Origin of the sequence: Streptomyces rimosus, assembly GCF_008704655.1 — a bacterium.
GTDB classification, from domain to species: Bacteria; Actinomycetota; Actinomycetes; order Streptomycetales; family Streptomycetaceae; genus Streptomyces; species Streptomyces rimosus.
In genome coordinates this window covers 2,410,752-2,467,488 of sequence record NZ_CP023688.1, presented here as the reverse complement: position 1 = coordinate 2,467,488, position 56,737 = coordinate 2,410,752, and the positions used below count along the sequence as shown (strand labels likewise).

Below are 56,737 nucleotides of genomic sequence, written 5' to 3'. Positions count from 1 at the left end.
CAGCCCTCGGTGAAGATCTCCGCGCGCCGGGGTACGGGCACTCCCGGGCCGTTGTCACGGACGCGGACCACGGCGGTGCGGCCCTCGGCGCGAAGCTCCACCTCGACGCGCGCTCCGGGGCGGCCGGCCGTGGCGTCCAGGGCGTTGTCGACCAGGTTGCCCAGGACCGTGACCAGGCCACGCGGGTCCACCACGCGATCCGGCAGGCGGCTGTCGGGCGCGATGCCCAGCGAGACGCCGCGCTCGGTGGCCACGGTCGCCTTGCCGACCAGCAGGGACGCCAGCAGCGGATCGTGCACCCGCTCGGTGACCTGCTCGGCGGTCGCCCGATGCACGCCCACGGCCTGGGTCACGAACTCCACGGCCTCCTCGTGCAGCCCCAGCTCCAGGAGGCCGAGCAGCGTGTGGAGGCGGTTGGCGTGCTCATGGTCCTGGGCGCGGAGCGCGTCGATGAGGCCCCGGGTGCCGTCCAGCTCGCGGCCCAGCCGCTCCAACTCGGTGCGGTCGCGCAGCGTTACCACAGCCCCGCCGTCGTCGGTCGGCATCCGGTTGGCCACCAGGACCCGCTGCCCGCTGACGGTGAGCAGGTCGGCGCCGCGCACCCGCCCGGACAGGACCTCGGCGGTACGGCCGGGCGGCAGCGCTTCCTCCAGCGGCCGGCCGGTGTCCTCGGCGCGCAGGTCGAGCAGGCGCTGCGCCTCGTCGTTCAGCAGCCGGATACGGCCGTGCCGGTCGAGCGCCACGAACCCCTCCCGGATGCCGTGCAGCATCGCCTCGCGCTCGGCGAGCAGGGCGGAGATGTCGGAGAAGGCCAGGTCATGGGTACGGCGCTGGAGCCGCCGGGCGACCAGGTAGGCGGCCAGCGCGCCGACCGCGAGCGCCCCGCCCGCGTACGCGAGCAACTGCGGCACGGTGGCCAGCAGCAGTTGCTGCACGTTCTCGTAGGCGATGCCGACCGAGACGGCGCCGACGATCTTCCCCTGCTCGTCCCGCAGCGGAACCTTGCCGCGCGCGGAACGGCCGAGGGTGCCCTCGTCGATCTCCCTGACCTCGTGGCCCGCCAGGACGTCGCCGGGGTCGGTCGACACATGCCGCCCGATCTGGTCCGGGTCGGTGTGGGACCAGCGCACTCCGTGTACGTCCATGATCACGACGTACTCCGCCCCGGTCGCCCGGCGGATCCGCTCCGCCTCGTGCTGCACGGGCCCCGTGCGCCCAGGCCGGGAGCTCTCCAGCGCGTCGTCCAGGCGGGACTCGGCGGCGGTGGTCTGGGCGATGGCCAGAGCGCGGCGCATCGCCTGGTCGTCGAGCTGCGCGCCGAGCGGGGCGAGGAAGAGGCCGGTGGCGAGCGCGGTGACGCCGGTGGCGATGGCCAACTGCATCAGCAGCACCTGCGCGAAGACGCGGCGCGGCCAGCCCAGGCGGGCACGCAGGCGCGACAGCGCGGCGCGGAACCCGCCACCGGCGGCCTGTCCCGCGCCCGGCTGCGCGTTGATCTGGTCCTTTGCGCCCATACGAACGAACAGTAAGCGAAGGCGGGGAGCGGCAGGTGGTCAGCAGGCGGTCAGCCCGGTCCGGGGGCTGGAGGGGCAGCACGGTGGCCGTGTGACCACTCGCGATACCTGGCGGATCGTCTCCGGAGTCCTCGCTGGCCACGGCGTTTGTGTTCACCGCAGTTGGTGAGACCTGTTCACGATAGTTGGCGGATCTGAGGCCCGAGCCGGCGTCTCCACCAGCGAAGGCGCAGCTCAGGCAATCGTCTCGGCGCCTCCGCCACCTATCGCGAGCAGTCGCCGACTACCGCGAACGGTCACAGGCCAGCGCTTGGCAAGCCCTGTGGATAAGGGATGCGGTGGTTGTCCACAGGGGTTTCGGGGGCCGTGTGTGACTGCTTAATCTCGCAGTGTGACGACGGGGGTTGCGGCGGTGGTCTCCGCGGACGTACGTGGACTTCTCTTCAGGGGGTGGATCGATGAGGTGGTGTGAGGGGATCTGTGACCGGACCGCTGATCCGGGGCTCGGCGGACCGTACCTAGGCTGTGATCATGCTGCTGATCTACGGCGGGGAAGCCGCGGCCGACGAACCCGTACTGCGCACCGGTGGAGTGCCGCTCGTCCCGGAGGGATTCGTCTGGCCGGTGTGCCGCGAGTGCGAAGGGGCCATGCAATTCCTGGCCCACCTACCTGTCGAAGATGGGGCGATCGCGGTGTTCCAGTGCCAGAACGACCCCGGGATGTGCGGCGACTGGGACGCCACTGGCGGCGCCAACCGGGCCTTCCTGTTCACCGGTCGGCTCACGGCGGCGAAGGTCCCGTCCGAGGGCGAGACCCTGCTCGGTGCCGTCACCGCGCTGCGCGCCCACCCTGAGGACACCCCCACCGACGAACCGGCCTTGGGGCGGCTGGGCGGCGAACCCGACTGGATCCAGCACGACGAGACACCTGACTGCCCCTCCTGTAGCGCCCGCATGACTTTCACGGCCGAGCTCGAAGAGGGGTACGACCACAGGACCGCGGCCAACTTCGGTGGGATGGGGCGGGGTTATGTGTTCCGGTGCCGGGGGTGTGGCGAGGCTGCGTTTCTCTGGCAGTGCTGAAGGTCCGCTTTCGGCGAGGCGGTCAAGGGGCCGGGTTCGCGTGCTCGGACGGGCGAGCGGGCGGTGGTCAGGGGAGTGGGGTCAGTCGCCCCGGTGCGTGATTCCGCCTGGCTGCTCCCGCGCTGGGCGGGTGCGCTCCGCGATCCAGCCGGCCATCGCCCGTACGCCGACGCCGATGGCGCGCTCGTCCGGGGAGAAGTCGGGGTAGTGCGGGTAGCTCGTGGTGATCGGTGTGCCAGGGGCGCGGACGCCGAGGAACGTGTACGTGCCGGGTATCCGGTTCAAGTAGAGGGCGAAGTCCTCGCCGCTGAAGGGAGGGAAGGCAGCGCGAAGCTCGATGACCGTGTTCCGGCCGACCGTGCGGCGCAGGTGACGGGCGAGCAGGCGGGCGTCGTGGGCCGGGCAGACCATGGCCGGGAACGGCTCGGCGGGGAAGCGCACCCCGGCCCCCGCGTACGGCCTGGCCGCACGGCGGATGGCCTCGCGGACCTCCACGTACCGCTCCTGCGGCCAGCAGCGGTAGGACACGCTCACCCGCGCCTTCTCGGCCGTGGCCCGGACGGCCACGAAGCGGGCCAGTGGTCCGTCGGGTATCAGGGCGTCGGCGACCAGGCGTTCCAGGTCCGCCGGGGACCGCGGTAGGGCCACCGTTGCGAGGGCGCCGATGTCGGCGGCCAGGCGTCGCGCGGCCTCGAACGCGTCCGGTCCGGAGAGTGTCACCTCCGCCTTGTCCTGGCCCGGCATCCCGTGGCCCGGCAGCACGGCGAACCGGCCGACAGGGAACGGCCCGCAGTGCAGCGCGTGGATCTCCTCGATGCTCAAACGCTCCAGCACGCCCGCGTCGATCAGTGCGCGGGCGCCGGACAGAGTCTCCTCGGCGGGCTGGAACAGGAAGACCGCTGTTCCGCTCAGCCGATGCCGCAGCCGTGCCAGGACCCGGGCCACGCCGATGCCCACCGCCGTGTGGACGTCGTGGCCGCAGACGTGGGCCGGCGCGGGGCCCGTACCGACGATGTCCCTGGGTGGCACCGCGTCCATGTCCGCCCGGTAGGCAACGGTCCGGCCGGGTCGCGAGCCCCGCAGGACACCGACGACTCCATGGCCGCCCACTCCGGTGGTGACGGCCAGCCCGGCCGCGCGCAACTCACGGGCCACCACAGCGGCCGTGCGCTTCTCCTGTCCCGGGGCCTCGGGGTGCCGATGGACGTCGCGTCGCAGCTCGATCAGCGCGCGCTCCAAGCGGGCGGTCTCGGCGGCCACGGCCGACTGTTCCACCGGCCCCTTCCACCCACCGGCGACGGCCTCCCCCGCGCCCGCCCACGCCGTTGCCGCGCCGGCCGCCGCCGCGCCGGCCAGCAACGTACGGCGCGCGACGGCGTGTTCCATGAAACGACTCACCGTTCCCCCTTCGGCTCAAGTGATCTCCGGATCCACGATCGCCGCCCATCGGTGCTGCTGCCCATCCGGTGAGCCACCGCTTGGTGGTGGGGGTAACCGCACCTTGATCAGGACGGGGCAGGGGAGGAGGCGGGGCCGGGGAGGGCCCGTACGGACAGTACGGCCATACGGGCCGGCCGTCCGAGCGGGAGCCCGCAACTGGCCGGGGCGGGTGCGCCATCGGTGCGCTGCTCCACCGTGACCCGCCAGGACCGGCCGTCCCGGTGCGCGACCGTGACGGCCCACGCCGGGGTGACGGGCGCTTCGCCGGCGCCGGGCGGTGATACGGCCTCCGTGCGTACGGCATCGAGCGCGTCCGCCCGGTCTTCGCGTATCAGCTCGCGAACGGCGAGGTCGGCGGCCTGGGCCGGGCGTTCCCAGGCGGAGCGGCCCCGGCAGTGGTCCAGCAGGACGCGGCCCGAGCGCGCCGACTCCACGGCGTCCTTGACCAGCGGGGCGGAGGCCCGCCCGTAGGCGTAGCCGTAAGGGAGCACGAAGAGGGTGGGGGAGAAGCGGTGGCCGCCGATGTGGGTTATCTCCCACGCCTCGGTTCCGCTGACGGTCAGTTCGGCGGCCAGCGGGCGGCCGAGGAGGGCGCAGCAGCGGTCACGCTTGCCGTTGGTGCAGACGAAGACCAGCGGATCGCCGGTGTACGGGGCCCAGAGCCCGTCGTGTTCGCCCGCCCCCAGCCGTGCGAAGTCGAGGGACAGCAGCGCTCCGGGGTCGGTGATGGTCGCGGTGCGCATCCAGGAGCGGCCCGGTGCGGTGTGTGCGAGGAAGACGCGGCGGGCGGTGGAACCGTGGCAGTCGGCGTGGCGGCCTGGCCGGCGGATGAGGGCGACGCGTACGCCCGTGCCGTCCGCGGCCGCTTCCAGGGCCCGCCCGATGCGGGGATCGAGATGGCTTTCGATCAGTGCCTCGGTGCCCCAGGGGCCGGTCTGCTCGACGAGCAGCCAGGTCCGGGCGGTTGCCGAGGTGCCTGCGACGGGCTCGGCGGCATCGCGGGAAGCGGTTGCGCACGTGCTCACACAGGTAACCCTAACCTGTCGCGGAGCGGCCGGAATCCAGCACCGGGATCATCGAAATCCGGGCTCACCCGGTCGGGGAGGGGCGGGGTGCAGATGCTCAACGCCCCAGGGGTTGCACTCGACTTGGCGCCCCAAGCCCCGCCCCCGCCTCGGCCCGCCCTGTTCACGGCATCGGCTGAGGCGGCCGCGGCCCTTGATAGTGGCCGCTCGGGCGGATACGGAGCGGGCGTTCCGCGTACTCCTCCAGTGCGTGGGCGATCCAGCCAGCCGTGCGGGCCACCGCGAAGACCGTTTCGCCGGCTTCGGGGGTCATGCCGGCCGAGACGGTCAGGGTGGCCAGCGCGAGATCGACGTTGGCGTGCAGGGCGGTGTGCCGGGCGGTGGTGGCGGCGACTTCGCGGGCCGCCGCCAGTGCCGGTCCGGCCTGCGGTACGTCCTCCAGGAGGCGGAACAGGGTGCGGGCGCGCGGGTCTTCGCCCTGGTAGACGCGATGGCCGAGGCCGGGCACCCGGCGGCCGGCGCGCAGGTGGTCCGCGACCACGGCCGCCGCGCTGCCCCGTTCCAGCACCTCCAGCAGCATGCGGTGCGCGAGCCCGCTCGCGGCGCCGTGCAGGGGCCCGTCCAGCGCGCCGAATCCGGCCGACACGACGGCGTACGGATGCGCCCGCGCGGAGGCGGCCACCCGGGCGGCCAGGGTGGAAGCGGCGAGGTCGTGGTCGATCAGGAGGGTAAGTGCCGCGTCCAGCGCGCGAAGTGACGGCTCGTCGGGCCGTTCCGGGGTGAGGCGCGACCACAGGCGCCGGGGGAGCGGGGCCGAAGTGTGGCCGCCCGGGCTGCCCAGGTGCGGTAGGGCGTCCACGAGGACGGGGATCAGCGCGCGCGCCGTACCCAGGACGGCGTCCTCGGACAGGTCGAAGCGCAGCGGATCGGCGGAGGCTGCCGCCACCACCGCGACGCGCAGCCGGTCCATCGGGCTGCTGTGCGCGGGCAGCGCGCCGACGGCCCGGCGCGCGGCGGCGAGCGCGTCCTCCGGGGCCGTGAAGCGGACGCCGGGGCGCAGCACGCCCGTCCAGAGCCAGTCGGCGACCTCTTCGTAGCCGTAACGGGAGGTCAGCTCGGAGGAGTCCACGCCGCGGAAGTAGCAGCGGTCCTGGTCGATGAGGGTGATGCCGGTACGGATCGCCAGGTCGCCGCCCTGGGCGGCCGGTTCGCGGCGGGCGCCGCGCCGGACGAGCGCGTCCACCTCAGCGGCGTCGAAGGTGCTGCCGCGTCCGCCGGGGTTCCGCCGGCTGGTCAGCTGGCCGCGGCTGACGTACGCGTACACCGTTTCCGGTTTCACGCCGAGCCGCTCGGCCGCCTCCCGGGTGCTCAGCCGCCGCTCCGCCCCGTCGCCGTCGTTCGCGCGGTGCCCCGTCTCATGGTCCGCTCCGTGATCCGCCATGACGCCCATCGTATCGATGCGTCCCGATGATTATGTTGATCCAATCAATATTGACATCGACAGAGTCAACCATGGACAGTCAAGTTCACACCGACCGAGGCGCCGGTGATCAGGGAAAGAGCAGAGAGAGGCAGTGAGCGCCATGTCGATCGCCGAACCGGGCATGACCGTCGACGTACCCCGCGGCCTCGCGGGCGTGATCGTCACCGAGACCGAACTGGGGGACGTACGGGGCGGGGAGGGCTTCTACCACTACCGCCAGTACTCCGCCGTGGAGCTCGCGCAAAGCCGTACCTTCGAGGACGTCTGGCACCTGATGCTCCGCGGCTCCCTGCCGGACGCGGAGCGGCGCGCCGCCTTCACGGCGGAGACCGCGCCCCTGCGCCACCTGCCCGACGCCGTACGGGACGCGCTGCCCGGCATCGCCCGCGCGAGCGCCCGCAGCGGCCCGCTCGCCGGCCTGCGCACCGCGCTCTCCCTGCTCGGCGCCGCCGCGGGCTTCCGGCCCCTGTACGACATCGACGCCGGGCAGCGCGGCGCGGACGCCCTCACCGCGAGCGCCGCCGTGCCCACCATCCTCACCGCGCTGCACCGCCTCGGCCGGGGCCTGACGCCGGTCGAGCCGCGGGACGACCTCCCCTACGCCGCCAACTACCTCTACATGCTCACCGGGGAGGAACCGGACCCCGAGCGTGCGAGCGCCATCGAACGCTACCTGATCTCCACCGTCGACCACGGCTTCAACGCCTCGACCTTCACCGCCCGCGTCATCGCCTCCACCGGCGCCGACCTCGCGGCCTGCCTGGCCGGCGCGGTCGGCGCACTCTCCGGACCACTGCACGGCGGCGCGCCCAGCCGGGCCCTGGACGCCCTCGACGCCATCGGCACCCCGGACCGCATCGACCCCTGGATCCGCGAACGCGTCCGCTCGGGCGAGCGGATCATGGGCTTCGGGCACCCCGTGTACCGCACCGAGGACCCCCGCTCGCGGATGCTGCGGGACATCGCACGGGGCTTCGGCGGGCCGCTCGTGGACTTCGCGCTCCAGGTGGAGGAGCGGGTCGAGGCGCTCCTCGCCGAGCTGAAGCCCGGCCGGGAACTGCACACCAACGTCGAGTTCTACGCGGGCGTGGTGATGGAGCTGTGCGGCCTGCCGCGGGAGATGTTCACCCCGACGTTCTGTGCCGCGCGGGTGATCGGGTGGAGCGCCAATATCCTGGAGCAGGCGGACGACTCGAAGATCATCCGTCCGGCGGCCCGCTATGTGGGGCCGCCCCCGCCGCAGCCGGTGCCCGCCGCGCTGAACTAACGGCGCACCGGACCGACGGCGCGCCGCCGCACCGACGTACGACGATGGAGGCGCCCCCTTGGCCCCGCAGGCCCCGCGACAGATCCCGGTCATCGTGCTCGCCGGATTCCTCGGCTCCGGCAAGACGACCCTGCTCAACCACCTGCTGGGCCGCAGCGGCGGCACCCGCGTCGGCGCGGTCGTCAACGACTTCGGCAGCATCGAGATCGACGCCATGACGGTGGCGGGACAGGTCGACTCGATGGTCTCGCTGGGCAACGGCTGCCTGTGCTGCGCGGTGGACACCAGCGAACTGGACGAGTACCTGGAGCGCCTGGCCCGTCCGGCGGCCCGTATCGACGTGATCGTCATCGAGGCCAGCGGGCTGGCCGAACCCCAGGAACTCATCCGCATGATCCTGGCCAGCGAGAACGACCGGATCGTCTACGGCGGGCTCACCGAGGTCGTCGACGCGGCCGAGTTCGCGGCCACCCGGGCCCGGCACCCGGAGATCGACCGGCATGTGGCCGTCGCCGACCTCGTGGTCCTGAACAAGGCCGACCGGATCGGGGCGGAGGAACGGCGCTCCCTCCTGGCCACGCTCGCCGAGCTGAGCCCGGGAACGCCGGTCGTGCCGGCCGCGTACGGGCGGATCGACCCGGAGCTGTTCTTCGACCGCAAGCCGCGCGACGAGGCGGACGAGGCGGTGCGCCAGCTGTCCTTCGAGGACCTGATCCGGGCGGAGGCGGACGCGCAGGCCGCGGCGGGCGGGGAGGCGTCCGGGGAGCATGCCTGCGACGGGCCGGAGTGCTGCGGGCACGGGCCGCACCTCCACGCCGCCTACGAGAGCGTGGAATTCGTCTCGGACGCGCCGATGAACCCGCGCCGGCTGATGGCCTTCCTCGACAGCAGGCCCGCCGGGCTCTACCGGATCAAGGGCTTCGTCCACTTCGACGTACCGGAGAACCGGCAGAAGTTCGCCGTGCACGCGGTCGGCGACTTCCTGCGCTTCTACCCCTCGGCGTGGCAGCCGGACGAGGAGCGGCGCACTCAGCTCGTCCTGATCGGCAGCGGCGTCGACGCGGCGGCGCTGCGCGAGGAGCTGGCGGACTGCCGGGAGACGGGGCCGGAGCGCGCCGAGCCGGACAGCATGTGGGGGGTGCTGCGGTACGTACTGTCCGGGGACGAGCCCGGGGACCCCGATGGGTCCGCGGGCCTCGCACCGGCAGAGCCCGCCGACCTCGCACCTGTAGAGCCCGGGGATTTCGCCGATCCGGAGCCGCAGGCCGGACGGTAGAGCGGACACCCCGTAGACCGGACGGCAGAGCAACAGGGCGACGACCCCACGCAAGAACGGGCCCCGGGCCGGCCGCAGCCGCCCGGGCCCCCGTCCTCACATCAACCAGCTTTCACATCACCCCGCCGGCTACACCGGCCCCGCCAGCGCCGCGACCGGCTTCTGCAGCGGTACGCCCGAGCCGTCGCGCCGCGGGTCCGGGTCCGGCAGGGGGACCGGGGAGCCCTTGGCGTCCGCGGCCCGTACCGGTGTGGCGCCGGCCCAGGCCAGCGACAGGCAGTCCTCGCCCTTCAGGAACCGCTGGCAGCGCACGCCGCCGGTCGCCCGGCCCTTGCGCGGGTACTGGTCGAAGGGGGTGAGCTTGGCCGTCGAGACCGAGTCGTCGAGCGTGCCGTGCGAGCCGGAGACCGTGAAGACCATGGCGTCGGCGGCCGGGTCGACGGCCGAGAAGAAGATCACCTTCGCGTCCGGGCCCAGCTTGATGCCCGTCATGCCGCCGGCCGGCCGGCCCTGCGGCCGCACCTGCCCCGCCGGATAGCGCAGCAGCTGCGCCTCGTTGGTGATGAAGACCAGGTCCTCCTCGCCCGTGCGCAGCTCCGCGGCGCCCACGATGCGGTCGCCGTCCTTGAGGGTGATGACCTCCAACTCCTCCTTGTGGGAGGGATAGTCCGGCACCACGCGCTTGACGATGCCCTGCTGGGTGCCGAGCGCCAGGCCCGGCGAGGACTCGTCGAGCGTCATCAGGCAGATCAGCTCCTCGCCCTCCTGGAGGGAGAGGAATTCCGCGACCGGCGCGCCGCCGGAGAGGTTCGGCGCCGCGACGGTGTCCGGCAGCTGCGGCAGGTCGACCACCTGGAGGCGCAGCAGCCGGCCGGCGGACGTCACCGCGCCCACCTCGCCGCGGGTGGTGGCCGGCACCGCCGAGACGATCACGTCGTGCTTGACGCGCCTGGCCTCCGCGTCGAAGCTCACCTCGCCGTTGGCCGTACGGGCCAGCAGCCCCGTCGAGGACAGCAGCACCCGGCACGGGTCGTCGGCGACCTCCAGCGGCACCGCCGCCACCGGGGCGCCCGCCGACTCCAGCAGGACCGTGCGCCGGTCCGTGCCGTACTTCTTGGCCACCGAGGCCAGCTCGTTCGAGACCAGCTTGCGCAGCTCGGCGTCCGAGTCGAGGATCTTCGTCAGCTTCTCGATGTCGGCCTTGAGGGTGTCGCGCTCGGACTCCAGCTCGATGCGGTCGAACTTGGTCAGCCGGCGCAGCGGGGTGTCGAGGATGTACTGCGTCTGGACGTCGCTGAGGCCGAAGCGGTCGATCAGCCGCTCCTTGGCCTGCGCGCTGTTCTCGCTGGAGCGGATCAGGCGGATGACCTCGTCGATGTCGACCAGGGCCGTCAGCAGGCCCTCGACCAGGTGGAGGCGGTCGCGCTTCTTGCCGCGCCGGAACTCGCTGCGGCGGCGCACCACGTCGAAGCGGTGGTCGACGTAGACCTCCAGCAGCTCCTTCAGGCCCAGCGTCAGCGGCTGGCCGTCGACCAGCGCGACGTTGTTGATGCCGAAGGACTCCTCCATGGCCGTGAGCTTGTACAGCTGCTCCAGGACGGCTTCCGGGTTGAAGCCGTTCTTGATCTCGATGACCAGGCGCAGGCCGTGCTCGCGGTCGGTGAGGTCCTTCACGTCCGCGATGCCCTGGAGCTTCTTCGCGCCCACCAGGTCCTTGATCTTGGAGATGACCTTCTCGGGGCCCACTGCGAACGGCAGTTCGGTGACGACCAGGCCCTTGCGGCGGGCGGTGACGTTCTCGATCGAGACGGTGGCGCGGATCTTGAAGGTGCCGCGGCCGGTCTCGTACGCGTCCCGGATGCCGCCCAGGCCCACGATCCGGCCGCCGGTCGGCAGGTCGGGGCCCGGCACGAACCGCATCAGCGTTTCGAGGTCCGCGTTCGGGTGCTTGATCAGGTGGCGGGCGGCGGCGATCACCTCGCCGAGGTTGTGCGGCGGCATGTTCGTCGCCATGCCGACGGCGATTCCGGACGCGCCGTTGACCAGCAGGTTCGGGTAGGCCGCCGGGAGGGCGACGGGCTCCTGCTCCTGGCCGTCGTAGTTCGGCGCGAAGTCGACCGTGTCCTCGTCGATGGACTCCGTCATCAGGGAGGTGGCCGAGGCCATCTTGCACTCGGTGTACCGCATGGCGGCGGGCGGGTCGTCGTTGCCGAGCGAGCCGAAGTTGCCGTGGCCGTCGACCAGGGGCAGCCGCATGGAGAAGGGCTGCGCCATCCGCACCAGGGCGTCGTAGATGGAGGCGTCGCCGTGCGGGTGGAGCTTACCCATCACCTCGCCGACGACGCGGGCGCACTTGACGTAGCTGCGTTCGGGGCGCAGCCCCATCTCGTTCATCTGGTAGAGGATGCGGCGGTGCACGGGCTTGAGGCCGTCGCGGGCGTCCGGGAGGGCGCGGGAGTAGATGACCGAGTACGCGTACTCAAGGAAGGAGCCCTGCATCTCGTCGACGACGTCGATGTCGAGGATCCTCTCCTCGAAGTCGTCCGGCGGCGGGGTCTTCGTGCTACGGCGGGCCATCGCGGCTGCGGCTCCTTCGCTTGCGTCCTGCTGCTTGCCGATGCTGGATCACGTTCGGGTCTTGTGCGGACCATTGTGGCCCGCCCCACTGACAACGCCGACCGCGACCCTCCCCGGGCCGCCGGACGGGTCGGCGGCGAAGTCCGCTCGTACGAGGCAGCCCGGACGGGAACTTCGCCATAGCCCGACGCGCTTGCATACAGTGACAGAACTTCCTCGCAAGCGGATCGAAGGGACGTACATGCCCATGGGTCACACGGCCACAGAACAAGCCGGCTCCGGCGGCCTGACAGCGACCGAGCACCGGCTGGCCAACGGCCTGCGCGTGGTGCTCTCCGAAGATCATTTGACCCCGGTCGCCGCGGTCTGCCTCTGGTACGACGTCGGCTCCCGCCACGAGGTCAAGGGCCGCACCGGTCTGGCCCACCTCTTCGAGCACCTGATGTTCCAGGGATCCGCCCAGGTCACCGGCAACGGCCACTTCGAACTGGTCCAGGGCGCCGGCGGCTCCCTGAACGGCACGACCAGCTTCGAGCGCACCAACTACTTCGAGACCATGCCCGCCCACCAGCTGGAGCTCGCGCTGTGGCTGGAGGCCGACCGCATGGGCTCCCTGCTGACGGCGCTGGACGAGGAGTCCCTGGAGAACCAGCGCGACGTCGTCAAGAACGAGCGCCGCCAGCGCTACGACAACGTCCCCTACGGCACGGCCTTCGAGAAGCTGACGGCCATGGCGTACCCGGAGGGCCACCCGTACCACCACACGCCCATCGGTTCGATGGCCGACCTGGACGCCGCCTCCCTGGAGGACGCGCGGGCCTTCTTCCGTACGTACTACGCGCCCAACAACGCGGTCCTCTCGGTCGTCGGCGACATCGACCCCGAGCAGACCCTCGCCTGGGTGGAGAAGTACTTCGGCTCCATCCCCGGCCACGAGGGCAAGCAGCCGCCCCGCGACGGCTCCCTCCCGGACGTCATCGGCGAGGAGCTGCGCGAGGTCGTCGAGGAGGACGTCCCCTCCCGCGCCCTGATGGCCGCCTACCGCCTCCCACAGGACGGCACCCGCGAGGCCGACGCCGCCGATCTGGCGCTGACGGTGCTCGGCGGCGGCGAGTCCTCGCGCCTGTACAACCGGCTGGTGCGCCGCGACCGTACGGCCGTGGCCGCGGGCTTCGGCCTGCTGCGGCTGGCCGGCGCCCCCTCGCTCGGCTGGCTGGACGTGAAGACCTCCGGCGGCGTCGAGGTGCCGGAGATCGAGAGCGCCGTGGACGAGGAGCTGGCCCGCTTCGCCGAGGAGGGCCCGAGCCCCGAGGAGATGGAGCGCGCGCAGGCCCAGTTGGAGCGGGAGTGGCTGGACCGGCTCGCCACGGCCGCCGGGCGCGCCGACGAACTGTGCCGTTACGCGGTCCTGTTCGGCGACCCGCAGCTCGCCCTGACCGCCGTACGGCGCGTCCTGGACATCACCCCGCAGGAGGTGCAGGAGGTCGCCAAGGCCCGGCTGCGCCCCGACAACCGCGCGGTGCTCGTGTACGAGCCGACCGAGCCGACCGCCGCCGAGGACAACGACGAGGAGGCGGCCCAGTGAGCGACGCCGTCAGCAGCACGATGACCTTCCATCCGCAGCCGGCCGGCGGCGAGCCCAAGCCGTGGGCGTTCCCCGCCCCCGAGCGGGCGCAGCTGCCCAACGGCCTGACGGTCCTGCGCAGCCACCGCCCCGGCCAGCAGGTCGTCGCCGTCGAGATCGACATCGTCGCGCCCCTGGAGGCCGAGCCCGAGGGCCTGGACGGCGTCGCCACGATCATGGCGCGGGCCCTGTCCGAGGGCACCGACAAGCACGACGCCGAGCAGTTCGCCGCCGAGCTGGAGCGCTGCGGCGCCACCCTGGACTCGCACGCCGACCACCCCGGCGTCCGTGTCTCCCTGGAGGTCCCGGCCTCCCGGCTGGACAAGGCGCTCGGCCTGCTCGCCGACGCCCTGCGCGCCCCGGCCTTCCCGGACAGCGAGGTCGAGCGCCTGGTGCGCAACCGCCTCGACGAGATCCCGCACGAGCTGGCCAACCCGGCCCGGCGCGCCGCGATGGCCCTGTCCAAGGAGCTGTTCCCGGCCGACTCGCGGATGTCCCGGCCGCGCCAGGGCACCGAGGAGACCGTCTCCCGTATCGACGCGGCGGCCGTCCGCGCCTTCTACGAGGCCCACGTCCGCCCCGCCACGGCCACCGCCGTCATCGTCGGCGACTTCACAGGCGTCGACGTGGACGCGGCCCTGGCGGAGAGCCTCGGCACGTGGACGGGTTCGCCCGCCGAGCCGGTCAAGGCCAGCCCGATCTCGGCCGACGACACCGGCCGCGTGGTGATCGTCGACCGCCCCGGCGCCGTACAGACCCAGCTGCTCATCGGCCGCATCGGCCCGGACCGGCACGACCGCGTCTGGCCCGCGCAGGTCCTCGGAACGTACTGCCTCGGCGGCACCCTCACCTCCCGCCTGGACCGGGTGCTGCGCGAGGAGAAGGGCTACACCTACGGGGTGCGCGCCTTCGGCCAGGTGCTGCGCTCCTCGGCCGACGGCGACGGCGCCGCGATGCTCGCCATCAGCGGCTCGGTGGACACCGCCTCCACCGGTCCGGCGCTGGAGGACCTGTGGAAGGTGCTGCGCACCCTCGCGGCGGAGGGCCTGACGGACGAGGAGCGGGACGTGGCCGTCCAGAACCTGGTCGGTGTCGCGCCCCTGAAGTACGAGACCGCCGCGGCGGTCGCCGGCACCCTCGCCGACCAGGTCGAGCAGCAGCTCCCGGACGACTACCAGGCGCAGCTGTACGTCCGGCTGGCGCGGACCGGCACGGTCGAGGCGACCGCCGCGGCCGTCAACGCCTTCCCGGTGGACCGGCTGGTGACCGTCCTGGTGGGCGACGCGGCCGAGATCGAGGAGCCCGTCAAGGCGCTCGGCATCGGCGAGGTGACGGTGGTCAAGGGCTGACGGCCCGTCACGGGCGTCGCCCGGCCCCGGCGGGTCATGACCCGCCGGGGTGACGCGATGTCATGAAGCGGATCCAGTGGTGCGCCCGTGCCACTGGATCTTCTTTATGTCCCAATTGCGGGGGGTGGTTGCGTGATGACCGTGTGGCGTACGGCACAAAATCGGGGTTCTGTTTGCCGTTCGAAAGTGGCCCCGTTTAGCGTCGATCCGGCTGTCCGCGGGATCACCGCCGCAACCGCGGCACGGACAGTCATCGCCGAGTCCCCGTACGGCGCGAGCCAGGGGAGCCGGGGACCCACGTCCCCTGGGGTGAATCGGGCGCCTTCCCGGAGGGGCCCGTAGGAGACCTTCCTGCTCCGAACCCGTCAGCTAACCCGGTAGGCGAGAGGGAAGGAAAGGACACAGCCACCCCATGGCGTTCACCCGTGGCACCGGGAAGCACCGTGGTCCGAGCCGCAGCGCTCGGGCGACCCGCAATCTGGCCGGCATAGCCACGCTCGCCGCCTCCGGCGTCGTCGCCACCGTCGCCTCCCCGGCACTGGCGGCGGGCAACCCGGACGAGGCGAACACCCACGACACCGGCTTCCACCAGGCCGTCGTCCTCGGTGACGAGCTCGCCGAGCAGATCGAGGCGCAGGCCGACGCGCAGCAGGAGGCCGCCGACGCGGCCGCCGCGCAGGCCAAGGCCGAGGCGGAGGCGCGCCAGCAGGCCGCGGAGGCCAAGCGCAAGGCCGAGGCCGAGGCCAAGAAGCAGCGGGAGGCCGAGGAGCGCGCCGCCCGCGAGGCCGAGCGCAAGCGCCTGCTGACGTACGTCGCCCCCGTCGACGGCTCCTACGTCTCCACCAGCTACAAGGCGTCCAGCGGCCTGTGGTCCTCCGGCAGCCACACCGGCATCGACTTCCACGCCGACTCCGGGACCACCGTCCACGCCGTGGGCTCCGGCACCGTCGTCGAGGCCGGCTGGGGCGGCGCGTACGGGAACAACGTCGTCATCAAGATGAACGACGGCACCTACACCCAGTACGGCCACCTGTCGTCCATCAGCGTCTCGGTCGGCCAGACCGTCACGCCGGGCCAGCAGATCGCCCTGTCGGGCAACACCGGCAACACCACCGGGCCGCACCTGCACTTCGAGGCCCGCACCTCGGCCGAGTATGGCTCCGACATGGACCCGGTCGCCTACCTGCGCTCGCACGGCGTCAACGTCTGACGTACACCCGTCCCCACCCGGTGCCCCGGCCCTCGCGGCCGGGGCACCGGCGTTTGCGGAACCGCGGCCCGTCGGTGCCGGGTTTTCCGGCTGGCCAAAAAATATCCATGAATGCGCCGTGGCCGTCGGAAATCCCGTCCCCGTCGAATAGAGTCACGACGAATGCCGCCGCCCGGCGGCAATAGGCGGACGTTTCCCGGGAATGACGGCGGAGGCACGGACGATGCGAGGCCATATTTCCGCGCACGCGGTGTGCACGGCGATCCGGGACGACATCGTATCCGGCGTCCTCCCGCCGGGCAGCCGGCTGATCGAGGAACTGCTGGCCGGCCGGTACGGCGTCTCCCGCGTCCCCGTGCGCGAGGCGCTGCGCACGCTGGAGTCCGAGGGTTTCGTCACCATCCGGCACCACGCGGGCGCCTGCGTGGCCGCGCTCACGGAGCGCGAGGCGGCCGACCTCCTGGACATCCGCGGCCTGCTGGAGCCGCTGGGCGCGGCCCGCGCCGCCGCCCGCCGCACCGCCGCGCACCTGAAGGTGCTGCGCGGCATCGTCCGGCTGGGCCGGGAGCGCGCCCGGCACGGCCAGCGCGCCGAGCTGCGCCAACTGGACGGCTGGTTCCACGAGACGCTCGCCCAGGCGTCCGGCAGCGCGAGCCTGGCGGCGCTCCTCACCCAGCTCCGGCGCAAGATCGAGTGGATGTACGCGGTCGAGCCCCCGGCCCGCGAGGAGCGCTCCTGGGAGGAGTACGGCGCGGTGCTGGACGCGGTGGGCCGGGGCGACGCGGAGCGGGCGCGCGCCCTGATGGCGGCGCATGTCGAGCGGTCGCGCGGGGCGTACACGCTGCGGGCCGACGTGCCGGGCCCGGCCGTGAGGAACCCGAAACAGCCCGTCAACACGGTGAGCGAACGGAATTAACACATCCGCCGTATACAAGAGCGGGACACGGATTCTTCGGCAGGGCAGCAGTAACGCGGGTGGGGAGCGCTCGGGAAATCGTGCGCCCCGGAAATCGCGAGCTGCGGTGAATTGCCGTACGTAATTCTTTGGCCGGGCCTGCCCGATTCCGGCGCGCGGCAGTCGATAAGGCCGCACGCCGTATCGAGGTAAAACCCCACCCGGTATCGCGGTACGGCCCTCAGGGCCGTATCGAACGCGCGAGAAGGCAAAAGCAACGGCCCCGCCCGGCGCCGGTCCACCCGGTCACCGCGGCGGGGCCGCGCGCACCTCGATCCGCGAAGCGGTTCAGACGGTCTCCGGGAGCTCCTCGAGGCCCTCGGCGACCAGCTTGGCGAGACGGTCGAGCGCGGCGTCGGCGCCCTCGGCGTCGGAGGCCAGCACGATCTCCTCGCCGCCCTGGGCGCCCAGGCCCAGCACGGCCAGCATGGAGGCCGCGTTGACCGGGTTGCCGTCGGCCTTGGCGATCGTCACCGGAACCCCGGAGGCGGTGGCAGCACGAACGAAGATCGAGGCGGGGCGGGCGTGCAGACCCTCGGCCCAACCGACATTGACGCGGCGCTCAGCCATGGTGTTGCCCTTCAAGTCGTCGAAGTTGTCTAGACCAGTGTCTCATGATGCCGGGAGTGCTCCGGCAGGCCGTGGCGGGGTGCGCCACCGGCCGTCGGCACGGTACCGGCCGGCCACGGATGTACGGCCGGAACGTCCGCCATCCGGAACCGCCTGCCGCGTCCCGGCCCGCCCGGACCCCCGCGCCGGACCCCCGCGGCGGCGCGCGCCGAGCCGGTTGTCGGTGGCGGGTCGTACGCTGTGCCCCATGCACAGCACGTCGGACAGCGCCAGCGTCTACCCGGCCCACTGGGAAGCCGATGTCGTGCTGCGCGACGGCGGCACCGCCCGTATCCGCCCCATCGCCCCCGACGACGCCGAGCGCCTGGTCTCCTTCTACGAACAGGTCTCGGACGAGTCGAAGTACTACCGCTTCTTCGCGCCCTACCCGCGCCTGTCCGACCGCGACGTGCACCGCTTCACCCACCACGACTACGTGGACCGGGTCGGCCTGGCCGCCACCGTCGGCGGCGAGTTCATCGCCACCGTCCGCTACGACCGCATCGACGAGCGTGGCCGCCCCGCCAAGGAGCCCGGCGACGACCAGGCCGAGGTCGCCTTCCTGGTGCAGGACGCCCACCAGGGCCGCGGCGTGGCCTCCGCGCTCCTGGAGCACATCGCCGCGGTCGCCCGCGAGCGCGGCATCCGCCGGTTCGCCGCCGAGGTGCTGCCCGCCAACACCAAAATGATCAAGGTTTTCACGGACGCCGGGTACACCCAGCAGCGCACCTTCGAAGACGGTGTGGTGCGCCTGGAGTTCGACCTGGAGCCCACCGAGCAGTCCATGGCCGTCATGCGCGGCCGCGAGCAGCGCGCCGAGGCCCGCTCCGTACAGCGCCTCCTCGCGCCCGGCTCGGTCGCCGTCGTCGGCACCGGCCGCGCCCCCGGCGGCGTCGGCCGCTCCGTCCTGCGCAACCTCCGCGACTCCGGCTTCACGGGCCGGGTCTACGCGGTCAACCACGCCTTCCCCGAGGGCGGCACCCGCCTCGACCCCGAGGGCGTGCCCGGCCACCGCTCGGTGGCCGAGATCCCCGAGCCCGTCGATCTCGCGGTGCTCGCGGTGCCCGCCGCCCAGGTCCCCGGCGTGGTCCGGGACTGCGGCGAGCACGGCGTGCGCGGCCTGGTGATCCTCTCCTCCGGGTACGCCGAGTCCGGGCCCGAGGGCCGCGAGCGGCAGCGCGCCCTGCTGCGCCAGGCCCGCTCGTACGGCATGCGCCTGATCGGCCCGAACGCCTTCGGCCTGATCAACACCGCCCCCGAGGTCCGGCTGAACGCCTCGCTCGCCCCGCAGATGCCCGGCGCCGGGCGCATCGGCCTGTTCACCCAGTCCGGCGCCATCGGCATCGCCCTCCTCAGCGGCCTGCACCGGCGCGGCCCCGGCGACGGCTCGATCGCCGGCATCTCCACCTTCCTGTCCGCCGGCAACCGCGCCGACCTCTCCGGCAACGACCTGCTCCAGTACTGGTACGACGACCCGGCCACCGACGTCGCGATCCTCTACCTGGAGTCGATCGGCGACCCCCGCAAGTTCATGCGCCTGGCCCGCCGGACCTCCGCCGTCAAGCCCGTCGTCGTCGCCAAGGGCGCCCGCCACACCGGCACCGCCCCGCTCGGCCACACCGTCCCCACGGTCCGCATCCCCGACAGCACGGTCTCCGCCCTGATGCGCCAGGCCGGCGTGATCCGCGTGGACACCGTCACGGAGATGGCCGACGCCGGGCTGCTGCTGGCCTCCCAGCCGCTGCCGGGCGGCCCCCGCGTCGCCATCCTCGGCAACTCCGAAGCGCTCGCCCTGCTGACGTACGACGCCTGCCTCACCGAAGGTCTGCGCCCGCTGCGCCCCCACGTCCTCGCCCCCGCGGCCACCCCGGCGGACTTCTGCACGGCCCTGTCCGCCGCCCTGGCCAACGGCCTCTGCGACGCCGTCGTCGTCACGGCCATCCCCTGGGTGGGGGAGGAAGGCGTCGCCTCCCCGGGCGAGGGCGCCGACCTCGCCGCCGCGCTCCGCGAGGCCACCGCGTCGGCGGTGCCCGCCAAGCCGGTCACCGTCGTCCACCTGGCCATGGACGCCCTCGCCGACGCGCTCGCCGCCCCGCCACCGGCCGCCGCCCCGACGGCCCCCGCGGAAGCCCAGCAGCCCCCGTCCGGCACGCCCGACGGCCCCCCGCCCGCCCCGCTCATACCGGTCTATCCGGCCGCCGAGCGCGCCGTCCGCTCGCTCGCCCAGGCCGTGCGGTACGCCAAGTGGCGCCGGGACTCTGCCGACCCGGGCCGCGTCCCGGAGTACGAGGACATCGAGGAGACCGCCGCGGGCGAAGACATCGACCGGCTCCTCGACGAGCTCGCGCGGCACGCCGACATCACCCGCTCCGTCCCGCTCCCCGCCGACGACGCCCACGCCCTCCTGGCCCGCTACGGCATCCACGTACGCCCCGCCCACCCGGCCCCCGACCCCGACACCGCCGTACGCGCCGCCGCCCGCCTGGGCTACCCCGTCGCCCTGAAGACCACCGCACCCCATCTGCGCCACCGCCCCGACCTCGGCGGCGTCCGCCTCGACCTGCCCGGCGAGGCCGAGCTGCGCCGCGCCTACGCGGAGCTGACCGACTTCCTCGGCAAACCGGCGGAGCTGCGCCCGGTCGTCCAGTCGATGGTGCCGCGCGGCGTCGACACGGTCATCCGCGCCGCCATCGACCCGGCCGCCGGCGCCGTCCTCTCCTTCGGCCTGGCCGGCGCCCCCTCGCAGCTCCTCGGCGACACCGCGCACCGCCTCATCCCGGCCACCGACCGCGACGTCGCCGAGCAGATACGCTCCATCCGCACCGCGCCCCTGCTGTTCGGCTGGCGTGGCAGCCAGCCGGTGGACACCGCGGCGCTGGAGGACCTGCTGCTGCGGGTCTCCCGGCTGGTCGACGACCACCCCGAGGTCGTCGGCGTCGACCTGGAGCCGGTCGTCGTCGCACCCCACGGCCTCGCCGTCCTGGACGCCACGGTCCGCCTGGCCCGCCCGCCGGCCACCACCGACCTGGGCCCCCGCCGCATGCCCGCCTACTGACCACCGCGGCCCGGACCCGCGGCCGGTTCCCGAACACCGGGCCGGGCCCCGGACACCGGCGCTCGGACCCGCCCCGGCCGGTACGCCCCGTAAGATGGCCGCATGGCTAAGACCGGTACGACGACCCAAGGGCTGCGCGCGGCGATCGAGCGCAGCGGCTATTACCCGGCCCTGGTGGCCGAGGCGGTGCAGGCCGCGGTCGGCGGCGAGCCGGTGGTGTCGTACTTGGTCCACCAGGAGACGACCTTCGACGCCAACGAGGTCCGCCGCCACGTCACGGTCCTGGTCCTGACGGGCACCCGCTTCATCGTCAGCCACACCGACGAGCAGTCCGCCGACGACACCTCTCCCTCGCCGTACGCCACCACCTCGACCGAGTCGGTCAAGCTGGGCCGGATCTCGTCCGTCGTGCTCAGCCGGGTGGTCGCCAACCCCGAGTCGTACACCCCGGGCCGGCTGCCCCGCGAGGTCGTGCTGACCATCGGCTGGGGCGCCGTCGCCCGTCTGGACCTGGAGCCCGCCACCTGCGGCGACCCCAACTGCGAGGCGGACCACGGCTACACCGGCTCCTCGACCGCCGACGACCTGTCGCTGCGGGTCAGCGAGGCGGGCGACGGCCCGGACACCGTCCGGCAGACCCTCGCGTTCGCCCAGGCCCTGTCCGAGGCCACCGCGGCCACCACCCGCTGATGGCACACGCCGTCCCCGCCTGGCCGGAACCCGAACCCCTCGACCTGGCCGGCGCGCCGGTGCCCGCGTACGGCACCGGCTCGCTCGCCGATCTGCTGCCCGCCGTCACCGCCGGTCAGGGCCTCGCCCTGCCCGGCACCGGGCAGCCGGGCATGGACCTGGACCCCGCCGACCGCGTCTGCGTCTTCCTCGTCGACGGCCTCGGCTGGCAGCTGCTGCGCGACCATCCGGACGAGGCACCGTTCCTGACGTCCCTTCTGGACAGCTCGTTCAACCGCACCGGCCGCCCGATCACCGCGGGCTTCCCGGCCACCACCGCCGCCTCGCTGGCCTCGGTCGGCACGGGTCAGCCGCCGGGCGCCCACGGGCTGGTGGGCTACACCTGCCTGAACCCGGACACCGGCGAGCTGATGAACCAGCTGCGCTGGTACCCGTGGACCGACCCGTACGCCTGGCAGCCGTACCCGACCGTCTTCCAGCAGGCGCACGCCGCGGGCATCCACACCTGCCAGGTCTCCTCGCCGAACTTCGAGCGCACTCCGCTCACCGAGATCGCGCTCAGCGGCGGCACGTTCCACGGCCGGCTGGCCGGCGAGGAGCGCATGGACCTGGCGGCCGAGCAGCTCGCCGCCGGCGGCCGCTCGCTGGTCTACACCTATTACGCCGAGGTGGACGGCGCCGGGCACCGCTACGGCGTCGACTCCGACGCCTGGCGCGGCCAGCTGATGTACGTCGACCGCCTCGCCCAGCGCCTCGCCGAGCAACTGCCGCCGCGCTCCGCCCTGTACATCACCGCCGACCACGGCATGATCGACATCCCGTTCGGCCCGGAGTCCCGTATCGACTTCGACGAGGACTGGGAACTGCGTGCCGGAGTGCGCCTGCTGGGCGGCGAGGGGCGGGCGCGGCATCTGTACGCCCATCCCGGCGCGGCCGGTGACGTGCTCGCGGTATGGCGCGAAGTGGTCGGGGAACACATGTGGGTGGCGGGCCGTGACGAGGCCATCGCCGCCGGGTGGTTCGGCCCCCGGGTCGACGACCGGGTCCGGGCCCGCATCGGTGACGTCGTCGCCGCCGCGCACGCCGACATGGTGATCGTGGCGAGCCGGACCGAGCCGCGCGAGTCCGCGATGGTCGGCATGCACGGCTCGATGACCCCCGCCGAACAACTCGTCCCGCTCCTCGAAGTCCGCACCTGACCCCACGGGCCCCGCGCCCCGCCCCGACCCCGCCGCACGGCGGGCGCGCCGCCGCGTGCCCGCCCGCCCCACTCGATACGAGCCCGAAAGGCCCGCGTTCTCCCATGCCCGAGCTGGTGTTCTTCTCCGGAACGATGGACTGCGGAAAGAGCACCCTCGCTCTGCAGATCGAGCACAACCGCTCGGCCCGCGGCCTGCAAGGGATGATCTACGCACGGGACGACCGGGCCGGCCGCGGCAAGCTCTCCTCCCGCCTCGGCCTGGTCACCGAGGCCGTCGAGGTCACCGACGACACCGACTTCTACGCCCACATCGTCGGCACGCTCAGCTCCGGCGGCCGGGTCGACTACGTCATCGCCGACGAGGCGCAATTTCTCGCCCCGGACCAGATCGACCAGCTCGCGCGCGTCGTGGACGACCTGGAGCTGGACGTCTTCGCCTTCGGTATCAGCACCGACTTCCGCAGCAAGCTCTTCCCCGGCTCGCAGCGCCTGGTGGAACTGGCCGACCGGATAGAGGTGCTCCAGGTCGAGGCCCTGTGCTGGTGCGGCGCGCGCGCCACGCACAACGCCCGTACCCTCGACGGCCAGATGGTCGTGGAGGGCGCGCAGGTCGTCATCGGCGACGTGCACAGCGCCCCCGCCGAGGTCGGCTACGAGGTGCTGTGCCGCCGTCATCACCGGCGCCGCCAGACCGCCGCCTCGGCCCATGCGGCGGCGCTCTCCCCGGACGTCCTTCCGGTGGACACGGTCAAGTAGCGCGGCGGGTACGGGGCGCGCCGAGGCCGCCCCGTACCCGGCCGCTCACTCGTTCTGCTGGAGCAGGGCGAACTCCGCCCCCTCCGGGTCGGCCACCATCGCCACCCGCCCGTACGGGGTGTCCCTGGCCGCCCGGACCTCCTGGCCGCCCAGCTCCACCACCCGCCGTACCGCGGCATCGGTGTCCGCGGTGGCGAAATACGTCACCCAGTGCGGCCCCGGCTCGCGCGGCAGGGCGTCGCCCGCGCCGTGGACGCCCGCCACCGGCCGGCCCTTCAGATGCAGCGTCAGGTAGTCGTCACCGGCCGCGGGCTCCAGGTGGGTCTCGTAGCCGAACACCGACCGGTAGAAGGCGGCGACGTCCGTGCCGCGGGTCACCAGCTCGTTCCACACCGGCGTGCCGGGCACCCCGACCAGCGCCGCGCCCACCATCTCCTTGCCCTGCCACAGCCCGAAGACGGCGCCCTGCGGGTCGGAGGCGATCGCCATCCGTCCGGCCTCGTCGTCCGCGTCCAGCGGCCCGACCGCGACCGTGCCGCCGCAGCCGCGGATCTGCTCAGCCGCCGCGTCCGCGTCGTCACTCGCGAGATACGTGGTCCAGGCGACGCGAAGCTGACGTTCGGGTGCCAGTTCCCCGATCCCGGCCACCTCCCGCCCCTGCAGATACGCCCGGACGTACGGACCGAAGTGCTGCGGTCCCGGTTTGAACTCCCAGCCGAACAGCGCGCCGTAGAACTGCTCGGTCGCGGCCAGGTCGTGCACCATGAGACTCACCCAGCAAGGCGCGCCGGGCGTCCGCCGAGTCGTTGCCTCGGTCGTCATCGTCACTCTCTCCTCGGACCATCGGGGTGGTGGCCGTGCGGGGACCGGGCGCGAGTGCGCCGTCCCGTGCAGATGCTCGCACCCCTCATCCGGTGCGTGCCCCGGCCGCGCCGTCTTCGGCGCGTTCCCGTGGGAACATGCCCGATTTGATGTTTCGCATCCGTTTCGGTGACGTTGCCGTTCGGGGACGCGCTGTTCCGGCGGCGCCGGGCCCGGAGACCGCCTTCAGGGCGGGCCCGCCCTTGCGCGAGGATGACCCCCATGAATCCCCTTATCACCGCAGCCGAGCTGGCGGAGGAGCTGGCGTCCGGGACGCCGCCGGTCCTGCTTGACGTCCGCTACCGGCTCGGCGGCCCGCCCGGCCGTCCCGAGTACGAGGCCGGGCACGTACCCGGCGCGGTCTACGTGGACATGGACGCCGAACTCGCCGGGCCCGCGGGCCCGGCCGGCCGTCACCCGCTCCCAGACCTCGACGCCTTCGCCGAGACCATGCGCCGCGCCGGGGTCCGCGCGGACCGTCCGGTCGTCGTCTACGACGGCGCCCAAGGGTGGTCGGCGGCCCGCGCCTGGTGGATGCTGCGCTACACCGGGCACGCCTCGGTACGCGTCCTGGACGGCGGCTTGGCCGCCTGGACCGCGTCCGGCGGCGCGCTGAGCACCGACGTACCGTCCCCGGAGGTCGGCGACTTCGCCGCGGCGCCCGGCGCGCTGCCACTGCTGACGGCGGACGAGGCGGCGGCCCTGGCCCGGCGGGGCGTCCTCCTGGACGCGCGGGCCGGTGAGCGCTACCGCGGCGAGGTGGAGCCCATCGACCGCGTCGCCGGGCACATCCCCGGCGCGCTGTCCGCGCCGACGACCGAGAACCTCACCGCCGACGGTACGTTCCTGCCGCCCGCCGAGCTGGCCGGCCGTTTCTCGGCCCTCGGGGCCACCCCGGACACCGAGGTCGGGGTCTACTGCGGTTCGGGCGTCTCCGCCGCGCAGGAGGTACTGGCGCTGGCCGTGGCGGGGGTGCCGGCGGCGCTGTACGTGGGCTCCTGGAGCGAGTGGTCGGCGGACCCGACCCGCCCGGTGGCCACCGGGGCCCAGCCGGGCTGACGCCTGGGGAAGGCTTTCCGGCCGGGCTTCGCCGCCCGGCCGGAGGGTCTCATTCCGGTTTCTTGCGCCGCGTCCCGAAGACGATCTCGTCCCAGCTCGGCACGGCGGCCCGGCGCCCCGGCCGGACGCCGTCGGCCTCGGCCTGGCGGTCGGTGGTGCCCGTCAGACGGTCGCGGTGACCGGCCACCGCCCGCGGCATGAGCACATCGGCGTAGGCCGAGCCCGCGCCCGCGCTCGCCGCCGGAGCGGCCGGCTCCTCCAGCTCCTCCTCCTCGGCCGCCTCCTCCTGCTGCGGCACCTTCGGGGCCTCCGGCACGACCATGTCGCCCCGGAAGCTGGGCACCGCCTCCAGGAGGCTGGTGAGCGAGTCGCGCTCGCCCGAACCGTCCGCCGCCCGCACCTGCTCGTCGTCCTCGCCGCCCGTACGGTCGCGATCGCGGTCGCGGTCCTGGGACTGGCGGTCCAGGGCGCGATCCAGCGGACGGTCGCGCGGCAGCCGCGCGATGCGCGGCACGAAGGGGAAGCTGGGCTCCGGGGTGTCGTCGGTCTCGCCGATCAGCGCCCGCGCCTCGTCGTCGACGGCCTGGACGAGCCGCCGGGGCGGGTCGTAGGTCCAGCTCGCCGAGTGCGGCTCGGTCGCGACCCGGTAGACCAGCAGCACTTCCCAGGTGCCGTCGTCGCGCCGCCAGGAGTCCCACTGTACGGAGTCCTTGTCGGCGCCGCGCAGCAGCAGCCGCTCCGCGACGGCCTCACCGAGCTGCGGGCCGGTGTTCTCCCCGGGGCGGCGTACGGGTGTCTTACGGGCGCGCTCGGCCATGAACGCGCGCTCGGCGAGCACCGGGCCCTCGAACCGGCGTACCCGGTCGACCGGGATGCCGGCGAGCTGGGCGACCTCCTCGGCGGACGCACCGGCCCTTATACGGGCCTGGATGTCCCGTGGGCGCAGGTGGCTCTCGACCTCGATCTCGATCTGGCCGAGCCGCGCGCGGTCGTTGCGGACCGCGGCGCGCAGCCGTTCGTCGATCGGAAGCGTGTACTCGGTGCTGTCCGCAGCTTTGAGCACCAGCCGTGTGCCGTCGTTGGAGACGGCCACGACACGCAGTTCGGGCATGGGGACCTCCCGGGTGGTGCCTGCCGACGTCACGTGCGTCGCTGCTTCCGCTAGTCGAGTGTGGCCTGCCCGGGTGCAGCCTGCCACAACATTGCCGAGTTACCCGGCGTGTCGAGGCTTGGCCCAGAAACGCCGTTATGACACGGTTACCTGTTCGCAACGCTCAGTGACCATGTCCTGTTCCTGCTCCCAGTCACCCGTGCCCGGTGGCGGCACCCGGGGGTGAGTGCCACCTGCCGGCCCCTTCCCCCGTATTCGGGCAGCCGGACGGGATTCCGGGGCCAGGGCTCGCCACAGTACTCCATTCGGGCCACTGAGGTGGACCGCCGCGCCGCCGAAGTTCACCAGCGCCAAGGGAGTTGGTCGCCTTGTCGATCTCTCTACACCGCGTGACGGGTGGCGAGGTTCACAGAATCCGCAGAATCGGAACTACCGGCTTCGCTCATAGGTCACTTGTCCGTGCAAGATGGATCGAAGGGGCGATCAAAGGCTGGAGATGGACGACAAAAGCGATACCGACACAAAAAGCAAGGAGAAACGGCTCGACCTGAGCGTCGCTCAGGTCGCGGGCAGTGCCCTCGCGGCCGCCGTCGCCGCGTTTCTCGCCGGACAGCTCGGCGTGTACGGGACCATCATCGGCGCGGGTGTGGTGAGTGTCGTGGCCACCACCGGTGGCTCGCTCTTCCAGCACCTCTTCCGGCGCACCGGCGAGCAGCTCAAGGAGGTCGCGACGGTCGGCACCCGGCCGAAACCGCGGCGCTCCTCGGTCAAACGCAGACCGACGGAGCCCGGGGCGGGGACCGGCGCCGGTCTGGTGCTGCCCACCTTCGACCGCTCGGGGGCGGAGGACGAGATCACCTCCGTCGCCGCCAAGGACCCGCGCGCGGCCGACGGTGCGGACCGTACGCAGCTGCTGCCGCAGGCCGACGCGCCGGACGCGGACGCCACGCGGCTCCTCGGGCAGGCCGGAACGGGAGGCCGGCCCACCGACCGGACGCAGATGGTGCCGCGGCTCGACGACCGGACCGTGGCGCTGGGGCAGGTACGCCCCGGCGACCGCCCGGCCGGGGCCACCGCGGTGCCGCGGCCCGACGAGGTCAGCACCGCCACGTACGGCACCCGGCTGCGCGGCTGGAAGCGCCCGGCCCTGGCCGCGCTGGCCATCTTCGTGCTGTCGATGGGCGCGGTCACCTGCGTAGAGCTGGTGACCGGTCAGGACGCTTCCGGCGGCAAGGGAACCTCCGTGGGCAACGTCCTGACGGGCGGCGGCGGGCACAAGTCGGAGGACAAGACGCCGCCCGCCACCGAGTCGCCGTCGCCCGGCACCTCGCACGGTGACGGCACGACGGGCGGCACCCCGTCGCCCGGCCCCAGTGGTTCCACCGGCACCGGCCGCGACAAGGACGGCACCACCGGCGGTACGGGGCAGTCGTCCTCGCCGAGCCCGGACCCGGGCAAGAGCGGCAAGCCCACCCCGCCGCCGAGCCCGCAGCCGTCCAAGTCCGCCGGCGGCGACACCGGCAAGGGCGGTGACGACTCCAAGGACGGTTCCCAGGGCGATTCGAGCGACCGGAACAAGCAGCAGCCCGGCGGACAGCAGGCGCCGGACCCGAAATCCTCGTGAACGCGGTACGGAAATCCGCGCCCGCGCGGGACTAAATGCCGCCTCGCGCAAGGACCCAATCCCCTTCGGTACGGGGACGGAATTCCGTGGCGCAACGGGACCGAATCCCTTTGGCCCCGAGAACGCGGCCGGCCGCCCCGCGCGGGCGGCGGCCGACCGGCCCGGACCCGGCAGCACGCCGGTCCGGGCCGTCGTGCTGCCGGGCCCGTGGAGCGGCCGGCCCGTTCATCCGTCCAGGACGTTAGGCCGGCTGAGCGATTCAGCCGTCCGGGGGGCATGCGGAACGGCCGTCGGCGTCACGAACCCAGAACCCGTCGCAGGTAGGCGTTGGTGAACAGGCGCCCGGGGTCCAGCCGGTCGCGCAGCGCGGTGAACTCCGCGAATTGCGGGTAGACGCCGGAGAGGTACGCGGCGTCGCGGCTGTGCAGCTTCCCCCAGTGCGGCCGGCCGCCGTGCGCCGTCATGATCCGCTCGGCCGCGCTGAAGAACGCCCGGTACGGCGTGCCCCGGTACATGTGCACGGCGAGATAGGCGGTGTCCCGCGCGGAGGCGGTCGACAGCGGGATGTCGTCGGCCGGCGCGGTGCGCACCTCCACCGGGAAGCTCACCCGGAAGCCCGAGCGCTCCACCAGCGTCCGCACCTCGCGCAGTGCCGCCACGGCGGCCTCCCGCGGCAGTGCGTACTCCATCTCCATGAAGCGCACCCGGCGCGGGCTGGTGAAGACCTTGTACGGGATGTCGGTGTACGCACGGGCGGACAGCGCCCGGCTGGAGAGGCGGGCGATGCCCGGAACGGTTGCGGGCACCGCCCGGCCGACGGCGCACGCGGCGCGGAAGACCCCGTTGGAGAGCAGTTCGTCGTCGATCCAGCCGCTGATCCGGCCGAGCGGGGCGGCGGGGCCCAGGCTGCGGTTGTTGCGCTTGGTGTTGCAGTTGCCTGTGTGGGGGAACCAGTAGAACTCGAAGTGCTCGTTCTCGGCGACGAGCCGGTCGAATTCGGCCGTCACCTGCTCGAACGGCATCGGCTCCTCGCGGGCCGCCAGCCAGAACTGGGGCTCCACCGTGAAGGTGACCGAGCTGATCACGCCCAGCGCGCCCAGCCCCACCCGGGCCGCCGCGAAGACTTCCGGGTTCTCGGTGGCGGAGCAGGTGAGCACCGAGCCGTCCGCCGTGACCAGTTCGAGCCCGGTGAGCTGCGCGGCGACGGACGCCGAGTCGCGGCCGGTGCCGTGCGTGCCGGTACTGACCGCGCCGGAGACCGTCTGCTCCATGATGTCGCCCATGTTGGCCAGCGACAGGCCGTGCGAGGCGAGTGCCTGATTGAGGTGCTTGAGCGTGGTGCCCGCCGCCACGGTCACGGTGCCGGCGGCGGGGTCCACCTTCCGTATGCCGGTCAGGCGCTCGGGCCGTATGAGAAGCCCGTCGGTGGCGGCGGCCGCGGTGAAGGAGTGGCCGGTACCGGCCGCCTTGACCGTCAGCCCGTCGGCCGCCGCTCCGCGGATCGCGGCGGCCAGTTCCTCGGTGGAGGCCGGTGCGACGCTCCGCGCCGGCCGTACGGTGACGTTGCCCGCCCAGTTACGCCAGGCGGGCCGGGGCGCCTTCCCCCGTGCCGTCCGCGTCCGTACCGTCCGGGCCGCGCCCGTCCGCGTGCCCGTGTCCGTCCTGCCGGTCGTCCTCTGTGCCTCGGCCATCTGCGCCCGTCCCCTCACGCTGCGGCGCCGGCCGCAGCCGGCGGTATCCGAGGAACGCCACCGCCGCCGCGAGCGCCCCCGCCACGGCCGGCACCAGGTAGCCGCGCCCGGCCCCGGCCGCGTCCACCACCCAGCCGGCGGCCGACGAGCCGAGCGCCACACCGACCGCGAGCCCGGTGCTGGTCCAGGTCATGCCCTCGGTCAGGTTCGCGCGCGGTACGTGCTGCTCGACGAGGGCCATGGTGGTCACCATCGTCGGCGCGATGGCCAGGCCCGCGAAGAAGAGCGCCACGGCCAGGAGCGGCAGGTTCCCGACCAGTTGGAGCGGGATCATACTCACGGCCATCGCACATACACCCACCAGCCACCGCCGGGCGGCCGGGCCCTTGAAGTGCAGCATGCCGAAGACGACGCCGGCGGTGCACGAGCCGAGCGCGTAGGTCGCCAGCACCAGGCTGGCGGCCCCCTGGTGGCCCTGCTCCTCGGCGAACGCCAGCGTCACCACGTCGATCGCCCCGAAGATCGCGCCGGTCGCCGTGAACGTGAGCACCAGCACCTGCAGGCCGCGCGAGCGCAACGCCGAGCCCTTGCCGTGGTGTTCGCGCGGATGCGTCGGCGGTTCGGTCGCGCGCTGCGCGGTGAGCCAGAAGACCCCGGCCACCAGGAAGACCGTCGCCAGCAGCGGGCCCGCCTCGGGGAACCAGGAGGTGCACAGGCCGATGGAGAGGATCGGCCCGATGATGAAGCACACCTCGTCGACGATCGACTCCCAGGAGTACGCGGTGTGCAGCAGCCGCGGCGCGTCCTGGTGGACCGTCGCCCAGCGGGCCCGGACCATCGCGCCGACGCTCGGCACGCAGCCCGAGCACGCGGTGAAGACGAACAGCGTCCAGTCCGGCCAGCCCTGCTGCGCGCTCACCAGCAGACCCGCCATGGCCGCGGCCGAGATCAGGGTGACCGGGCGCAGCACCCGGCGCTGGCCGTGCCGGTCCACCAGCCGGGAGACCTGGGGGCTGAGCACGGCCGAGGCCAGCGCCACGGTCGCCGCCAGCGCGCCCGCCAGGCCGTACCGGCCGGTGAGCAGGGAGACCATCGTGACGATGCCGATGCTCGCCATGGAGAGCGTCATCCGGCCCAGGAAGCCGGCCGCCGTGAAGGACCTGGTTCCGGGGGTGACGAAGAGGGCGCGGTAGGGGCTGGGCAAGGAGGACTCCGCCGGTGAGGGCCGGCCACCGGGGGCCCGGCGGTCGGTAAGGCATGTCGGGGGCCGACACAGCTTACGCGCGGTGCCCGCGTGGGCGCCTCCGGTTTTCCGCCTGTCAGTGGCTGGTGGCAGGATCGAAGTCATGCCCGAACAGTGCGATCCGCCCCTCTCGACCGCCGGGGGGACCCCCGGTCCCTACGACGCCCTGCTGCTGCTGTCCTTCGGCGGCCCCGAAGGTCCGGACGACGTCGTCCCCTTCCTGGAGAACGTCACCCGCGGCCGTGGCATCCCCCGCGAGCGCCTGAAAGAGGTGGGTCAGCACTACTTCCTGTTCGGCGGCGTCAGCCCGATCAACGCGCAGAACCGCGAGCTGCTGGACGCCCTGCGCAAGGACTTCGCCGAAAACGGCCTGGATCTGCCCGTCTACTGGGGCAACCGCAACTGGGCGCCCTACCTGGTCGACACGCTGCGCGAGATGGTCCGCGACGGCCGCCGCCGCATCGCCGTCCTCGCCACCAGCGCCTACGCCTCGTACTCCGGCTGCCGCCAGTACCGCGAGAACCTGGCCGACGCGCTGGCCACCCTCCAGGCCGACGGCCTGCCCGTGCCCCAGGTCGACAAGCTGCGGCACTACTTCAACCACCCCGGCTTCGTGCGCCCCATGGTCGACGGCGTGCTCGCCTCGCTCGCCGAACTCCCCACGGACGTCCGCGACCGCGCGCACATCGCCTTCACCACCCACTCCATCCCGACCGCCGCCGCCGACACCTCCGGCACCCCGGCGGACCACACCGAGGACGGCGAGGGCGGCGCGTACGTCGCCCAGCACCTGGACGTGGCCCGGGTGATCGCCGACGCGGTCCGCGAGGAGACCGGCGTGGACCACCCGTGGCGGCTGGTCTACCAGTCCCGCAGCGGCGCCCCGCACATCCCCTGGCTGGAGCCGGACATCTGCGACCACCTCGAAGAGGTGCACCGCGCCGGCGTCCCCGCCGTGGTCATGGCCCCCATCGGCTTCGTCTCGGACCACATGGAGGTCAAGTACGACCTCGACACCGAAGCCACCGCCAAGGCCGCCGAACTGGGCCTGCCGGTCGCCCGCTCCGCCACCGTCGGCGCCGACCCGCGCTTCGCCGCGGCCGTCCGCGACCTGGTGCTGGAGCGCGCCGCCGCCGAGCAGGGCGGCGCCCCGGCGCGCTGCGCCCTCGGCGCGCTGGGCCCCAGCCACGACCTGTGCCCGATCGGCTGCTGCCCGGCCCGCATGCCGCGCCCGGCCGCCGCGGGCGCGGACTGGACGGGGCCGGTGACGGAGGCCCAGGGATAGGCACCCGTACCGAGCCCGCTGACGGCGGCCCCGCGCCGCCCCGCACGGCCGTCCCGAGCGGCCGCCCGCAGAGCCAAGGAGCACCGTGACCGACCCGCTGTACGCCGAACTTCTCGACCTGGCCCTGGAGGCCGCCCGCCGCGCGGGTGAGCTGCTGCGCGACGGCCGCCCCGCCGACCTGGGCGTGGCCGCCACCAAGACCAGCCCCATCGACGTCGTCACCGAGATGGACCTCGCCAGCGAGAAGCTGATCACCGGCTTCCTCGCCGAGCGGCGCCCCGCCGACGGCTTCCTGGGGGAGGAGGGCGCCAGCGTCGTGGGCAGCAGCGGGGTGCGCTGGGTCATCGACCCGGTCGACGGCACGGTCAACTACCTGTACGGGCTGCCGTCCTGGGCGGTGTCCATCGCCGCCGAGAAGGACGGCGAGACCGTCGCCGGTGTGGTGGCGGCGCCGATGCGCGGCGAGACGTACCACGCGGTCCTGGGCGGCGGCGCGTACCGCAACGGCGAGCCGGTCCACTGCCGCCCCGCCCCGCCGCTCTCCCAGGCCCTGATCGGCACGGGCTTCGCCTACCTGAGCGAGCGCCGTGCCGCCCAGGCCGAGGTGCTGCGCACCCTGCTGCCGCGGGTCCGCGACATCCGGCGGGGCGGCTCGGCCGCGATCGATCTGTGCGACGTGGCCTGCGGCCGCCTCGACGGCTACTACGAGCGCGGGCTGAACGCGTGGGACATGGCGGCCGGCGACCTGATCGCCCGCGAGGCCGGCGCGCTGACCGGCGGCCGCCCCGGCGAGCCGGTCTCGAACGACCTGGCCGTGGCCGCCTCGCCGGACGTGTTCGCGACCCTCCAGCCGCTGCTGGAGGAGCTGGGCGCCTGGCACGACTGAGCGGCCCCATCCCCGCACACGACAGCGCCCCGGTCCCTTCGCGGGGCCGGGGCGCTGCCGTCGTCAAACGGGGCCGGGAGGTGCTCAGGCGGTGGCTGCGGTGACCTGTACGCCGTGCTCGCTGGCAAGGCGCTGCAGATCCTCCAGCTCGGCCTGCTCCACCTCGACGAGGAAGTCGTCGCCCGCCTCGCGGGCCCGGTCCAGGTCGGCTTCGGTGTTCCGTATGCGCTGCAGAATGCCTGCGGTGAACGCGTCCATGGTGCGCCCCCTCGTCGTGGGTCGGTGGCACGGGGGTGTGCCGACGGGTGGGACGATCACGGCGTGGTCCCTGCGATGGATCAGAGCGCGAAATGGCGCCGTACAGGGCGTGATCGCGGGTGTGCAGTCGTCCTCCCCAGCGGCAACCTCACGGAAACCTCAAGCGGCCCGACAATTCGGGAAGGGGCCGAAGGACGGCGTTCCGGTGGCCCGCCGTGGGGACCCCGGGTCCCGGGCCGATGGTCCCGTACACCACCGGCCACCCCCCTTACTGCCGGTTTACAGCTGTTCGGGGCAGGATGGAGGGGCTCCGATTTTGCCGTGCCCCGGTACGTCCAGGGCTGTGAGGAAGGACTAGCGACGTGCGTGTTCTCGTCGTCGAGGACGAGCAGCTGCTCGCCGATGCGGTGGCCACCGGGCTGCGCCGGGAGGCCATGGCCGTCGACGTGGTGTACGACGGCGCGGCCGCCCAGGAACGCATCGAAATCAATGACTACGACGTGGTCGTGCTGGACCGGGACCTTCCACTGGTGCACGGCGACGACGTCTGCCGCCGGATCGTCGAGCTGGGCCTGCCCACCCGGGTGCTGATGCTCACCGCCTCCGGCGACGTCAGCGACCGCGTCGAGGGCCTGGAGATCGGTGCGGACGACTACCTCCCCAAGCCGTTCGCCTTCACCGAGCTGACCGCCCGCGTACGGGCCCTGGGCCGCCGTACGACGGTCGCCCTGCCGCCCGTACTGGAGCGGGCCGGCATCAAGCTGGACCCGAACCGCCGCGAGGTCTTCCGCGACGGCAAGGAGGTCCAGCTCGCGCCGAAGGAGTTCGCGGTGCTGGAGGTGCTGATGCGCAGCGAGGGCACGGTCGTCTCGGCCGAGCAGCTGCTGGAGAAGGCCTGGGACGAGAACACCGATCCGTTCACGAACGTCGTACGGGTCACGGTCATGACCCTGCGCCGCAAGCTGGGCGAGCCGGCGGTCATCGTCACGGTGCCGGGCTCGGGGTACCGGATCTGATCGGCGATGCCCACCTCGTCCAGGACGCCCACCCCGCCCACCACCCCGCCCAAGCCCACCTGGGACCCCAAGCCGGTCAACGTCCGGCCCTTCCCCTGGCTGCGCCCGACCATCCGGATACGGCTCACGCTGCTGTACGGCGGCATGTTCCTGATGGCCGGCATCGTGCTGCTCACGATCATCTACATGCTGGCAGCCAACGCGCTCCAGGAAGGCAGCGAGCTGCCCGTCAAGATCCTGCGCGGCAACTTCGCGGCCACCAGCAACGTCTGCAACCTGCCCAATGAGAGCTCGGGTGAGATCTTCACCCAGGCGATCCAGAGCTGCCTCCAGCACCAGCGGGCGCAGGCCCTGAACACCCTGCTCAACCGCTCCCTGCTGGCGCTGCTGGGCCTGACCGTCGTCGCGTTCGCCTTCGGGTACGCGATGGCCGGCCGTGTCCTGTCGCCGCTGGGCCGGATCACCCGGACCGCGCAGCGCGTGGCGGGCTCGGATCTGCACCGCCGTATCGAGCTGGGCGGTCCGGACGACGAGCTCAAGGAGCTGGCCGACACCTTCGACGAGATGCTCGACCGCCTGGACCGGGCATTCGAGTCCCAGCGCCGTTTCGTCGCCAACGCCTCGCACGAGCTGCGCACCCCGTTGGCGATCAACCGCACGCTGCTGGAGGTGCAGCTCGCCGATCCGGACGCGTCGCCGGAGCTGGCGCAGCTCGGCAAGACACTGCTGGCGACCAACGAGCGCAGCGAGCAGCTGGTCGAGGGCCTGCTGCTGCTCGCCCGCAGCGAGAACAAGATCGTCGACAAGAAACCGGTCGATCTGGCCGAGGTCGCCTCCCAGGCCCTCGACCAGGCCCGCGCCGAGGCCCAGGCCAAGGGCGTGGAGATCCGCGGTGTACGGCAGCAGGCGTTCGTCCAGGGCAACGGCGTCCTCCTGGAGCGCATCGCGCTCAACCTCGTACAGAACGCGGTGCGCTACAACATCAAGGACGAGGGCTGGGTGGAAGTGACCACGGAGCCGCAGCAGGGCTGCGCGGTGCTGGTCGTCTCCAATACCGGCCCGGCGGTCCCGGCGTACGAGGTGGAGAACCTCTTCGAGCCGTTCCGCCGCCTCCGTACCGAGCGCACCGGCAGCGACAAGGGCGTCGGCCTGGGCCTGTCCATCGTGCGGTCCGTGGTGCGCGCCCACGACGGCACCATCACGGCGACGCCCCGCGAGGGCGGCGGCCTGGAGATGCGCGTCGTCCTGCCCGTGTGAGGGGGGCTGGGGGAGCCGCCGTGACGGCGGGGTGCCGAGGGCCGGGGTGTCCGTTTTGACCCGGGACCCGGTCTCTTGGCACCCTTGGTCGCCCTCCGCACAGCGGCTACCCCGGCTTGACGGGACGGTGGGCGGCCATGGATCCTTCGCCGAGTTCGCTTTGCGCTGAATTCCTACGGTCCGCCCGACGGCCCGTTCGTGTGTGATCCCTCACAGGCGCGGGGTTCGAGCCATCCACTCTCCGTGATCGGCGCGGTCGGCGGAAGGCCGGGAAAATCCGGGTTTCCCAGGCCCTTGATCACGGGAAGTACACGTGATGGCGTGCGCGAGGTGCGACATTCGGACCGTGTACGGTCCTGATCGCCATCCAAACCGATCACCTCTTCAGGGGTGCGGTTGGGTGTCGATTGAGTAACAGACCTTGATGTGAGGCAAAATCTCCGCCTCAGGTCGGGCACAAGTCCGGCCTCTCACGCGTTACGTGCGCTGGAGACACCGCAGACACCCAGAGGGGGAGAGCGACATGGCTACGGATTACGACACCCCACGCAAGACAGATGACGACCTCAACGAGGACAGCATCGAAGAACTGAAGTCGCGGCGGAACGACAAGTCCGCCTCGGCCGTCGACGTCGACGAGTTCGAGCAGGCCGAGGGCCTGGAACTGCCCGGCGCCGACCTTTCCAACGAGGAACTCGCCGTCCGGGTGCTGCCCAAGCAGCAGGACGAGTTCACCTGCATGAGCTGCTTCCTGGTCCACCACCGCAGCCAGCTGGCCGCGGAGGACAAGAACGGCCAGCCGATCTGCCGCGACTGCGCGGCCTGAGGACCGGACTACGCCGTGGCAGGCGTGAACCCGTTCCGCAAGGGACGCAAGGGCGAGGAAGGCCCGGCGGCCGGCGCACGCTCACGTGACGAAACCGCGCCCGTGCCCGCCGACCCGACCGCCCTCCCCGCGGAGCGGACGACCGGTGCAGTGGAGGAGCGAGGCCGTGCGGCCTCGCTCGCGGCGGCTGTGGGCCGCGGTGCCAGAAAGGGCCGCGCGGGCTTCCGCAAGGGCCTGTCGGCGGTCGCCGAGCGCATCATCGACAACGCCCCGCGGATCCCGGTCCGCGACCTGGCGACGCTGCGCCGCCAGTTTCCCGGCCTGACCCCCGAGGAACTGGCCGACAAGCTCGTCGCCGGAGCCACCCGGGGCACGGCCACCGTCGGCGCGGGGGTGGGTGCGGCGGCGATGCTGCCGGTGCCGCCCGCCATGCCGGCCGAGCTGGCCGCCGAGATCGTCGGTGTGGCCTCCGTGGAGATCAAGCTCATCGCCGAGCTCCACGAGGTCTACGGCCTGCGTCCGCACGGCAGCCTCGCCCAGCGCAGCACCGCCTACCTGGCCGCGTGGACCGAGGAGCGCGGCATCGACGTCACGAAACCCACGACGGTCAACGCGGCGCTCGGCGGACAGATGAAGCGCGAACTGCGCCAGCAGATCATGAAGCGCACGCTGCGCAATCTGCCGAACCTCACCCCGTTCATGGTCGGCGCCGCGGTCGGCGCGTTCATGAACCGGCGGGACACCAAGAAGCTCGCGGACAAGGTCCGCGCGGACCTGCGCACGAAGCAGGTGCCGTGGGAAGCCCTGCCGGAGCCCGCGACGACGGCCCTGCCGCCGCGCGCCGCCCGCTGAGAGCCGCCCCGGCCGCCCACCGAGGGCCCGCTACGCCTCTCCCGTCACCCCGGGGTCTTTCCCCCGCACCCCCGAAAAGGCCGCTGTGCGCACCGTGGCGCCCCGGCCGCCCGCGCCGCCTGGTCCGGGGGCGGTTCAGGCCCGTACGGCCGCCAGCGCGGCCACCAGGCGCTCCGGCTCGCGGGTCGAGAGGTAGGCGTACGGAGTCGGGTCCTCCGGGTCGGTGATCTCGACCCGTACCGCGGTCCGTACGTAGCTGCGCAGCAGCATGAAGGCGCGGGTGTCGGCCTTGTGCGTACGCCAGGCCACCGCCTCCTCCGGATCCAGCACCCGGGCCTCGCCCAGCGCCGAGACCGGGATCCGGGCGTCGCCCGCGATCAGCGCGTCGCCCACCACACGGATCCGCACCGAGCCGTACGAGCTGACCGCCACCGCGGCCAGCGCCGCGCCGCCGATCAGGCCGCCGAGCATGGGCAGCGTCCCCAGCGGGAGCAGCATCAGGGCGCAGGCCACACCGATCAGGCCGGCGATCACCCACCAGGAGCGGGGCGCGGTGAGGCGTTCTTCGTACGACTGCATGACTCCAGCTTGGCACGGCGGCGCGGGCCGGTTGGCCGCGCGGGTAGGGTCTGCACTCGTGAGTGGAACCGACAAGGCCCCGACGCGGCTGACGCCACCGGCCGACGCCGTCGCCCCGGTGCGGCATCCCGACGCCCCCGCGCCCGGGGAACTCCTCGGCGCGCACTACGACCACTGCTTCGGCTGCGGCGCGGCGCAGGCCCACGGCCTGCAGCTGCAGGCCCGCGCCGAGGAGGGCGTGCGGGTGACCGCCGAGTTCACGGTCAAGGAGGCCCATCAGGGCGCGCCGGGCCTGGCGCACGGCGGCGTGCTGGCCACCGCCCTGGACGAGACGCTGGGCGCGCTGAACTGGCTGCTGCGGGTGATCGCGGTGACCGGCCGCCTGGAGACCGACTTCCGACGGCCCGTACCGGTCGGTACGGTCCTGCACCTGGACGCGGAGATAACCGCCGTCCACGGCCGGAAGATCTACTCGACGGCGGTGGGCCGCATCGGCGGGCCCGAAGGACCGGTCGCGGTACGCGCGGACGCGGTGTTCATCGAGGTGAAGATCGACCACTTCATCGACAACGGACGGCCGGCCGAGATCCAGGCCGCGATGGCCGATCCGGACCAGGTCAGGCGAGCTCGTGCTTTTGAGGTGAACCCGTGAGTCAGGTACGCAACCCGGTGGATGTGCTGATCCGGCGTCTGGACCCGGACGTTCCGCTGCCCGCCTACGGCCACCCCGGTGACGCCGGCGCCGACCTGGTGACCACCGAGGCGGCGGAACTCGCCCCGGGGGAGCGGGCGGTGCTGCCGACCGGGGTCTCGATCGCACTGCCCGACGGGTACGCGGCGTTCGTGCACCCCCGCTCGGGCCTGGCCGCCCGCTGCGGAGTGGCGCTCGTGAATGCCCCCGGGACGGTGGATGCCGGGTACCGTGGGGAAATCAAGGTGATCGTGGTCAATCTGGACCCGCGCGAACGTGTGCGGTTCGAGAGGTTCGACCGGATCGCCCAACTGGTCGTCCAGCAGGTCGAGAAGGTGCGCTTCCACGAGGTGGCGGAACTTCCCGGCTCGGCGCGGGCCGAGGGGGGATTCGGTTCCACCGGCGGTCATGCGGCGGTGGACGGCTCCACGGGTGGGAATGGATACGCATCGGTCGGTGCCGACCGGGAAGGACAGTGACGTGTTCGGACGTCGCAAGAAGAACGAGGCTCCCGCAGAGCCGGCCCGCGCGGCGGAAGCCGACGCGACGGCCTCGGACTCCGTGGACGAGGCAGCCGGGCCCGCCGAGGAGGAGCGGCGCGTGAACCTGCCGCCCGCCCCGCGGCCCGACGGCCCCTGGGACCTCTCCGAGGTCTCGGACCCCGCCGAGGGACGGGTCGACCTGGGCGGCCTGTTCGTGCCCGGCGTGGAAGGCATGGAGCTGCGCGTGGAGGTCGCGGGCGACGCGATCGTCGCCGCGACCGTGGTCCTCCAGGACAGCGCCGTACAGCTCCAGGCGTTCGCCGCCCCCAAGAAGGAGGGCATCTGGGGCGAGGTCCGCGAGGAGATCGGCGCGGGCATCACCCAGCAGGGCGGCGTCATCGACGAGGTCGAGGGCCCGCTCGGCTGGGAACTGCGCGCCCAGGTCCCGGTCCAGCTCCCGGACGGCACCAACGGCGTCCAGGTCGTGCGCTTCGTCGGCGTCGACGGCCCCCGCTGGTTCCTGCGCGGCGTCATCTCCGGCCAGGGCGCGGTCCAGCCCGAGGCCGCCGGCATCCTGGAGCACATCTTCCGGGACACCGTGGTCGTCCGCGGCGAGGCCCCCATGGCCCCCCGCGACCCCATCGTCCTCAAGCTCCCCGACGACGCCCAGATGGTCCCCGACGGCGTCCAACAGGAATCCGCCGAAACCTCCCGCTTCGGCGGCGGCGTGGAGCGCCTGGAACGGGGCCCGGAAATCACCGAGATCCGCTGACGCGCGGCGCCCGCGCAAGGCCCCTCCACGGCCGAAACAGCACGCCCCCGATGGGCCGCACTCCCTCCCAAGGAGTGCGGCCCATCCGCGTTTGTGCAGGTCAGAGCGGGAAGCGTATGAGAATCGTCAATGCGGCGCTAATGGCCGTAAGGGAGGCGTCAACGGCGGTCGGAAACGGTCGGGTTGGGGGTTTGCTCTAGGGGTCAGATTCACCGATCCCACTAGGAGCACACGATGGCCGACGTGGCCTTCGTCGTCGCCACGCTCGCGGTCTTCGCGCTGGTGGCGCTCGTCGCCAAGGGGGTGACGAAGCTGTGACCATCGAGAACGTCGTCGGTCTGATCGTCGCCGTCGCCCTGCTCGGCTACCTGGTCCTCGCCCTCGTCTTCCCGGAGAGGTTCTGAGCGTCCCTATGAGCCCCATCCTGGCCGGCGTGCTCCAGCTCATCGCGCTCGTGGCCGCGCTCGCCCTGGCGTACCGCCCCCTCGGCGACTACATGGCCGCCACGTACAGCTCCCGCAAGCACCTGCGCGTCGAAAAGATCATCTACCGCTGCATCGGCGCCAATCCGGACACCGAGATGCGCTGGCCCGCGTACCTGCGAGGCGTCCTCGCGTTCTCCCTTGCCGGAGTGCTCTTCCTCTACCTGCTCCAGCGGCTGCAGGGCAGCCTGCCGCTGTCGTTCGGCTTCGCCTCTATCAGTCCGGACCAGGCGTTCAACACCGCCGCGTCCTTTGTGGCCAACACCAACTGGCAGTCGTACAGCGGCGAACAGGCCATGGGCCACGTCGTGCAGACGGCCGGTCTGGCGGTGCAGAACTTCGTCTCGGCCGCGACCGGCATGGCCGTCGCGATCGCCCTCGTACGCGGCTTCTCCCGCGCCCGTACCGGGGACCTCGGCAACTTCTGGGCCGACCTGGTACGCGGCACCGTGCGGGTGCTGATACCGATCGCCGTGATCGGGGCGCTCGTCCTCGTCGCGTGCGGCGCCATCCAGAACTTCTCCGGTATCCACGAGGTCGGGCAGTTCATGGGCGGCACCCAGCAGACCAACGGCGGCGCGGTCGCCTCCCAGGAGGTCATCAAGGAGCTGGGCACCAACGGGGGCGGTTACTTCAACGCCAACTCGGCCCACCCCTTCGAGAACCCCAACGGGTTCACCAACCTCTTCGAGGTCTTCCTCATCCTGGTCATCCCGTTCTCGCTGACCCGTACCTTCGGCAAGCTGGTCGGCAACGTACGGCAGGGCTACGCGGTCCTGGCCACCATGGGCGTCATCTGGCTCGGCTTCACCGCCCTGATGATGTGGACCGAGTTCGCGCACGGCGGCCCGGCGCTCCAGGCGGCCGGCGGCGCGCTGGAGGGCAAGGAGACGCGCTTCGGGATCGGCGGCTCGTCGATCTTCTCGGTGGCCACCACCCTCACCTCGACCGGCGCCGTGGACTCCTTCCACGACTCCTTCACCGCCTTCGGCGGCGGCATCCAGCTGCTGGGCATGATGCTCGGCGAGATCGCGCCCGGCGGCGTCGGCTCCGGCCTGTACGGCATGCTCGTGATGGCCGTCATCGCGGTGTTCATCGCGGGCCTGATGGTGGGCCGTACCCCCGAGTACCTGGGCAAGAAGATCGGCACCCGCGAGATCAAGCTCGCGGCCTGCTACATCCTCATCACCCCGACGCTGGTGCTCGGCTTCACCGCCGCCTCGATGGTGCTGCCGGACGCGCTCGGCTCGATCCTCAACACCAAGGCGCTGGGCGCCGGACCGCACGGCTTCTCCGAGGTGCTGTACGCCTTCACCTCCGGCGCCAACAACAACGGCTCGGCCTTCGGCGGCCTGAACGCCAACACCCCCTGGTACAACACCACGATCGGGCTGGCGATGCTGCTCGGCCGCTTCCTGCCGATGGTGTTCGTCCTGGCGCTGGCCGGCTCGCTCGCCGGGCAGAAGCCGGTCCCGGAGACCGCCGGCACGCTCCGTACCGAGAAGCCGCTCTTCGCGGGGCTGCTGGTCGGCACGATCCTGATCATCACCGGTCTGACGTACTTCCCGGCACTGGCGCTCGGCCCGATCGCGGAGGGGCTGTCGTGACCACCGACGTAAACGACGCACAGCAAGAGGAGCGCCGCTCCATGTCCACCGCAACACCGACCCGCGCGCCCCACCAGGACGTGCCCGCAGGGCACCAGCCGGACGGCGACGGCCGCGTCGGCGGGGGGCTCTTCGACCCCAAGCAGCTGGTCAAGTCGCTGCCGGACGCGATGCGCAAGCTGGACCCCCGGGTGATGGTCAAGTCCCCGGTGATGTTCGTGGTCGAGGTCGGCTCGGTGCTGACCACGGTCTTCGCGCTGATGTCGCCGGGGGACTGGTTCGGCTGGGCCATCGCCGTCTGGCTCTGGCTCACGGTGATCTTCGCCAACCTGGCGGAGGCGGTGGCCGAGGGCCGCGGCAAGGCGCAGGCGGACACGCTGCGCAAGGCCAAGACGGACACCGTGGCCCGCCGGCTGAGCGGCGACACCGAGGAGCAGGTGCCCGGCACCGACCTGCGCATCGGCGACCTCGTCGTCTGCGAGGCGGGCGACATCATCCCCGGTGACGGCGATGTCGTCGAGGGCGTCGCGTCGGTCGACGAGTCGGCCATCACGGGCGAGTCGGCGCCGGTCATCCGCGAGTCCGGCGGGGACCGGTCCGCGGTCACCGGCGGTACGAAGGTGCTCTCCGACCGTATCGTCATCAAGATCACCACCAAGCCCGGCGAGACCTTCATCGACCGGATGATCAACCTGGTCGAGGGCGCCGCCCGGCAGAAGACGCCGAACGAGATCGCGCTGAACATCCTGCTCGCCTCGCTCACCGTCGTCTTCCTGCTGGCCGTCGTCACGCTCCAGCCGTTCGCGGTCTACGCGGGCGCCGAACAGCCCATGATCGTGCTGCTGGCGCTGCTGGTCTGCCTGATCCCCACGACGATCGGCGCGCTGCTGTCGGCCATCGGCATCGCGGGCATGGACCGGCTGGTCCAGCGCAACGTCCTGGCGATGTCCGGGCGCGCGGTCGAGGCCGCCGGCGACGTCTCGACGCTGCTGCTCGACAAGACCGGCACCATCACCCTCGGCAACCGCCAGGCCGCCGAGTTCGTACCGGTCAAGGGCGTCACGGAGGCCGAGGTCGCGGACGCGGCCCAGCTGTCCTCACTCGCCGACGAGACCCCCGAGGGCCGCTCCATCGTCGTCCTCGCCAAGGAGAAGTACGGGCTGCGCGAGCGCCACCAGGGCGAACTGGTCGACGCGACGTGGGTGCCCTTCACCGCCCAGACCCGCATGTCGGGCGTGGACGTGACCGAGCACGGCACCGTACGCCGGGTCCGCAAGGGCGCGACCGGCTCCGTCATCGCCTGGGTGCGCGAGAGCGGCGGCACGGTCCCCGACGACGCCGACCGGCTGGCCAACGGCATCTCCGAGGCGGGCGGTACGCCGCTGCTGGTCGCCCTGGAGGACGAGCGGGGCGCTCGCGTCCTGGGCGTCATCCACCTCAAGGACGTCGTCAAGGACGGCATGCGCGAACGCTTCGTCGAGTTGCGCAAGATGGGCATCAAGACCGTCATGATCACGGGCGACAACCCGCTGACGGCCAAGGCCATCGCCGACGAGGCGGGCGTGGACGACTTCCTCGCGGAGGCCACGCCCGAGGACAAGATGGCGCTGATCAAGCGCGAACAGGCCGGCGGCAAGCTGGTCGCCATGACCGGCGACGGCACCAACGACGCGCCGGCGCTGGCCCAGGCGGACGTCGGCGTGGCCATGAACACCGGCACCTCGGCCGCCAAGGAGGCCGGGAACATGGTGGACCTGGACTCCAACCCGACCAAGCTCATCGAGATCGTCGAGATCGGCAAACAGCTCCTGATCACCCGGGGCGCCCTGACCACCTTCTCGATCGCCAACGACGTCGCGAAGTACTTCGCGATCATCCCGGCGATGTTCGCGGTGGCCTACCCGGGCCTGGACACGCTCAACATCATGCGGCTGCACAGCTCGCAGTCCGCGATCCTGTCCGCGATCATCTTCAACGCGCTGATCATCGTGGCGCTGGTCCCGCTGGCCCTCAAGGGCGTGCGCTACCGCCCGGTGAGCGCGGACCGGATGCTCCGCCGCAACCTCGGCATCTACGGACTGGGCGGCCTGATCGCCCCGTTCATCGGCATCAAACTCATCGACCTGCTCATCTCGCTGATCCCCGGGATCGGGTGATTCCCCATGAACAACGCGGTACGCAACAGTGCCCGCCTCTTCGGCGCCGGGCTGCGCGCCCTGCTCGTCCTGACCGTGGTCTGCGGCGTGATCTATCCGCTCGTCGTCACCGGCATCGCCCAGGCCGCCTTCAACGGCAAGGCCAACGGCTCCGAGGTGACACAGAACGGCAAGGCCGTCGGCTCCGAACTCCTCGGCCAACGCTACGACAAGGGCAAGGACAGCAAGGGCAACCCCATCCCGGACCTGCGCTACTTCCAGCCCCGCCCGTCCGCGGGACTCGGCAGCAACAAGACCAACGACGTCAACACCCAGTACGACCTCCAGGTCTCCGGTGCCACCAACCAGGGCGCCACCAACACCGACCTGATCGCCGCCGTCAAGGAACGCAAGCAGTGGGTCGCCGACACCTACGGCGTCCCCCAGTCCCAGGTCCCCGCCGACGCCGTCACCTCCTCCGGCTCCGGCCTCGACCCGGACATCTCCCCGGCGTACGCGAAACTCCAGGTCAACCGCGTAGCCAAGGAAAACCACCTGGACCGCGCAAAGGTCGAACGCCTGGTGGAGGACACGACCGAGGGCCGCGTCCTGGGCTTCATGGGGGAGCCCAGGGTCAATGTCCTGAAGCTGAACATGGGGCTGCGGGAACTGACCAAGTAGGCAGGTGCTTTACGGCGGGCCGGTGGTGCACACCACCGGCCCGCCCCCGTTCCCGTACGCGCGCTACCGGCCGCCTGCTACCAGACGTCCCCACTCCGCCAATCACAAGCCAAGTCCCCCGTCAGATCCAGCGGCACAGCCCCCGGCAGCACATAGATCCCGCCGTCCTCCTCCTCGGTACGCTCCAGCCCGCCCGGGGCCAGCGTGTACGAGGGGCCGCGCCACAGCTGCCAGCCCCGCGCCGCGTAGAAGTCGGCGGCCCCGTCGGACGCACTGAGGGCGCCCAGGTCGTAGGCGTCGCGTACGACCCGCTCCAGAGCCGTCATCATGGCCGCCCCATGCCCCCGCCCACGCCGGTCCGCGCGGACGCCGACCCCCTCCACGTAACCGCACCGCAGAGGCCGTCCGGCATGCACCATCTGACGCTGCACCACCGAAGCGTGCCCGATCAGCTCCTCGCCCTCCCACACCAGGGCATGCACACCACCCAGGGCATGGTCCCAGTCCTCGTCGGTCATGTCGCCTTCGAAGACGTCGTGGAGGAGGGCTTTGGCCGCGGCGCGGGTGCGGGCGTCGAGTTCGGCGGTGTGGGCGAGGAGGGGGTGTGCGTCGGTCATGGGGGGATGATCCCGGAACGGGTGGGGGAGAGCCAGTTGTTTCGTGGCGTGAAAGAGCGCACCGGCCGTGCGCAGCGCCTGCTGGGTGCGAGCCGCCGTGCTATGACGACCGGGTTTGCGCGAGGCGGGCGTTGGCCGCCGCGCGCGGTGTTCCTTGAGGAAAGAGAACGTTCGTGGACAAGCACGCAGGCTCGGCGATCTACCACCACCACGAGGACGGGGCGGCGGCCCCCAGCCGGTCCAGGGGAGACGCCGGGGCACGGCATTCCCCCTGGGCAGTGCGCCTCAACAGCGTGACCAAGTCGCACGGCAGCGGCAGAGCCGCCGTCACGGCGCTCGACGATGTCACGGCGGAGTTACCCTACGGATCGTTCACCGCCGTCATGGGCCCCTCCGGATCGGGCAAGAGCACGTTCCTGCACTGCGCTTCCGGCCTGGAACGCCCGGACCGGGGGACGGTGGAGATCGCCGGCCGGGACCTGGCCCCGCTGAACGAGCGACAACTGACCCAATTACGGCGCGAACGCGTCGGATTCGTCTTCCAGGGATTCAATCTTCTCCCGGCGCTGACGGCGGAACAGAACATCACCCTCCCGGTACGGCTGGCCGGCCGCCGCCTGCGCCTCGACACCGGCTGGCTGGAGCAACTGCTCGCCTACGTCGGCCTCACCGACCGCCGCAAGCACCGGCCCGGCGAACTGTCCGGCGGCCAGCAGCAGCGTGTGGCCATCGCCCGAGCCCTGATCACCCGTCCCGAAGTGGTATTCGCCGACGAGCCCACCGGAGCCCTGGACACCACCTCGGCACGCAACGTACTGGAACTCCTGCGCCAACTCGTGGACGAGGTCGGGCAGACGGTCCTGATGGTGACCCACGATCCGGTGGCCGCCTCGTACGCCGACGCCGTGCTGCTGTTGGCGGACGGACGCGTCACCGATGTCCTGCACCGGACGTCGGCGGAGGCCATCGCCGAGCGCATGACCCGTCTGGGAGTGTGAGCCGTGCTCCTCCCACTGGCGTGGTGGACCATCCGGTCCCGCAAAGTGTCCTTCGCCGGTTCGTTCGTCACCATGCTCTGCGCACTGGTCCTGACCACCTCCTGCGCGGTGCTGCTCGACGCCGGGGCCGGAGCGTCCCCGGCGCAGGGCGGCGCGGATGTGGTGTCCTTCGTCGTTCCGTTCGGCTTCGTCTGCCTGTTCGTCATGGCCTTCGCGGTGGCGGGCACCTTCTCCCTGTCGGTCCAGCAGCGGACGCGGGAGATCGCCCTGCTGCGCGCCATCGCCGCGACCCCCGGCCAGGTCCGCCGGCTGATCGCCTACGAAGTGCTCGTCATCACCGCTGTCGCCGCCGTCCCGGGCTGCGGACTCGGCGTGCTCCTGGCGGACGGGCTGCGGGCCTGGCTGGTGGCCCGGGGCATGATCCCGTCCGCCTTCCCGCTCGGCTTCGGCCCGGTCAGTGTGCTGACCGCCGTGCTGATCTGCTGGGTGACCGCCGAAGCGGCCGTGTGGAGCAGTGGCAGACGGGCCTCCCGGGTCCGCGCGTTGCCGGCGCTGGGCGAAGCGTCGGTGCCCCGCCGGCGCGTCGGGGCGATCCGCACCTGCCTCGGCCTGGCGGTCCTGGCGGCGGGGATCTGGGGGCTCGTGGCGATCGGCAGTTCGGGCGGCTCGGATGCCGCGAACACGGCCGTGAGCATGGTCATGGTCCTGATGGTCGCCGTCGCCCTGCTCAGCCCGTGGGTGGGCAAGCTGGCGGGAGGCGTCTTCGGAGTGCTGTGCCGGGCCCTGTTCCCCTCCATCGGGCTGCTGGTGAAGAGCAACCTCGGCAGCGGCTATCGGCGGCTGGGCGCCGCCGCGGGGCCACTGTCCCTCACGGTCGCTTTCGCGGCCGTCGCCCTGCTCGTCCCGCAGATGAAGTGGGACGAGCAGTGGCATCAGGAGCGTCAGCGGCTGGTCGCCGACGAGTTGGTACGCAGTGACGGGCCGGGCTTGCCGGTCTCTGCCGCGCACACGGCCGGTACGGTGCCGGGGGCCGGGGCCGCGGTGGGCGCCACGGGGACGTACATCACCGTGCTCACCGACAAGGACGCGCTCAAGGGCCCGTCCGGCATGGCGCAGGCCGTCACCGACGGGCCGCTGGACAAGGTCCTCGACCTGGGGGTCAGCGCTGGGAGCGTCGGCCGTCTCGGCCCGCGGGACATCGCCCTGAGTACGGACCTGGCGCAGCGCGCACACGTACGCGTCGGCGATACGGCGACGGTCTCCATGGAGGACGACCGGACGGAGAAGCTGCACGTCACGGCGGTCTACACCCGCTCCAGGGGCTTCGGCGAAGCCGTCCTCCCGCAGCGGCTGGCCGCACGGCACCTGGACGGCGAGCGGCCGCTCCTGGACGTGGTGTACGTACGTGCCGCCCCCGGCGCCCAGCGGCAGCTGGCCGACAGCCTGGCGTCCCTGCACAGGAACCAGCCGTCCTGGCAGGTGCTCGACCACGCCACGCACCGCGCCGAGGCCCTGCGCGACCGGGACGCCTCCATGACCGCCACCTATCTGCTCCTGCTGGTGGTGACGGCCTTCACCTCGATCTCGGTCGTGAACACCCTGGTGATGACCACGATGGAACGTTCCGGCGAGTTCGCGCTCCTGCGCCTGGTGGGCGCGACCCGCGGCCAGGTCGCCCGCATGATGCGCCTGGAGAACGCCGTGGTCGTCATCGCCGCGCTCCTCGTCGGGGCGGCGGTGGCCGGAGCGGTGCTCGCGGTGTTCAGCCAGGCCCTGACCGGCTCGCCGACCCCACACCTCGCGCCCGGCACCGTCGCCCTCATCCTGGGCGGCGCGGGCCTCCTCGCCCTCACAACAGGGATCGTGACCACCCGCATCGCCCTACGGCACCGCCCGGCGGCGGCCTTGCGGGGGACCGGGTAGGCCCCCACCACCCCCGCACACCCCCACCCGTATCAGAGTCCCGTAAAGACCCGCCCCCCAGCCGCCACCTGCACCTTTTGTGCCGGTGTGTGGTCGGTAGGGTCGCAGGAGGCCCAGCCCGGTGGGGGCGGGTCGGACGTAAGACAATGGGGCCATGGCACGCGGGAAGCTACGGATCTATCTCGGCGCTGCGCCGGGCGTCGGAAAGACGTACTCGATGCTGTCCGAGGCGCACCGGCGGGTGGAGCGCGGGACGGACGTCGTGGTGGCGTTCGTGGAGCATCATGACCGGCCCCGTACGGAGGTCATGCTGCACGGGCTGGAGCAGATCGAGCGGGTGGAGCTGGAGTACCGCGGCTCCGTGTTCACCGAGATGGACGTGGACGCGGTGCTGCGGCGCGACCCGGCCGTGGCGCTCGTCGACGAGCTCGCGCACACGAATGTGCCCGGCTCCCGTAACGCCAAGCGCTGGCAGGACGTCGAGGAGCTGCTGGAGGCCGGGATCGATGTGATCTCCACGGTCAACGTCCAGCACCTCGAATCGCTGGGCGACGTGGTCGAGTCGATAACGGGCGTGCGGCAGCGCGAGACGGTGCCGGACGAGATCGTCCGCCGGGCCGACCAGATCGAGCTGGTCGACATGTCGCCCGAGGCGATCCGGCGCCGGATGGCGCACGGCAACATCTACAAGCCCGACAAGGTGGACGCCGCCCTGTCGAACTACTTCCGGCCGGGCAATCTGACCGCTCTGCGGGAGCTGGCGCTGCTGTGGGTGGCCGACCGGGTGGACGAATACCTCCAGCAGTACCGCGCCGAGCACAGCGTTTCCAAGATCTGGGCGGGCCGCGAGCGCATCGTCGTCGGCCTCACCGGCGGCCCCGAGGGGCGTACGCTCATCCGCCGCGCCTCCCGTATGGCGGCCAAGGGCTCGGGCAGCGAGGTGCTCGCCGTCTACATAGCGCGCAGCGACGGGCTGACCTCGGCCTCGCCCAAGGAGCTCGCCGTACAGCGCACCCTCGTCGAGGACCTCGGCGGGACGTTCCACCACGTCATAGGCGACGACATACCGAACGCGCTGCTGGAGTTCGCGCGCGGCGTCAACGCCACCCAGATCGTGCTGGGCTCCAGCCGCCGCAAGGCGTGGCAGTACGTCTTCGGGCCGGGCGTCGGTGCCACCGTGGCCCGCGATTCCGGGCCCGACCTGGACGTGCACATCGTCACCCACGACGAGGTCGCCAAGGGGCGCGGTCTGCCCGTCGCGCGCGGGGCCCGGCTGGGCCGGGCCCGGATCATCGCCGGCTGGCTGCTGGGCGTGGCAGGGCCGGTCCTGCTGTCGCTGTTGCTCGCCGCCCTCGACAACGGCCCGGGCCTGGCCAACGACGTCCTGCTCTTCCTCTTCCTGACCGTCGCCGCCGCGCTGATCGGCGGGCTTCTGCCGGCGCTGGCCGCCGCGGCGGTCGGCTCGCTGCTGCTGAACTTCTACTTCACCCCGCCCACTCACTCGATCACCATCGCCGATCCCAAGAACATCGTCGCGATCGTGATCTTCTTCGCGGTCGCCGTCTCGGTCGCCTCCGTGGTCGACCTGGCCGCCCGCCGGACCCACCAGGCGGCGCGGCTGCGCGCCGAGTCGGAGATCCTCTCCTTCCTGGCGGGCAGCGTGCTGCGCGGCGAGACGACGCTGGACGCGCTGCTGGAGCGGGTACGGGAGACCTTCGGCATGGAGTCGGTCGCGCTGCTGGAGCGCACCGGCGACGTGGCCCCGTGGACCTGCGCGGGCCGCGTCGGCGGCACCGCGGAGGGCGACCCGAAGGCCAAGCCGCTCATGCGGCCCGAGGACGCGGACGTGGACATGCCGGTCGGCGACCATATGGCGCTGGCCCTGACCGGCCGGGTACTGCCCGCCGAGGACCGCCGCGTGCTGGCCGCCTTCGCCGCGCAGGCCGCCGTCGTACTGGACCGCCAGCGGCTGGTCGGCGAGGCGGAGCGGGCCCGCGAGCTGGCCGAGGGCAACCGCATCCGTACGGCGCTGCTGGCCGCGGTCAGCCACGATCTGCGGACGCCGCTGGCGAGCATCAAGGCATCGGTGACCTCGCTGCGCTCCGACGACGTGGCCTGGTCCGAGGACGACGAGGCGGAGCTGCTGGCGGGCATCGAGGCCGGCGCGGACCGGCTGGACCACCTGGTGGGCAACCTGCTGGACATGTCCCGTCTGCAGACCGGCACGGTCACCCCGCTGATCCGCGACATCGACCTGGACGAGGTGGTGCCGATGGCGCTCGGCGGCGTCCCCGAGGGCAGCGTCACCCTGGACATCCCCGAGGAGCTGCCGATCGTCGCCGTCGACCCGGGGCTGCTGGAGCGCTGCGTGGCGAACCTCGTGGAGAACGGCGTCAAGTACAGCCCGGACGGCGAACGCGTCCTGGTCTCCGCGAGCGCTCTCGGCGACCGCGTCGAGCTGCGCATCGCCGACCGCGGCCCCGGCGTGCCGGACAGCGCCAAGGACCGTATCTTCGAGCCGTTCCAGCGCTACGGGGACGCGCCCCGCGGCGCGGGCGTGGGCCTGGGGCTGGCCGTCGCCCGCGGCTTCGCGGAGGCGATGGGCGGCACGCTCGCCGCCGAGGACACCCCCGGCGGCGGTATGACCATGGTCCTCACGCTGCGTGCCGCGGCCGGCCGCCCGCCGGTACGGCCCGACCTCCCGGCCCAGGCGACGACGTGAGCGCGCGCCCCGCCGACCCCGGAGCGGCCCCGCACGGGCCGCTCCCCGGCCCCCTGGAGCCGCCCTCCAGCCGACACCGCGCGGGCACGGCCCGGCGGGTTTCCCCACCACGAGGAGAACGACAGTGAACCGGGTGCTTGTGGTCGATGACGAGCCGCAGATCGTACGGGCCCTCGTGATCAACCTGAAGGCGCGCAAGTACGAGGTCGACGCGGCCCCCGACGGGGCCACCGCCCTCAAGCTGGCCGCCGCCCGCCACCCCGACGTCATCGTCCTGGACCTGGGCCTGCCCGACATGGACGGCGTCGAGGTGATCAAGGGCCTGCGGGGCTGGACCCGGGTGCCGATCCTGGTGCTCTCCGCCCGGCAGACCTCGGACGAGAAGGTCGAGGCGCTGGACGCCGGGGCGGACGACTACGTCACCAAGCCCTTCGGGATGGACGAGCTGCTGGCCCGGCTGCGGGCCGCGGTGCGCCGGGCCGAGCCGACCGGGCCCGCCGACGACGCGGTGGTCGTGGAGACCGAGGGGTTCACCGTCGACCTGGCCGCCAAGAAGGTCAACCGCGGCGGCCGGGACGTACGCCTTACGCCGACCGAGTGGCATCTCCTGGAGGTCCTGGTCCGCAATACGGGACGTCTCGTCAGCCAGAAACAGCTCCTCCAGGAGGTTTGGGGACCGTCGTACGGCACCGAGACCAACTACCTGCGCGTCTACATGGCCCAGCTGCGCCGCAAGCTGGAGAGCGACCCCTCGCACCCCCGGCACTTCGTCACCGAGCCCGGCATGGGCTATCGCTTCGAGCAGTGACCGCTGCCGCGCGCCGGACGGGCCGTACGGCGCGCTCCGCGGCCGTGATCCCGGGCCCCGTACACCGGTACGCTGGGCCCATGAGTGCTGGGACCCGATCCGAGAAGCCGGCAGGCCGGTTCCGCCGGATGCTCGACAGGCTGTCCTCCTCCGAGGAGGAGCTGGAGTCGGCCGAGCTGCGGCAGGACGCCGAGGACACCGGCTGTACCCGCATCTGCGACTGTGACGACCGGCAGATAGTCAAGGTCACCGGCACCCTGCGGCATGTGACGCTGCGGCCGCGCGCCGGTGTGCCCGCCCTGGAGGCGGAGCTGTTCGACGGCTCCGCCGCGCTGGACGTGGTGTGGCTGGGCCGGCGCGCGATCACCGGCATTGAGCCGGGCCGCAAGCTCATCGCCTCGGGCCGGATCTCCATGAGCCACGGACGCCGGGTGCTGTTCAATCCGAAATACGAACTCCGACCACTCGGACAGGAGTAGCCGGTGACGTCTGACGACCGATCCACGCGAACCACCGGACCGGCCGACGGGCCGGTCCAGGAGCAGGACGGCGCCGCCGACGGCAGAGCCGTCACCGAGGCGGCCCTCTTCGAGGCGTTCGGCGGCGTACGCGGCATGGTGGAAACCGTGGTGCCGGGTCTGCTGTTCGTCACGATCTTCACGGTCAACAAGGACCTGCACATCTCCGCGATCGCCGCGCTGGCGGTCTCGCTGGTGCTGGCCGCCGCCCGCCTGGTCCGCAAGGACACCGTCAAGCACGCCTTCAGCGGCGTCTTCGGGGTGGCCTTCGGCGTGGTCTTCGCGATGATGACCAACAACGCCAAGGACTTCTACCTGCCCGGCATGCTCTACACGCTGGGCCTGGGCGTCGCCTACATCGTCACCACGCTGGCCGGCGCGCCGCTGATCGGCCTGATCCTGGGGCCGGTGTTCAAGGAGAACCTCTCCTGGCGCACCCGCAACCCGGGCCGCAAGAAGGCCTACGCCAAGGCCAGCTGGGCCTGGGGCCTGATCCTGCTGGCCAAGTGCGCGATCCTCTTCCCGCTGTACTGGTGGGCGGACACCACCCACCTCGGCTGGGTGCTGATCGCGCTGAAGATCCCGCCGTTCCTGCTGGCGGTCTGGCTCACCTGGGTCTTCCTGGCCAAGGCGCCGGCGCCGATCGATGTCTTCGCGGAGATGGAGGCCAAGGAGAAGGCCGAGGAGGAGGCGAAGGCGGAGCGGGAGCGCGCGGCGCGGGAGAACGACGTCCTGGACGGGGTGGCCGCGGACCTCGCCAAGGACATCACGCCGCAGGCGCTGGCCGCCGAGCCGCCGGGCCGGACGGCGCCCCGGCACCGCCGCTGAGCACCGGGCCGTACATACGGCGGAGGGCCGGGAACCACACGGTTCCCGGCCCTCCGCCGTGTCCACGGCCCGCCGTCACGCCTCGCGGCGCACCGACAGCAGGTCCTCCAGCTGCTCCTCACGCGACTGGGCCGCGACGAACAGCAGCTCGTCGCCCGCCTCCAGCGCGTCCTCCTTGTTCGGCGTGAGCACCCGGTTGCCGCGGATGATCGTGACCAGCGAGGTGTCCTCGGGCCACTGGACATCACCGACCCGGGTACCGGCCAGCGCCGCCTCCGGCGGCAGCGTCAGCTCCACCAGGTTGGCGTCGCCGTGGCTGAAGCGCAGCAGCCGTACGAGATCGCCGACGCTCACCGCCTCCTCGACCAGCGCCGACATCAGGCGCGGCGTGGAGACCGCGACGTCCACGCCCCACGCCTCGTTGAACAGCCACTCGTTCTTGGGGTTGTTCACCCGGGCCACCACCCGCGGCACGCCGTACTCGGTCTTGGCGAGCAGCGAGACGACCAGGTTGACCTTGTCGTCGCCGGTCGCCGCGATGACGACGTTGCAGCGCTGCAGCGCGGCCTCGTCCAGCGAGGTGATCTCGCAGGCGTCGGCCAGCAGCCACTCCGCCAGCGGCACCCGCTCGACCGAGATCGCCGTCGGCGCCTTGTCGATGAGCAGGATCTCGTGGCCATTCTCCAGCAGCTCGCCCGCGATGGACCGCCCCACCGCGCCCGCGCCCGCGATCGCGACCCTCATGCGTGCGCCTCCTCGGGCCCTTCGGCGAACACCGCTTCCACCTTCTCGACCTCGTCGGTGCGCATCATCACGTGCACCAGGTCGCCTTCTTGCAACACGGTCTGCGAGGTCGGCAGCATCGCCTCGCCCAGGCGGGTGAGGAAGGCGACACGGACGCCGGTCTCCTCCTGCAGCCTGCTGATCTTGTGGCCCACCCAGGCCGGCGAGGTGTGCACCTCGGCCAGCTGGACGCCGCCGCTCGGGTCGCGCCACAGCGGTTCGGCCTCCGAGGGCAGCAGCCGGCGCAGCATCTGATCGGCGGTCCAGCGCACGGTGGCCACCGTCGGGATGCCGAGGCGCTGGTAGACCTCGGCGCGGCGCGGGTCGTAGATGCGCGCCGCCACGTTCTCCACGCCGAACATCTCGCGGGCCACCCGGGCCGCGATGATGTTGGAGTTGTCGCCGCTGCTGACGGCGGCGAAGGCACCCGCCTCCTCGATCCCGGCCTCGCGCAGCGTGTCCTGGTCGAAGCCGACCCCGGTCACGCGGCGGCCGCCGAAGGCGGAGCCCAGCCGGCGGAAGGCGGTGGGGTCCTGGTCGACCACCGCGATCGTATGACCCTGGCTCTCCAGGGTCTGTGCGAGCGCGGAACCCACCCGCCCGCACCCCATGATGACGATGTGCATCGGCCCCTACCTCGCACCTTTCCCTGTGCTGTGACGCCGGCTGCTTTCGTACCTGGCGTGTTCGGCGACCACGCTACCTGCCATGGGAGCCGGTGCGGCCACGCGGTTCGCCCGCACGGCCGTCTTGGGCGTTAAGAACGCGACAAGAGAGCATAAGCTTCGGGTAAGTTTCCTTGCGGTACGCAGGGGAATCTGCTCGGCGATCATGGCCACGGAGGTCCCGCACGGTGCCCGGCGTGTCCGGGGCCGGCCCCCTTCGCCCAGATCAGAGGCCCGCGGCCGGTCGCGATCAGGTGCGTACGGGCCGCTCCGTACGGCACGCTGAGCCTCGTGTCCACCGCGTCTCAGCAGCCCCGACCCAGCGAAGCCGCCCCCCATATGGTCGTCTGCGGCGACGACGCCCTCGCGCGCCGCCTCGCCGCCGAACTCAAGGACGTGTACCGGGAGCGGGTCACCCTCGTGGTCCCCTCCGCCAGGGAACCGCACCGGCCCCGCATCCCGCCGCCGCCCGGACCCCTGGGCCGGGCCCAGGCGCTGCTCGGCCGGGTCTCCACCGTCATGGTCCGTACGCCGGCCGGCCCGCCCGGCGAACCCGGGGGCGCCGAGGAGCCGCCCGACGAGCCCATACGGGTCCTGGAGGCGCCGGAGGCCGACGACGCCACGCTGGCCGAGGCGGGCATCGCCACCGCGAACGCGCTCGCGCTGGTCTACGACGATGACGAGACCAACATCCACGCCGCGCTGCGCGCCCGGCGCCTGAATCCGCGGTTGCGGCTGGTGATCCGGCTCTACAACCGCAAACTCGGCCAGTACCTGGAGCAGTTGCTCGACCAGGCCGCGGCCGTCGGCGCCCTGGACACCGAGGGCGCCGACGCGTCCACCACGGTGCTGTCCGACGCCGACACCGTGGCGCCCGCCCTGGCGGCCACCGCCGTGGCAGGCACCAGCAAGGTCATCGAGGCAGACGGCCTGCTGCTGCGTGCCGTGGAGCGCGGCCCCGCCCAGGCCGCCGTCCCCGGACTGTGCCCGCTCGCCGTCCTGTCCGCGACAGCGGACCTGCCTTCCGACACCGACCCCGGCCGTACGGACGAGGGCCCCGCCGCCGACGAAGGCCCCGAGCTTCTTCCGGACGAGGCCACTGCCATGGCGGCCACCGGGCGCGGCTCCGTCGTCCTGGAAACCGTCACCTACCCGGGCCGCCAGCAGCGCCCCGGCGGCCGGGGCGACCGTGAGCGCCAGGCACGACATGGCGGCGTGGGTGCCCTATGGCGCAGGGTCAGCCTGCGCGGCCGGGGCGTGCCGCTGGGCTCCTTCTTCTCGCGCAGGCTGCGCTGGTCGCTGGCCGGCGTCGTCGGCGCGGTCCTCGCGCTGGCCGTCGCCTCCTCCGTAACCACCGGCGACTCCCCGGTGCACGCCGCCTACCTTTCGCTCCTCGACCTCTTCGCCATCAACGAACCGGCCCTCGGCGAGCCGGTCTCCCGCAAGGTGCTGCAACTCCTGTCCGGGCTCACCGGGTTGCTGCTGCTGCCGGTCCTGGTGGCCGCCGCACTGGAAGGTCTCGGCACCTTCCGCAACGCCTCCGCGCTGCGCCGGCCGCCGCGCGGACTGTCCGGGCACGTGGTGCTGCTGGGGCTCGGCAAGGTCGGTACGCGGGTGCTGGCCCAGCTGCATGAGCTGGGCATCCCCGTGGTGTGTGTGGAAGCCGACCCGGAGGCACGCGGCATTGCGCTGGCGCGCCGGCTGCGGGTGCCGACGGTGGTGGGGGACGTCACGCACGAAGGCGTACTGGAGGCCGCGAAAATCCAGCGTGCCCACGCCCTCCTCGCCCTCACCAGCGAGGACACCACCAATCTGGAGGCGGCGCTGTACGCCCGCTCGGTCAAGCCCCGGCTCCGGGTGACGCTGCGCCTGTTCGACGACCGCTTCGCCACCGCCGTCTACCGCACGCTGCGCGCCGCGTACCCCCAGGCGCGTACCCGCAGCCGCAGCGTCAGCTTCCTGGCCGCGCCCGCCTTCGCCGGCGCGATGATGGGGCGGCAGATCCTCGGCGCCATCCCCGTCGAGCGGCGGGTCCTGCTCGTCGCCCGGGTGGAGGCGCGCGGCCACGCCGCCCTGGAGGGGCGCCGGATCGCCGACGTCTTCCGGCCCGGCATGCTGCGTGTCCTGGCCGTGGACACCTCGGTGCCCGACGACGCGCCGGACTCCGCGCCCGCCGCCCCGGAAGCGCCGGAGCGCGGCCGGGCCCAGCTGGTACGGGAACTGGGCGACGCGTACACACTGCGCCCCCAGGACCGCGTCCTGCTGGTGGCGACCCGCCAGGGGCTCGGCGAGCTGATCTCGAGGCGCCCGTGTACGGCCGGTGCGGCGCTGCAGGACGCATAGCGATACGGGCAGGATCGTGC

Annotated in this window: 49 protein-coding genes and 1 riboswitch (1 of these 50 running past the window's edge); of the genes, 34 read left to right on the top strand and 15 right to left on the bottom strand. The window is 72.4% G+C overall.

Features of this window, described 5'->3' with window-relative positions:
• A protein-coding gene (locus CP984_RS09930; protein WP_226048795.1) for an ATP-binding protein crosses the window boundary here: on the bottom strand, positions 1-1,382 show its 5' portion. It extends 232 nt beyond the left edge of the window; 1,382 of the gene's 1,614 nt are visible here — the first part of the coding sequence; the start codon lies at positions 1,380-1,382; its stop codon lies off the left edge, out of view.
• Positions 1,383-2,045: 663 nt separating this feature from the next.
• On the opposite strand from CP984_RS09930, the gene CP984_RS09925 reads away from it, so the two are divergent.
• Entirely contained in the window at positions 2,046-2,597 is a 552-nt protein-coding gene (locus CP984_RS09925) for a hypothetical protein (protein ID WP_032920743.1), read from the top strand.
• An 81-nt stretch (positions 2,598-2,678) separates the two neighbouring features.
• Here the strand turns inward: CP984_RS09925 and CP984_RS09920 are convergent, their stop codons facing one another.
• The 3 genes from CP984_RS09920 to CP984_RS09910 all read right to left on the bottom strand — a co-directional run bounded on the left by CP984_RS09920 (position 2,679) and on the right by CP984_RS09910 (position 6,503).
• Positions 2,679-3,983 (bottom strand): M20 metallopeptidase family protein, encoded by a 1,305-nt coding sequence (locus CP984_RS09920; RefSeq protein ID WP_003981837.1) that lies wholly within the window; start codon positions 3,981-3,983, stop codon positions 2,679-2,681.
• Between the two features lie 119 nt (positions 3,984-4,102).
• Positions 4,103-5,062 (bottom strand): sucrase ferredoxin, encoded by a 960-nt coding sequence (locus tag CP984_RS09915; RefSeq protein ID WP_003981836.1) that lies wholly within the window; start codon positions 5,060-5,062, stop codon positions 4,103-4,105.
• Between the two features lie 163 nt (positions 5,063-5,225).
• Positions 5,226-6,503, bottom strand: coding sequence for a citrate synthase (locus CP984_RS09910; protein ID WP_100246555.1), 1,278 nt, complete (start codon positions 6,501-6,503; stop codon positions 5,226-5,228).
• A gap of 142 nt (positions 6,504-6,645) precedes the next feature.
• Here CP984_RS09910 and CP984_RS09905 point away from each other — a divergent pair, with 142 nt between their 5' ends.
• Positions 6,646-7,812, top strand: a complete 1,167-nt coding sequence (locus tag CP984_RS09905) for a citrate synthase/methylcitrate synthase (protein WP_030184851.1) — start codon at positions 6,646-6,648, stop codon at positions 7,810-7,812.
• A 58-nt stretch (positions 7,813-7,870) separates the two neighbouring features.
• A complete protein-coding gene (locus CP984_RS09900) occupies positions 7,871-9,088 on the top strand; it encodes a CobW family GTP-binding protein (protein WP_003981832.1) in 1,218 nt (405 codons plus the stop codon).
• Between the two features lie 129 nt (positions 9,089-9,217).
• Here CP984_RS09900 and CP984_RS09895 read toward each other — a convergent pair whose 3' ends face one another.
• The gene (locus tag CP984_RS09895; RefSeq protein ID WP_003981831.1) at positions 9,218-11,665 is read right to left on the bottom strand and encodes a DNA gyrase/topoisomerase IV subunit A; all 2,448 of its coding nucleotides are present in this window, start codon (positions 11,663-11,665) and stop codon (positions 9,218-9,220) included.
• Between the two features lie 247 nt (positions 11,666-11,912).
• Between CP984_RS09895 and CP984_RS09890 the strand changes: the two genes are divergently transcribed.
• From CP984_RS09890 to CP984_RS09875, 5 genes are all read left to right on the top strand, one after another.
• Positions 11,913-13,250, top strand: coding sequence for a M16 family metallopeptidase (locus tag CP984_RS09890; protein ID WP_003981830.1), 1,338 nt, complete (start codon positions 11,913-11,915; stop codon positions 13,248-13,250).
• A gap of 20 nt (positions 13,251-13,270) precedes the next feature.
• Positions 13,271-14,638, top strand: coding sequence for a M16 family metallopeptidase (locus CP984_RS09885; protein WP_032920740.1), 1,368 nt, complete (start codon positions 13,271-13,273; stop codon positions 14,636-14,638).
• A 62-nt stretch (positions 14,639-14,700) separates the two neighbouring features.
• A complete protein-coding gene (locus CP984_RS43000) occupies positions 14,701-14,838 on the top strand; it encodes a hypothetical protein (RefSeq protein WP_157849118.1) in 138 nt (45 codons plus the stop codon).
• Between the two features lie 44 nt (positions 14,839-14,882).
• Positions 14,883-15,037: riboswitch (cyclic di-AMP (ydaO/yuaA leader) on the top strand.
• Positions 15,038-15,050: 13 nt separating this feature from the next.
• Positions 15,051-15,848, top strand: coding sequence for a M23 family metallopeptidase (locus CP984_RS09880; protein WP_003981828.1), 798 nt, complete (start codon positions 15,051-15,053; stop codon positions 15,846-15,848).
• A 223-nt stretch (positions 15,849-16,071) separates the two neighbouring features.
• Positions 16,072-16,764 (top strand): GntR family transcriptional regulator, encoded by a 693-nt coding sequence (locus tag CP984_RS09875; RefSeq protein ID WP_003981827.1) that lies wholly within the window; start codon positions 16,072-16,074, stop codon positions 16,762-16,764.
• A gap of 327 nt (positions 16,765-17,091) precedes the next feature.
• On the opposite strand, the gene CP984_RS09870 is transcribed toward CP984_RS09875, so the two are convergent.
• Complete coding sequence (locus CP984_RS09870) at positions 17,092-17,373, bottom strand: HPr family phosphocarrier protein (RefSeq protein ID WP_003981826.1); 282 nt, start codon at positions 17,371-17,373, stop codon at positions 17,092-17,094.
• A 247-nt stretch (positions 17,374-17,620) separates the two neighbouring features.
• Between CP984_RS09870 and CP984_RS09865 the strand changes: the two genes are divergently transcribed.
• The 4 genes from CP984_RS09865 (at position 17,621) to CP984_RS09850 (ending at position 23,114) form a co-directional block, all read left to right on the top strand.
• Positions 17,621-20,467 (top strand): bifunctional acetate--CoA ligase family protein/GNAT family N-acetyltransferase, encoded by a 2,847-nt coding sequence (locus tag CP984_RS09865; RefSeq protein WP_003981825.1) that lies wholly within the window; start codon positions 17,621-17,623, stop codon positions 20,465-20,467.
• A gap of 102 nt (positions 20,468-20,569) precedes the next feature.
• Positions 20,570-21,157, top strand: a complete 588-nt coding sequence (locus CP984_RS09860) for a DUF5998 family protein (RefSeq protein WP_003981824.1) — start codon at positions 20,570-20,572, stop codon at positions 21,155-21,157.
• Positions 21,157-22,356 carry an alkaline phosphatase family protein gene (locus CP984_RS09855; protein WP_003981823.1) on the top strand — a complete coding sequence of 400 codons (1,200 nt, stop codon included), beginning with the start codon at positions 21,157-21,159 and terminating at the stop codon, positions 22,354-22,356. The genes CP984_RS09860 and CP984_RS09855 overlap by 1 nt, the downstream gene beginning before the upstream one ends.
• 104 nt (positions 22,357-22,460) lie before the next feature.
• A complete protein-coding gene (locus CP984_RS09850) occupies positions 22,461-23,114 on the top strand; it encodes a thymidine kinase (protein ID WP_003981822.1) in 654 nt (217 codons plus the stop codon).
• A 45-nt stretch (positions 23,115-23,159) separates the two neighbouring features.
• Here the strand turns inward: CP984_RS09850 and CP984_RS09845 are convergent, their stop codons facing one another.
• A complete protein-coding gene (locus CP984_RS09845) occupies positions 23,160-23,936 on the bottom strand; it encodes a VOC family protein (protein WP_030185034.1) in 777 nt (258 codons plus the stop codon).
• Positions 23,937-24,197: 261 nt separating this feature from the next.
• Here CP984_RS09845 and CP984_RS09840 point away from each other — a divergent pair, with 261 nt between their 5' ends.
• The gene (locus tag CP984_RS09840; RefSeq protein WP_003981820.1) at positions 24,198-25,034 is read left to right on the top strand and encodes a sulfurtransferase; all 837 of its coding nucleotides are present in this window, start codon (positions 24,198-24,200) and stop codon (positions 25,032-25,034) included.
• Between the two features lie 49 nt (positions 25,035-25,083).
• Here the strand turns inward: CP984_RS09840 and sepH are convergent, their stop codons facing one another.
• On the bottom strand, positions 25,084-26,145 hold the full coding sequence (gene sepH, locus CP984_RS09835) for a septation protein SepH (protein WP_003981819.1): 1,062 nt from the start codon (positions 26,143-26,145) through the stop codon (positions 25,084-25,086).
• A 496-nt stretch (positions 26,146-26,641) separates the two neighbouring features.
• Between sepH and CP984_RS09830 the strand changes: the two genes are divergently transcribed.
• Positions 26,642-27,769 carry a hypothetical protein gene (locus CP984_RS09830; RefSeq protein ID WP_003981818.1) on the top strand — a complete coding sequence of 376 codons (1,128 nt, stop codon included), beginning with the start codon at positions 26,642-26,644 and terminating at the stop codon, positions 27,767-27,769.
• Positions 27,770-28,065: 296 nt separating this feature from the next.
• On the opposite strand, the gene CP984_RS09825 is transcribed toward CP984_RS09830, so the two are convergent.
• Together CP984_RS09825 and CP984_RS09820 are read right to left on the bottom strand one after the other, a co-directional pair.
• On the bottom strand, positions 28,066-29,460 hold the full coding sequence (locus CP984_RS09825) for a D-arabinono-1,4-lactone oxidase (protein ID WP_003981817.1): 1,395 nt from the start codon (positions 29,458-29,460) through the stop codon (positions 28,066-28,068).
• A complete protein-coding gene (locus CP984_RS09820) occupies positions 29,345-30,664 on the bottom strand; it encodes an MFS transporter (RefSeq protein ID WP_003981816.1) in 1,320 nt (439 codons plus the stop codon). Before CP984_RS09820 ends, CP984_RS09825 begins: the two co-directional genes overlap by 116 nt.
• Before the next feature lie 142 nt (positions 30,665-30,806).
• Between CP984_RS09820 and CP984_RS09815 the strand changes: the two genes are divergently transcribed.
• A complete protein-coding gene (locus tag CP984_RS09815) occupies positions 30,807-31,988 on the top strand; it encodes a ferrochelatase (RefSeq protein ID WP_030185040.1) in 1,182 nt (393 codons plus the stop codon).
• 85 nt (positions 31,989-32,073) lie between these two features.
• Positions 32,074-32,874, top strand: a complete 801-nt coding sequence (locus tag CP984_RS09810; protein ID WP_003982536.1) for an inositol monophosphatase family protein — start codon at positions 32,074-32,076, stop codon at positions 32,872-32,874.
• Between the two features lie 84 nt (positions 32,875-32,958).
• Here CP984_RS09810 and CP984_RS41225 read toward each other — a convergent pair whose 3' ends face one another.
• On the bottom strand, positions 32,959-33,132 hold the full coding sequence (locus CP984_RS41225) for a hypothetical protein (RefSeq protein WP_003982535.1): 174 nt from the start codon (positions 33,130-33,132) through the stop codon (positions 32,959-32,961).
• 362 nt (positions 33,133-33,494) lie between these two features.
• Here CP984_RS41225 and CP984_RS09805 point away from each other — a divergent pair, with 362 nt between their 5' ends.
• The 4 genes from CP984_RS09805 (at position 33,495) to CP984_RS09790 (ending at position 37,083) form a co-directional block, all read left to right on the top strand.
• A complete protein-coding gene (locus CP984_RS09805) occupies positions 33,495-34,148 on the top strand; it encodes a response regulator transcription factor (protein WP_003982533.1) in 654 nt (217 codons plus the stop codon).
• 6 nt (positions 34,149-34,154) lie between these two features.
• The gene (locus CP984_RS09800; RefSeq protein ID WP_003982532.1) at positions 34,155-35,405 is read left to right on the top strand and encodes a sensor histidine kinase; all 1,251 of its coding nucleotides are present in this window, start codon (positions 34,155-34,157) and stop codon (positions 35,403-35,405) included.
• 523 nt (positions 35,406-35,928) lie between these two features.
• On the top strand, positions 35,929-36,231 hold the full coding sequence (locus tag CP984_RS09795) for a DUF4193 domain-containing protein (RefSeq protein WP_003982531.1): 303 nt from the start codon (positions 35,929-35,931) through the stop codon (positions 36,229-36,231).
• Between the two features lie 15 nt (positions 36,232-36,246).
• On the top strand, positions 36,247-37,083 hold the full coding sequence (locus CP984_RS09790) for a hypothetical protein (RefSeq protein WP_003982530.1): 837 nt from the start codon (positions 36,247-36,249) through the stop codon (positions 37,081-37,083).
• Positions 37,084-37,218: 135 nt separating this feature from the next.
• On the opposite strand, the gene CP984_RS09785 is transcribed toward CP984_RS09790, so the two are convergent.
• Positions 37,219-37,662 carry a DUF3093 domain-containing protein gene (locus tag CP984_RS09785; protein ID WP_003982529.1) on the bottom strand — a complete coding sequence of 148 codons (444 nt, stop codon included), beginning with the start codon at positions 37,660-37,662 and terminating at the stop codon, positions 37,219-37,221.
• A gap of 58 nt (positions 37,663-37,720) precedes the next feature.
• On the opposite strand from CP984_RS09785, the gene CP984_RS09780 reads away from it, so the two are divergent.
• From CP984_RS09780 to kdpC, 7 genes are all read left to right on the top strand, one after another.
• Positions 37,721-38,314, top strand: coding sequence for a PaaI family thioesterase (locus CP984_RS09780; protein WP_003982528.1), 594 nt, complete (start codon positions 37,721-37,723; stop codon positions 38,312-38,314).
• Positions 38,311-38,832 carry a dUTP diphosphatase gene (gene dut / locus CP984_RS09775; protein WP_003982527.1) on the top strand — a complete coding sequence of 174 codons (522 nt, stop codon included), beginning with the start codon at positions 38,311-38,313 and terminating at the stop codon, positions 38,830-38,832. The genes CP984_RS09780 and dut overlap by 4 nt, the downstream gene beginning before the upstream one ends.
• 1 nt (position 38,833) lies before the next feature.
• Positions 38,834-39,607, top strand: coding sequence for a DUF3710 domain-containing protein (locus tag CP984_RS09770; protein ID WP_030185042.1), 774 nt, complete (start codon positions 38,834-38,836; stop codon positions 39,605-39,607).
• A 314-nt stretch (positions 39,608-39,921) separates the two neighbouring features.
• Positions 39,922-40,011 (top strand): K(+)-transporting ATPase subunit F, encoded by a 90-nt coding sequence (kdpF, locus tag CP984_RS09765; RefSeq protein ID WP_003982525.1) that lies wholly within the window; start codon positions 39,922-39,924, stop codon positions 40,009-40,011.
• An 8-nt stretch (positions 40,012-40,019) separates the two neighbouring features.
• Positions 40,020-41,696: a potassium-transporting ATPase subunit KdpA gene (kdpA, locus tag CP984_RS09760; RefSeq protein WP_003982524.1), complete on the top strand. Its 1,677-nt coding sequence runs from the start codon at positions 40,020-40,022 to the stop codon at positions 41,694-41,696.
• A gap of 41 nt (positions 41,697-41,737) precedes the next feature.
• Positions 41,738-43,852, top strand: coding sequence for a potassium-transporting ATPase subunit KdpB (gene kdpB, locus CP984_RS09755; RefSeq protein ID WP_003982523.1), 2,115 nt, complete (start codon positions 41,738-41,740; stop codon positions 43,850-43,852).
• A 6-nt stretch (positions 43,853-43,858) separates the two neighbouring features.
• Complete coding sequence (gene kdpC, locus CP984_RS09750) at positions 43,859-44,512, top strand: potassium-transporting ATPase subunit KdpC (RefSeq protein ID WP_003982522.1); 654 nt, start codon at positions 43,859-43,861, stop codon at positions 44,510-44,512.
• Positions 44,513-44,589: 77 nt separating this feature from the next.
• On the opposite strand, the gene CP984_RS09745 is transcribed toward kdpC, so the two are convergent.
• Complete coding sequence (locus tag CP984_RS09745) at positions 44,590-45,129, bottom strand: GNAT family N-acetyltransferase (protein ID WP_003982521.1); 540 nt, start codon at positions 45,127-45,129, stop codon at positions 44,590-44,592.
• Positions 45,130-45,302: 173 nt separating this feature from the next.
• Here CP984_RS09745 and CP984_RS09740 point away from each other — a divergent pair, with 173 nt between their 5' ends.
• The 6 genes from CP984_RS09740 to CP984_RS09715 all read left to right on the top strand — a co-directional run bounded on the left by CP984_RS09740 (position 45,303) and on the right by CP984_RS09715 (position 52,926).
• Positions 45,303-46,127: an ABC transporter ATP-binding protein gene (locus tag CP984_RS09740; protein ID WP_003982520.1), complete on the top strand. Its 825-nt coding sequence runs from the start codon at positions 45,303-45,305 to the stop codon at positions 46,125-46,127.
• Positions 46,128-46,130: 3 nt separating this feature from the next.
• On the top strand, positions 46,131-48,050 hold the full coding sequence (locus CP984_RS09735) for an FtsX-like permease family protein (RefSeq protein WP_003982519.1): 1,920 nt from the start codon (positions 46,131-46,133) through the stop codon (positions 48,048-48,050).
• Positions 48,051-48,204: 154 nt separating this feature from the next.
• Entirely contained in the window at positions 48,205-50,772 is a 2,568-nt protein-coding gene (locus CP984_RS09730) for a sensor histidine kinase (RefSeq protein ID WP_003982518.1), read from the top strand.
• 124 nt (positions 50,773-50,896) lie between these two features.
• Positions 50,897-51,580: a response regulator gene (locus tag CP984_RS09725; RefSeq protein WP_003982517.1), complete on the top strand. Its 684-nt coding sequence runs from the start codon at positions 50,897-50,899 to the stop codon at positions 51,578-51,580.
• Between the two features lie 80 nt (positions 51,581-51,660).
• Complete coding sequence (locus CP984_RS09720) at positions 51,661-52,059, top strand: OB-fold nucleic acid binding domain-containing protein (protein WP_078575270.1); 399 nt, start codon at positions 51,661-51,663, stop codon at positions 52,057-52,059.
• Positions 52,060-52,062: 3 nt separating this feature from the next.
• Positions 52,063-52,926 carry a DUF3159 domain-containing protein gene (locus tag CP984_RS09715; protein WP_003982515.1) on the top strand — a complete coding sequence of 288 codons (864 nt, stop codon included), beginning with the start codon at positions 52,063-52,065 and terminating at the stop codon, positions 52,924-52,926.
• A gap of 75 nt (positions 52,927-53,001) precedes the next feature.
• Here CP984_RS09715 and CP984_RS09710 read toward each other — a convergent pair whose 3' ends face one another.
• Both CP984_RS09710 and CP984_RS09705 read right to left on the bottom strand, forming a co-directional pair.
• Complete coding sequence (locus tag CP984_RS09710) at positions 53,002-53,670, bottom strand: potassium channel family protein (protein ID WP_003982514.1); 669 nt, start codon at positions 53,668-53,670, stop codon at positions 53,002-53,004.
• Entirely contained in the window at positions 53,667-54,335 is a 669-nt protein-coding gene (locus CP984_RS09705) for a potassium channel family protein (RefSeq protein ID WP_003982513.1), read from the bottom strand. Before CP984_RS09705 ends, CP984_RS09710 begins: the two co-directional genes overlap by 4 nt.
• Before the next feature lie 378 nt (positions 54,336-54,713).
• Between CP984_RS09705 and CP984_RS09700 the strand changes: the two genes are divergently transcribed.
• Complete coding sequence (locus tag CP984_RS09700) at positions 54,714-56,717, top strand: NAD(P)-binding protein (RefSeq protein ID WP_003982512.1); 2,004 nt, start codon at positions 54,714-54,716, stop codon at positions 56,715-56,717.
• The last annotated feature ends 20 nt before the right edge of the window (positions 56,718-56,737 follow it).

What these genes read in the sequence shown, in the direction of transcription:
- CP984_RS09925 (WP_032920743.1), top strand. Translation starts at nt 2,046, where the DNA reads ATGCTGCTGATCTACGGCGGGGAAGCCGCGGCCGACGAACCCGTACTG.
- CP984_RS09920 (WP_003981837.1), bottom strand. Translation starts at nt 3,983, where the DNA reads ATGGAACACGCCGTCGCGCGCCGTACGTTGCTGGCCGGCGCGGCGGCG.
- CP984_RS09910 (WP_100246555.1), bottom strand. Translation starts at nt 6,503, where the DNA reads ATGGCGGATCACGGAGCGGACCATGAGACGGGGCACCGCGCGAACGAC.
- CP984_RS09905 (WP_030184851.1), top strand. Translation starts at nt 6,646, where the DNA reads ATGTCGATCGCCGAACCGGGCATGACCGTCGACGTACCCCGCGGCCTC.
- CP984_RS09895 (WP_003981831.1), bottom strand. Translation starts at nt 11,665, where the DNA reads ATGGCCCGCCGTAGCACGAAGACCCCGCCGCCGGACGACTTCGAGGAG.
- CP984_RS09890 (WP_003981830.1), top strand. Translation starts at nt 11,913, where the DNA reads ATGGGTCACACGGCCACAGAACAAGCCGGCTCCGGCGGCCTGACAGCG.
- CP984_RS09885 (WP_032920740.1), top strand. Translation starts at nt 13,271, where the DNA reads ATGACCTTCCATCCGCAGCCGGCCGGCGGCGAGCCCAAGCCGTGGGCG.
- CP984_RS43000 (WP_157849118.1), top strand. Translation starts at nt 14,701, where the DNA reads ATGAAGCGGATCCAGTGGTGCGCCCGTGCCACTGGATCTTCTTTATGT.
- CP984_RS09880 (WP_003981828.1), top strand. Translation starts at nt 15,051, where the DNA reads ATGGCGTTCACCCGTGGCACCGGGAAGCACCGTGGTCCGAGCCGCAGC.
- CP984_RS09875 (WP_003981827.1), top strand. Translation starts at nt 16,072, where the DNA reads ATGCGAGGCCATATTTCCGCGCACGCGGTGTGCACGGCGATCCGGGAC.
- CP984_RS09870 (WP_003981826.1), bottom strand. Translation starts at nt 17,373, where the DNA reads ATGGCTGAGCGCCGCGTCAATGTCGGTTGGGCCGAGGGTCTGCACGCC.
- CP984_RS09865 (WP_003981825.1), top strand. Translation starts at nt 17,621, where the DNA reads ATGCACAGCACGTCGGACAGCGCCAGCGTCTACCCGGCCCACTGGGAA.
- CP984_RS09860 (WP_003981824.1), top strand. Translation starts at nt 20,570, where the DNA reads ATGGCTAAGACCGGTACGACGACCCAAGGGCTGCGCGCGGCGATCGAG.
- CP984_RS09855 (WP_003981823.1), top strand. Translation starts at nt 21,157, where the DNA reads ATGGCACACGCCGTCCCCGCCTGGCCGGAACCCGAACCCCTCGACCTG.
- CP984_RS09850 (WP_003981822.1), top strand. Translation starts at nt 22,461, where the DNA reads ATGCCCGAGCTGGTGTTCTTCTCCGGAACGATGGACTGCGGAAAGAGC.
- CP984_RS09845 (WP_030185034.1), bottom strand. Translation starts at nt 23,936, where the DNA reads ATGACGACCGAGGCAACGACTCGGCGGACGCCCGGCGCGCCTTGCTGG.
- CP984_RS09840 (WP_003981820.1), top strand. Translation starts at nt 24,198, where the DNA reads ATGAATCCCCTTATCACCGCAGCCGAGCTGGCGGAGGAGCTGGCGTCC.
- sepH (WP_003981819.1), bottom strand. Translation starts at nt 26,145, where the DNA reads ATGCCCGAACTGCGTGTCGTGGCCGTCTCCAACGACGGCACACGGCTG.
- CP984_RS09830 (WP_003981818.1), top strand. Translation starts at nt 26,642, where the DNA reads ATGGACGACAAAAGCGATACCGACACAAAAAGCAAGGAGAAACGGCTC.
- CP984_RS09825 (WP_003981817.1), bottom strand. Translation starts at nt 29,460, where the DNA reads ATGGCCGAGGCACAGAGGACGACCGGCAGGACGGACACGGGCACGCGG.
- CP984_RS09815 (WP_030185040.1), top strand. Translation starts at nt 30,807, where the DNA reads ATGCCCGAACAGTGCGATCCGCCCCTCTCGACCGCCGGGGGGACCCCC.
- CP984_RS41225 (WP_003982535.1), bottom strand. Translation starts at nt 33,132, where the DNA reads ATGGACGCGTTCACCGCAGGCATTCTGCAGCGCATACGGAACACCGAA.
- CP984_RS09800 (WP_003982532.1), top strand. Translation starts at nt 34,155, where the DNA reads ATGCCCACCTCGTCCAGGACGCCCACCCCGCCCACCACCCCGCCCAAG.
- CP984_RS09795 (WP_003982531.1), top strand. Translation starts at nt 35,929, where the DNA reads ATGGCTACGGATTACGACACCCCACGCAAGACAGATGACGACCTCAAC.
- CP984_RS09785 (WP_003982529.1), bottom strand. Translation starts at nt 37,662, where the DNA reads ATGCAGTCGTACGAAGAACGCCTCACCGCGCCCCGCTCCTGGTGGGTG.
- kdpA (WP_003982524.1), top strand. Translation starts at nt 40,020, where the DNA reads ATGAGCCCCATCCTGGCCGGCGTGCTCCAGCTCATCGCGCTCGTGGCC.
- kdpB (WP_003982523.1), top strand. Translation starts at nt 41,738, where the DNA reads ATGTCCACCGCAACACCGACCCGCGCGCCCCACCAGGACGTGCCCGCA.
- kdpC (WP_003982522.1), top strand. Translation starts at nt 43,859, where the DNA reads ATGAACAACGCGGTACGCAACAGTGCCCGCCTCTTCGGCGCCGGGCTG.
- CP984_RS09745 (WP_003982521.1), bottom strand. Translation starts at nt 45,129, where the DNA reads ATGACCGACGCACACCCCCTCCTCGCCCACACCGCCGAACTCGACGCC.
- CP984_RS09730 (WP_003982518.1), top strand. Translation starts at nt 48,205, where the DNA reads ATGGCACGCGGGAAGCTACGGATCTATCTCGGCGCTGCGCCGGGCGTC.
- CP984_RS09720 (WP_078575270.1), top strand. Translation starts at nt 51,661, where the DNA reads ATGAGTGCTGGGACCCGATCCGAGAAGCCGGCAGGCCGGTTCCGCCGG.
- CP984_RS09710 (WP_003982514.1), bottom strand. Translation starts at nt 53,670, where the DNA reads ATGAGGGTCGCGATCGCGGGCGCGGGCGCGGTGGGGCGGTCCATCGCG.
- CP984_RS09705 (WP_003982513.1), bottom strand. Translation starts at nt 54,335, where the DNA reads ATGCACATCGTCATCATGGGGTGCGGGCGGGTGGGTTCCGCGCTCGCA.
- CP984_RS09700 (WP_003982512.1), top strand. Translation starts at nt 54,714, where the DNA reads ATGGTCGTCTGCGGCGACGACGCCCTCGCGCGCCGCCTCGCCGCCGAA.